This window comes from Actinacidiphila alni (assembly GCF_900112845.1).
GTDB lineage: Bacteria > Actinomycetota > Actinomycetes > Streptomycetales > Streptomycetaceae > Actinacidiphila > Actinacidiphila alni.
On the sequence record NZ_FONG01000012.1, the window covers coordinates 172,751 to 228,330 of the forward strand.

Below are 55,580 nucleotides of genomic sequence, written 5' to 3' on the forward strand. Positions count from 1 at the left end.
GGGCGGCCGCAAGGTCTACTCCCTCACCGACGCCGGCCGCGCCGAACTGGCCGACCGGGCCGACGAGATCGCGGGCCTGGAGGCGGAGATCCGCGAGTCGGTCTCCACGCTGGCCGCCGAGATCCGCGAGGACGTGCGCGGCGCCGCGGGCGATCTGCGCCGCGAGGTGCGGGCCGCAGCGCAGGAGGCGCGCACTCCCCCGCACCAGCAGGCGCAGCAGGCCAAGCAGCAGTGGCGCGAACAGGCGGCGCGCGCCAAGGAGGAGAGCCGCCGGGCCAAGGAGGAGGCGCGCGACGCGCGCCGGCAGGCGAAGGCGGCCCGCGAGGAGATGGAGCGGATCGCCCGCCAGGTGCACGAGCAGATGCAGTCGCAGATGCGCACCGGCGACTGGCAGGCCGGGCTGCGCGACGGCCTGGCCGAACTGACCCGCGAACTGGGCCGGTTCGGCAGGGGCGGCGGTATGGACGTCCCCACCACGCCGTGGTCGCCGCCCGCGGGCACTCCCCCGGTGTGGGCCGAGGCGACCGCCGAGCAGGAGCAGGACGAGCCGGAAAAGACGGAAAAGGCGGCGCCCGGAAAGTCCGCCGCGGAAGCGGACGCGGACCAGAACGACGACACCCCGCCGTCCGCCGACCCGGCCCGCGACCTGGAGCGCCTCCTGGACCGCTTCCGCGACGACATCCGCGACACGGCCCGCGACCTGGGCGTGAACGACCGTCAACTGCGCGAGGTACGGCGCCACTTGTCGCAGGCCGCGGCCCGGATCGCGGCGGCGCTGCACAAGCCGTCGCCGTAATGCCGCGCCCGGGCCCGGGCCCAGGCCGAAGCCCCGGCTCAGACGGTCAGCACGACCTTGCCGAACAGCTCACCGGCGGCAAGCCGTTCGAAGCCTTCCCGGGCCCGGTCCAGCGGCAGCACCGAGTCGATGACCGGGCGTACTCCGGTGAGGGCGCAGAAGGCCAGCAGGTCCTTCAGCTCCTCCTTGGAGCCCATGGTGGAGCCGACCACCTTGAGTTCGAGGAAGAAGATCCGGGTCAGCTCGGCGGCGGCCGGATTCGGCCCGCTGGTGGCGCCGGAGATGACCAGGGTGCCGCCGGGCCGCAGCGACTTGACCGAGTGCGACCAGGTGGCCGCCCCGACCGTCTCGATCACGGCGTCCACCCGCTCCGGCAGCCGCGCGCCCGGCTCGTACACGCCGTGCGCGCCCAGTTCCAGGGCGCGTTCGCGCTTGCCCGCGTCGCGGCTCGTGGCGTGCACGCGCAGGCCGGCCGCGCGGGCCAGCACGATCGCGGCGGTGGCGACACCGCCGCCGGCGCCCTGCACCAGGACCGAATCGCCGGGCCGTACCCCGGCGTTGGTGAAGAGCATCCGGTACGCGGTCAGCCAGGCCGTGGGCAGGCAGGCGGCCTCCTCGAAGGAGAGTTCCGCCGGCTTGGGCAGCACGTTCCAGGCCGGTACGGCGACCTTCTCGGCGAAGGTGCCCTGGTAGCGCTCGGTGAGGATGGAACGGCGCTCGGCGGGGCCGACTCCGTGACCGGTCTCGCCGATCACCGAGTGCAGCACCACCTCGTTGCCGTCCTCGTCGATCCCGGCGGCGTCGCAGCCGAGGATCATCGGCAGGCTCTCGCGGCCGAGGCCGACTCCGCGCAGCGACCACAGGTCGTGGTGGTTGAGGGAGGCGGCCTTCACGCGGACGGTCGTCCACCCGTCCCGCGGCTCCGGCTCCGGCCGCTCCCCCAGCTCCAGCCCGCTCAGCGGCTTCTCTGCGTCAATACGTGCGGCGTATGCGGCATACATGGCGCCGACCCTACGGCCGGGTAACACCGCGAAGGAACCGCCGTACGGTGTGACGCTCGCCGCCGTACGGACCGCACCCGCCGCCGTACGCACGCGCCGTACGGCGGGACGGCCACCGTCTGACGGCCGTTACCGGCGCGCCACGCCCTCGGCCCGGGCCGCCGCCGCGACGGCCGCGGTCACCGCGGGGGCCACCCGCGGGTCGAAGGGCGAGGGGATGACCCGGTCGGCGGACAGCTCGTCGGCGACGACCGCGGCCAGCGCCTCGGCGGCGGCGATCTTCATGCCCTCGGTGATGGCCGAGGCCCGCACCTGGAGGGCGCCCGCGAAGATGCCGGGGAAGGCGAGCACATTGTTGATCTGGTTCGGGAAGTCGCTGCGCCCGGTCGCCACGACCGCCGCGTACTTGTGCGCGACCTCGGGGTGGATCTCCGGCGTCGGGTTGGCCATCGCGAAGACGAAGGCGCCGGCCGCCATGGTCGCCACCGCGGACTCCGGCACGGTGCCGCCGGAGACGCCGATGAAGACGTCGGCGCCGTCGAGCGCGTCCTCCAGCGAGCCGCTCAGCCCGGCCTTGTTCGTATACGACGCCAGCTCCCGCTTGACCGGGTTGAGGTCGTCGCGGCCGGCGTGCACGACGCCCTTGCGGTCGGTGACGGCGACGTCACCGATGCCCGCCTCGATCAGGATCTTGGCGATGGCGACACCGGCGGCGCCCGCGCCGGAGATCACGGCGCGCAGGTCGCCGAGCGAGCGCCCGGTGAGCGTGCAGGAATTGCGCAGCGCCGCCAGGGTGACGACGGCGGTGCCGTGCTGGTCGTCGTGGAAGACGGGAATGTCGAGCCGCTCCTTGAGCCGGTTCTCGATCTCGAAGCAGCGGGGGGCGGAGATGTCCTCCAGATTGACGCCGCCGAAGGACGGCGCGAGCCGGACCACGGTCTCCACGATCTCGTCGACGTCGGTGCAGGCCAGCGCGATCGGCACGGCGTCGACGCCGCCGAACTGCTTGAAGAGGATGGCCTTGCCCTCCATCACGGGCAGGGACGCCTCGGGGCCGATGTCACCGAGGCCGAGCACCGCGGTGCCGTCGGTGACGACCGCGACCACCTGGGACTTCCAGGTGTAGTCGTGGACCAGCTCGGGCTTGTTCGCGATGGCGGTGCAGACCTCCGCGACACCGGGTGTGTACGCGAGCGACAGGTCGTCGGCGTCGCGCACCGGCACGGTGGAGGTGACCTCCATCTTGCCGCCGCGGTGCAGGGCGAAGACCGGATCGATCGGAAAAGCGCCTTCTGTGCCGTCCGCACCGTTCACGGCGTGCGCGCTGTCCGTACCGGTCCGGGGATTGACGATCTCCGCTGCCACTTTTTGACCCCTTTGTCTGAATGAGGAAATGAGGGTACTCCGCCCGAACAGGGGTGGAGGTGGGCTCGGCGCCGCGTCACCGGATACGAGTGAGCATGGTGACGGCCGACGCCAGGCGTGCCGCACGCACGCCATGGGCCCCGGATGAGGGGTGAGGACCCGTTCTACCGGAAGTCTGTTTCCGTTGACGAGTGCAAATTGATCGGCATGGCCCCCTCGTGGTCCGGCCTTGGTGTGCCGGCCCGACGGGAGCCCGGGGATCGCCCGTTATCCGATTTTGACACAACGGGAACCCTGTCAGGGGGTGTCCGGATGGCAAGATGCACAGATCACACACGGTGGCGGTACTCGATGGCGTGTGCCATGTCCACTGCACGACCCCCTCACTCCCGCAGGAGGACACTGCGATGACCGCACGCACGACCCGGCCGTCGGCCGCTCTGACTCGTCTCACCGCGGTCGCCGCCGTCGCGGTCGCCGGCACCCTGGTACTGACCGGGTGCGGCGACCAGACCAAGAAGGACAAGGACACCTCCAGCAGCGTCAGCCCTGGTGCGAGCGGGTCCACGGCGGCCTCCGGCGGCGCTCCGCTGTTCTCGAAGCTGCCGAAGAAGTACCAGGACTCCAAGACCATCCAGGTCGGCACCGACGCGTCCTACGCGCCGATGGAGCAGACCGAGGGCGGCAAGATCGTCGGCATCGACCCGGACATCGGGGACGCGCTGTCCAAGCAGCTCGGGGTGACCTTCAAGTTCACCAACGGCAAGTTCGACGGTCTGATCACCTCCCTGTCCACCGGCCGGTCGGACATCGTGATGTCCGCTATGAGCGACACCAAGGCCCGCCAGGAAGGACTGGACGACAAGGGCAAGAAGATCGGCAAGGGCGTCGACTTCGTCGACTACTACACCTCCGGCTCCTCCCTCCTGGTGAAGAAGGGCAACCCGAAGGGCATCAAGACCCTCGCCGACGTGTGCGGGCAGACCGTGGCCGTCCAGCGCGGCACGATCTACGAGGACGCGTTCAAGAAGCAGAAGACCGCCTGCGGCTCCAAGGGCCTGACGATCCAGCCCTTCGACACCGACTCCGAGGCGCAGACCCGGGTCAAGGCCGGCGGCGCCGTCGCCGACCTCAACGACACCCCGGTGGCCGCGTACATCGCCCAGAAGTCCGGCAACGGCAACGACTTCGAGGTGGCCGGCTCCCCGGCCGACGCCGGCCCGTTCGGCATCGCGGTGAGCAAGGACAACGCGCAGCTGCGTGACGCCCTCAAGGCCGCCATGGACGCGATCATCGCGGACGGCACGTACGCCAAGGTGCTGCAGAAGTGGAACGCGACGTCCGGCGCCATCACCGCCGCCGCGATCAACGGCGGGTCGTGACCGTGCCGTCCGACCGTCCGGAGAAGTCCTCCCCGCCACCACCCGAGGACGCCGTCCCGGCCGCGGCGGCGACCCCGTACGAGGCGATCCGCGCGATCCCGGTGCGCCACTACGGGCGCTGGGTCGCAGCGGTCGTCGTCGTGGTGCTGCTCGGCTGGCTGGTCTACGCCTTCTCGCAGGGCGATGTCATCTGGAGCACCGTCGGGGACAAGCTCTTCGACACCCAGGTGCTCAAGGGCCTGTGGCACACCGTGCTGATCAGCGTCTGCTCGATGGCGCTCGGCCTGGTGCTGGGTGTGGTCTTCGCGGTCATGCGGCTGTCGAAGAACCCGGTCACCGGCGGGGTGTCCTGGCTCTACATCTGGTTCTTCCGCGGCACCCCGGTGTACGTGCAGCTCCTGATGTGGTTCAACCTGTCGCTGATCTTCCCGGTGATCAATCTCGGCCCGATCTACAAGAACGACACCGTCGCCGTCATGACCCCGTTCGTGGCCGCCCTGCTGGGCCTCGGCCTCAACGAGGGCGCGTACATGGCGGAGATCGTGCGGGCCGGCATCCAGTCGGTGGACGAGGGCCAGACCGAGGCGGCGCACGCGCTCGGCATGACCGGTGCCCGGACCATGGGCAGAATCGTTCTGCCGCAGGCGATGCGGGTGATCATCCCGCCGACCGGCAACGAGTTCATCAACATGCTCAAGACCTCCTCCCTGGTCTCGGTGGTGCAGTACACCGAAGTGCTGCGCGCGACCTCCGACATCGGTTCGGAGTCCGGCGCGGTCATGGAGATGCTCTTCGTGGCCTCGGTCTGGTACCTGGCGCTGACCAGCGTGTTCAGCGTCGGCCAGTTCTATCTGGAGCGGCGGTACGCGCGCGGCTCGCTGCGCAGCCTGCCGGCCACGCCGTGGCAGAAGGTCAAGGCGAATCTGTCCACCCTGCGCCGAACGAAGGTGGCCTGATGAGCACCCCCCTGGTGAAGTCCGGCGTCGAGCCGATGGTGAAGGCGGAGGCCGTCCACAAGTCCTTCGGCGCCGCGCACATCCTCAAGGGCATCGACCTGGAGGTCGCGCCGCGCGAGGTGTTCTGTCTGATCGGTCCTTCCGGTTCCGGCAAGTCCACCTTCCTGCGCTGCATCAACCACCTGGAGCAGATCAACGCCGGCCGGCTGTGGGTCGACGGCGAGCTGGTCGGCTACCGGCAGCACGGCGACAAGCTGTACGAGCTGCGCGACCGGGAGGTCGCGGCCAAGCGCCGCGACATCGGCATGGTCTTCCAGCGCTTCAACCTCTTCCCGCACATGACGGCGGTCGAGAACGTCATGGAGGGTCCCGTGCAGGTGAAGCGGGAGGCCAAGGCGGTGGCGCGGGAGCGCGCGCTGCGGCTGCTGGACCGGGTGGGGCTCGCCGACAAGGCGGCGAACTACCCGTCCCAGCTGTCCGGCGGGCAGCAGCAGCGGGTGGCCATCGCGCGGGCGCTGGCCATGGAGCCCAAGCTGATGCTGTTCGACGAGCCGACGTCCGCACTGGACCCGGAGCTGGTCGGCGACGTCCTCGACGTGATGCGCGGGCTGGCCGAGGACGGCATGACGATGATCGTGGTCACGCACGAGATGGGGTTCGCCCGCGAGGTGGGCGACGCGCTGGTCTTCATGGACGACGGTGTCGTCGTGGAGTCCGGTCATCCCCGTGAGGTGCTGGGGAATCCGCAGCACGAACGCACGAGGGCCTTTCTATCAAAGGTACTGTGACGCGCCGTCACGCTACAAGGGGGTACGGGCCACGGGCCCGTACCCCCTCAAGCGTGCCGCGCCGGGCGCTACTTCAGGCCCAGCACCGTCGCGTCACTGGGCGAGGACCATACGCTGCGGGCCTCGCCGAAGCCCGCAGCGCGCAGGGTGTCGGCGTGCCAGGCGGCCGACGGGGTGTCGCCGTCCGCGTGCTCGCCGTAGATCTCGAAGCGCCGCGCGGTCGGCTCCGCGAGTGCCGGGTCGGCGGCGGCCAACTGCCACCACTCGGTCCAGCCGAGCACGCCTTCCGCCTTGGCCCGGTCCATCCGGGCGTGCCGCTGCGCGCTGTCGGCGGCGTTGATCCGCGGGGTGTCCGGGTCCGGCATGTGGTCGGCGTTGAGGAACACCCCGCCGTCCCGCACGAGCCCGGCGATCTGCCCGTACAGCACGCGCAGTTCGTCGCTGTGCAGCCAGTGCAGCGCGGTCGCGGTGAGCACCGCGTCGTACGAGCCGTGCGGCAGTTTCTCCGGCCAGCGCGGGTCCTTGAGGTCGGCGGTGACGAAGGTGACGCGCGCGTCGCCGGCGAAGGAGCCGGCGGCGATGGTGAGCAGCGCCGGATCGAGGTCGACGCCCGTACTCGTGGCGTCCGGGAACCTCCGCAGCAGCCGGTCCGTGATACTTCCGGTACCGCACGCGAGGTCGAGCACCCTGGGGGCGGTGCCGGTGAACGCCTGGACCATGTCCAGCATCACCCGGAAGCGCTCCTCCCGGTCGGGCATGTACCACTCCTGCTGGCGGTCCCAGCTCCGCTGCCAGGCCGCCCAGTCGCTCGGCGCCGCACGCTCGGTGACATCAGACATCGCAAGCCTCCGATTCGGCCTATCCTCGTAATACCCTGTCGGCAACTTCAGTCATTACCATTACGACACCGCAGAGCCTAGACCGCACGCAGTAAGGACCACAAGTGGAACTGGCTTATTACTCGGACTACGCCGTGCGTCTCGTGAACAGCGAGGAGCCCCGGCGCGGCACCGACGCGCTCACCTCGGTCGAGGCGGTCCGGGACCTGTTCGGCGCGAGCACCCAGGCCGCCGCGCGGGCGGTGGACGCCGACGTGGCGCGGTTGCGCGCGGTCCGCGTCCGGCTGCGCGGCGTCTTCGAGGCCGCCGACGAGGGCGACGAGGTCCGCGCCGTGGACCTGCTCAACGCGCTGCTGCTGGAATTCCCGGTCAGCCCGCAGATCTCCGGGCACGACTACCTGGACGACACCACCGGCCGCCCCGACTGGCACATGCACCTGGCCGACCACGCGGTCAACGCGAGCGCCGCCTACTCGGCCACCGCCTGCATGGGCCTGGCCGTCCAGCTCACCACGCTCGGCGTCGACCGGCTGGGCATCTGCGAGGCGGCGCCCTGCCGCAACGCGTACGTCGACACGTCGACCAACCGGTCCCGCCGCTACTGCTCGGACCGGTGCGCCACCCGCGCCAACGTCGCGGCCTACCGGGCCCGCAAGCGCCTGGAGAACGACCGGTCGGGCCGCAGCAACCTGACGCAGGACGCCGCCCAGGAGGCCGCCCCGGCCACCGACCGCTGAAGCTCGCCCGGCGGCCGGAAACGGCCCCGGGCGCGGGCGACCACCAGCTCGTCCGGCACGGCGCCGAACTCGCGGCTGTCGTTCTCCACGAACGTGTTGTCGCCGAGCACCCACCAGCCGCCCTCGCGCCGCTCCACCGCGCGCTTGACGATCAGCAGGTCCTGCTGCAACGGGTGCCGCAGCACCACCACGTCCCCTTCACGCACCAGCTCGGCGCCGCTGCTGATCTTCTGGATCAGCAGCCAGTCCCCGTGCAGCAGCGTGGGTGCCATCGATGGACCAGTCACCTCGACCAACTGCCACGACAGCCTGGCCCCCTGCTCCCGCATCCTGCGCCTCCTGGTTCGTTTCTCCACCGACTCCAGAGTGGCACCAGACTTTTGTCCTAAGCCACCTGGGGCACCCGAGAAAACGACTCTCCCAGGGAGTAATGTCCCACGTGGAAAGACGATCACGAGGAAGGACAGCCATGTTCACTCGCCTGTTCGCGCCCAAGGTCAAGGTCAGCGCCCACTGTGACCTGCCCTGCGGCGTTTACGACCCGGCCCAGGCCCGCATCGAGGCCGAGTCCGTCAAGGCGGTCCAGGAGAAGTACCAGGCCAACGAGGACGCGGACTTCCGCACCCGCGCGGTGCTCATCAAGGAGCAGCGCGCCGAGCTGGCCAAGCACCACGTCTCGGTGCTCTGGAGCGACTACTTCAAGCCCCCGCACTTCGAGAAGTACCCGGAGCTGCACCAGCTCGTCAACGACACCCTCAAGGCGCTGAGCGCGGCGAAGGCGTCGAACGACCCGGCGACCGGGCAGAAGGCCCTGGACTACATCGCCCAGATCGACAAGATCTTCTGGGAGACCAAGCAGTCCTGACCCCGGTTTCGCACCGGAGCGTCAAGCGCCCGCGCCAGCCGTCACCCTTACGGCTGAGCGCGGGCTTTTTTCTACCCCTCGTCATCTCCCGGAAATGTGGGATGCGCCACATTGATGGGGTGTCACATCGCTTCGGCGCGGACCCTCTTATATGGCGCCGGAGGAAACCGGCAGGCACGCAGATTGTCCCCGTCCGTCAGGTCCCCCGTACCGGCGGGCGGGGGCTTTTTCCTGCCCGCACCCGTCTCAATACTCGCCGTCGAGTTCCTGGAGCAGCCGCCGCTTGGGGCGCGCGCCCACCAGAACCTTGACCGGCTCCCCGGCCCGGAAGAGCAGCAGGGTCGGCATCGACATCACGCCGTACGCGGCCTGGGTGGCCGGATTGGAGTCGACGTCGAGCTGCACGATCCGCAGCCGGTGCGCCTGTTCGGCGGCGATCTCGGCGAGCACCGGCGCGATCATGCGGCACGGCGGGCACCAGTCGGCGGTGAAGTCGACCAGGACGGGCAGTTCGGACGCGAGCACCTCGGCGGCGAAGGTCGCGTCGGTGACCACGGGGACGGAGGTGGCGGTGCTGCTCATGGTGAATCCCTTTCACTGACGGACGGTTCGCACATCGGGTCGGCGCCGCCGTCCGCCCCCAGCGCCTCCACCTGCGCGCGGGCGAGCTGGGCGGCGACCTGGGCCCGTACCTCCTGGAGGCGCGCCACACAGGCGTCCAACTCGGCCAGCTTGCGGCGGTAGACCTCCAGCGAGGCCGCGCAGGTGTCACCGGCCGGGTGCCCGGCGCGCAGGCACTCCACGAACGGCCTGGTCTCCTCCAGGCCGAAGCCGAAGTCCTGGAGCGTCCTGATCTGCTCCAGCAGCCGCAGATGCTCCTCGTCGTACGACCGGTAGCCATTGCCCGACCGGTCGGCCGGCGGCAGCAGGCCGAGGGACTCGTAGTAGCGGAGCGTCCGGGTCGTGGTGCCGGCCCGTTCCGCGAGTTCACCGATGCGCATACGGACGACCGTAGACCTTGACGTACGCGTCAACGCCAGGAGTATTTCCGGCCGGGACGGCAAAAAGTTTCAAGATTTACGTCCAGGTGGTTGCTTACTGCCAGTCCCGGTCGCCAGGCTGCGGCCCAGCAGTTGTCCTACCCCTGGGACCACGAAGCAGCCCCCGCCACACACGCAACGCGACGCGAGGAGCCCGGATGCACCGCCCCCTCAGACCATCCCTCAGGCAGGCGCGCGGCCGCAGGCCGCTGACGCTGGCCGCCGCGCTGGCCCTGCTGGCCGGCCTCACGGCCACCGCCGTCGGCACCACCTCCGCCACCGCGGACGACCCGCACACCGCCCGGCAGGCCGAATTCACCGCGGCGGCGCACGAGTTCGGCGTACCGCTGCCCGTACTGGAAGCCGTGTCGTACTACGAGACCCGGTGGGAGGCGCACGCCGGGCAGTCCAACGCCGAGGCCGGGTACGGCCCGATGAACCTGACGAATCTGACCACCGCGGAACTCGACGCGGACGGCCTGACCACCCAGTCGCCGCGCTACGCCGACCTGCTCAAGGCCCCCGCCGAGCACACCGCGGCCGTCGCCGCGGGACTGATCGGCGCCGACACCGCGGCCGTGCAGGGCGACGAGACCCAGAACATCCGCGGCGGCGCCGCGCTGCTCGCCTCCTACGCCAAGGGCTACGGCCACGGGCGGCTGCCGCGTACGGTCGACGGCTGGTACGCGGCCGCCGCCCGCTACAGCCAGTCCACCGAGAACAAGGTCGCGCAAGTCTTCGCCGACGGTGTGTGGGACACCATGCGCTCGGGCGCCTCCCGCACCACCCAGGACGGCCAGACCGTCACCCTCGCGCCCGTCCGCGGACTGCACCCGAACCGGGGCGACGTGCGCAAGCTCGGCCTCAAGGAGGTCACGCCGCCCAAGAGCAGCCAGAAGCCGGAGTGCCCCAAGTCGCTGAACTGCGACTTCATACCCGGCGCCTACACCCTGCTCGACCCGTCGGACCTCGCGGACTACGGCAGCCACGACCTCGCCGACCGCCCGAACGGCGACCTCGACATCCGCTACATCACGCTGCACAGCACCGACGAGACGTACGACGGCACGCTCGACCTCTTCCGCGACCCGACCTACGCGGCGGGCGCGCACTACGTCGTGCGCTCCGAGGACGGCCACGTCACCCAGATGATCCCCACCAAGGACATCGCCTGGGACAGCGCCAACCGCTCCTTCTACCAGCACTCGATCGGCATCGAGCAGGAGGGCTGGGCGACGCACGGCGCGAGCTGGTACAGCGAGAACCTCTACCGCTCCACCGCCCAACTGGTGCGCTACCTGGCCGCGAAGTACGACATCCCGCTGGACCGCGCGCACATCCTCGGCCACGACAACATCCCCGGCGGCACCGAGTCCGGCGTCGCCACCCAGCACTGGGACCCGGGACCCGGCTGGGACTGGGAGCACTTCTTCGACCTGCTGGGCGCGCCGATCCACGCGACCGCGCGGCCGGGCAGCGACGTCGTCGCCATCAAGCCGGGCTTCGCGCACAACAAACAGACCACCACCTACTGCGACGACGTCCAGGGCTACAAGCAGTTCCCCGGCCCGTACCGCTCCTTCGACTGCCCGGTGACCTCCACCGGCGACGCGTCGAGCTTCGTCCCGCTGTACACCGCGCCGAGCACCTCCGCGCCGCTGGTCGCCGACCCGTATCTGCACCCGGACGGCAGCGCCGGCACCACGGCCATGAACGACTGGGGCGACAAGGCGCCGGCCGGTGAGCAGTACGTCGTCGCCGAGCGCAAGCCCGGCTGGACGGCCATCTGGTGGGGCGGCACGAAGGCATGGCTCCAGGACTCCCCGCAGCACCCGACGACGGTGCCGGTGAAGGCGTCCCGGATCGTGCCGAAGGCCGGGAAGACCTCGATCCCCGTCTACACCACGGCCTACCCCGAGGCGTCCGTCTACCCGGCGGACTTCGTGGCCTTCGAGGGCGGCACCCCGCCGCGCGCCCAGCTCGCCCGCGCCAAGTACACGATCCCCGCGGGCCAGTCCTACGTCGAGTCGGGCCCGGCCGAGCGCACCGACTCCTACTTCGCCATCTACTACGACGGCTCCGCGCCCTACGACCAGCACGACTTCGTCGGACAGACCAAGGTCTACGAGATCGTCTACAACCACCGCGTGGCGTTCGTGGACGCGGCGGACGTGGACGTCGTCCCGGCGAAGTGACTCTCGTCCGGCAAGACAGGCCCTAGCCCTTGCGGTCACCTTCGAGCGCTTCGTGGGTGACCCGCAGGGCGTGGCTCGAGGTGTCGAAGGTCCGCTGGGCCACGCACACGAACAGGCAGTCCACGACGACCAGTTGACTGATCCGGCTGGCCATCGCGCCCGGCCGGAAGGTGGTTTCCCGGCCCGCCGACACCAGGACGAAGTCGGCGAGCCGGGCGGCCGTGGAAAGCGGGTGATTGGTGATCGCCACGGTCACCGCGCCCCGGTCGGCCGCCCGCCGCAGCGGCGCGAGCACGTCCCGGCTCTCGCCGGAGTGCGAGACCGCCAGGAAGACATCGCCCTCGCCGAGCAGCACCGCGCTGGTCAGCGCCGACTGCGAGTCGCCGTGCGCGTGGCAGGGCCGCCCGATCCTGGCCAGCTTCTGCTGGAGGTCCTGGGCGACCAGGCCCGAGGCGCCGACCCCGGCGATGTGCAGCTGGCCGCCGCCGCACACCGCCTTGACCGCGCCCGCCAGCTGCTCCGCGTCGAGCTGCGTCGCCGTCTCCAGCACCGCCTGCGACTCGGTGTGCACCAGCTTGGCGATCACCTCGGCGGGCGAGTCCGCCTCGGTGATCCCCGAGGTCAGCGTCGAGCGCGGCGCCTGCCGGGCGGCGGACGCGGCCAGCGCGAGCCGCAGCTCCGGGTAGCCGGCGAAGCCCAGCGCCCGCGCCGTCCGCACGATCGAGGACTCGCTGGTGCCGGCGAGCGCGCTCAGCTCGGAGATCGTGCTGCGCGCCACCTGCGCCGGGTCCTCCACGATCAGCGAGGCGATCCGCGCGGCGGCGGGGGTGAGCGAGGGCAGCAGACCCCGCACGGTGGCGGTGAGCGCGTCACCGGCGTCACTGCGGCCAGTGACGCCCGCCGCTGCCGTGGCCGCTGAGTTGACCGGTCGTCCCGGGGCTGTTTCACGCACGGGGAAAGGATGCACCGAGAATCCCCCAAGCGGGAGCCGCACGGACGGATTCCTCGCGCCGCGGTCCCGCCCGGCCCGATCCCCGGCGGCCCCCACCGAATGTCACACGTGCGGGTGACAATATGCCGGTGCCCCCGCCTTCTCCCCCGCTCCCGCCCGAGCCCGCCGACCGCCTCGCCGTACGGCTGGCCGCCCGGCTCCCGTCACCGCTCGTCGAGGTCGCCGACGAACGCTTCGCCGCCCATGGTGTGCGGCTGCTGTTGAAGCGGGACGATCTGATCCATACCAGTCTTCCGGGAAACAAATACCGCAAGCTGCTGCCGAATCTGGCCGAGGCGGTACGGGGCGGGCACCGGACGCTGCTGACGTTCGGCGGGGCCTGGTCGAACCACTTGCGGGCCACCGCGGCGGCCGGGCGGCTGCTGGGGCTGGCCACCGTGGGGGTGGTGCGTGGTGACGAACTGGCGGGGAAGCCGCTCAATGCGTCGCTGGCGCGGGCCGCGGCCGACGGGATGCGGCTGGAGTTCCTGGACCGGGCCACGTACCGCCGCAAGGCCGAGCCGGAGGTGCTGGCGGCGCTGGTCGGGCGGTACGGGCCCGCCTATGTGCTGCCCGAGGGCGGCAGCAACGCGCTCGCGGCCCGGGGCGCGGCCGAGCTGGGCCGGGAGCTGGTCGGCGCCGCGGACGTGGCGGCGGTCGCGGTCGGCACCGGCGGCACCCTGGCCGGGCTCGCGGCCGGGCTCGGGGACGGCGCAGAGGCGATCGGCTTCCCGGTGCTGCGCGGCGACTTCCTGGCCGCCGAGGTGCTGCGGCTGCAACAGGAGGCGTTCGGCGGGCGGCGCGGCCGGTGGCGGCTCGACGGCCGCTTCCACCACGGCGGCTACGCCCGTACGACCCCGGAACTGACCGCGTTCGCCGCCGATTTCGGCGCCCGGCACGAGCTGCTGCCGGAGCCGGTGTACGTGGCGAAGATGCTGCACGGCCTGCTGACGCTGACCGAGGAGGGCGCTTTCCCGCCCGGTACGCGGCTGGCCGCGGTGATCACCGGCACCAGCACCGGTCCCGGAGGTCCGGACGCTTCAGGAGGTGCCCGATGATCATCAGCCGCGCGTACGCCCACATCCCGGCCGGTGACGGCGACGACGAGTTCAGCCGGGACCGCTGGCCCTGGTCGGTGCCCGCCGTCGCCGGGCTGCTGCGCGACGGGCTGCGCTTCACCGCGCCCGTCACCTTCCTCGTCGGCGAGAACGGCTCCGGCAAGTCCACCCTGGTGGAGGCCATCGCCGAGGGATTCGGCCTGGACCCGCCCCGGACGCGGCGATCCTGGAGGTCGGCGAACGCGGGGTGCGCGCGACGGACTGGGAGGAGCTGGCGATCGTCGACCACTGGCGACGGTATCTGGCCGACCCCCGCTCTTACCTGCGTCACATCATCGAGCCGTAATCTGGTGGCATGATCCGCACCGCGACCCCCGCCGACGTCCCCGTGATCCATGCCCTGATCCGCGAACTCGCCGAGTTCGAACGGGCGCTGGAGGAGGCGCGGGCCACCGAGGAGCAGCTGCACGCGGCGCTCTTCGGCCCCGACGCGGTGGCGAGCGCGCTGATCGCCGAGGACGGCGGAAGCGAGGGCGGGGTGGCCGGATTCGCCCTGTGGTTCCGGAATTTCTCCACCTGGACCGGCACCCCCGGCCTGTACCTGGAGGATCTGTACGTCCGGCCGACCGCGCGCGGCGCGGGCCACGGCAAGGCGCTGCTGGCCGCACTGGCGGCGATCTGCGTGGAGCGCGGCTACGAACGCTTCGAGTGGTCGGTGCTCGACTGGAACGAGAAGGCGATCGGCGTCTACCGCTCCATCGGCGCCCGCCCGCAGGACGAGTGGACCGTACAGCGGCTCACCGGCCCGGCGCTGGCCGAACTGGCCGCGCGGGCCGCACCGGCCGGGCTCGGCGAACCGGCCGCATCGGCGCCCGCCGGGTGAACCGGGCGAATTCCCATGCGAATTACGTCGGCCGATCCCTACCCACGTTCCGTACCCATGCGCTTACCATGGGTGACAGAGGTACGGATCCCGTACCGTTCCCCTACCGTGCTCCGTCCGGGCGACAGCGGGGTGCGGATCGCGATAGCGTCGCTGCGAACCAGAGCAATCACTGTGTGCCACCGTGGAGGTGAGGGTGTCCCAGATCGCAGGCGAGCCCGGGTCGAAGGACTTCGTCGAGGTCCGGCTGCCCGCGGCGGGGGCCTATCTGTCAGTGCTGCGCACGGCCACGGCCGGTCTCGCGGCACGGCTGGACTTCACCCTGGACGAGATCGAGGATCTGCGGATCGCCGTGGACGAGGCGTGCGCGATCCTGCTCCAGCAGGCCGTCCCCGGTTCCGTACTGAGCTGTGTCTTCCGGCTCGTCGGGGACTCGTTGTGGGTGACCGTCTCGGCGCCCACCACCGACGGCCGCGCGCCGGAACGGGACACCTTCGCCTGGACGGTGCTGTCGGCACTGGCCGGCGAGGTGGACTCGACCGTCGCCGAGGACAAGGCCGTCAGCATCAGCCTCCACAAGAAGCGCGGCGCCGGCCCAGGGCTGTCGTGACGTTCGTGTGCGGGAAGACGGGGAATCGCCATGAGTGCTGAGCTATCCCGGGGTGAGGACCCCGGCACGCCCGCGGGGCAGGAGGCGCAGGAAGCGCGCCGGCCGCCCGCGGCGCACGGCCGCGCCTCCGTACCCGCTCAGCCGGACCCGCCGGGTCCCGCCGGGCGGCGGCACGCGGCCAGGCCGCATCCCGAACCCGGCGGGGAGACCCGTATGGACAACGGTATGGACGCAATGGACGCGGCGCGGCGGGCGGAGCAGGCGGACCCCATGGACACGCAGGACCGAGGCGAGCAGGAACGGCAGGGCGGGCCGGAGGCGACGGCCGCCCCGGAGGCGCGCGACAGCCACGAGGGGCGCGGCGCGCAGGACGTACGCGACGCCCGGGACGGGACCGACGCGCACGACTCGCACGAAGAACACGAGACGCACGACCCGCACGACCGCTCGGGCGCCCGGGCCCTCTTCGTCGAGCTGCACAAGCTCCCGGAGGGCTCCGCCGAACGCGCGGAGCTGCGCAATCAGCTGGTGCGGATGCATCTGCCGCTGGTCGAGCACCTCGCGCGGCGGTTCCGCAACCGCGGCGAGCCGCTGGACGACCTGACGCAGGTCGCCACGATCGGGCTGATCAAGTCCGTCGACCGCTTCGACGTGGACCGCGGCGTGGAGTTCTCCACGTACGCCACCCCCACGGTGGTCGGCGAGATCAAACGTCACTTCAGGGACAAGGGCTGGGCGGTACGGGTGCCGCGCCGGCTCCAGGAGCTGCGGCTGGCGCTCACCACCGCGACCGGGGAGCTGTCCCAGCGGCACGGCCGCGCGCCGACCGTGCACGAGCTGGCCGAGCACCTGAAGATCTCCGAGGAGGAGGTGCTGGAGGGCCTGGAATCGGCCAACGCCTACAGCACGCTCTCCCTGGACGTGCCGGACACCGACGACGAGTCGCCGGCCGTCGCCGACACCCTCGGCTCGGAGGACGAGGCGCTGGAGGGCGTGGAGTACCGCGAGTCCCTCAAGCCGCTGCTGGAGCAGCTGCCGCCGCGGGAGAAGACGATTCTGCTGCTGCGGTTCTTCGGCAACATGACGCAGTCGCAGATCGCGCAGGAGGTCGGCATCTCCCAGATGCACGTCTCCCGCCTGCTGGCCCGCACCCTGGCCCAGCTCCGCGACAAGCTCCTCATCGAGGAGTAGCCGGTGACGCGCGGCCCCCGGCCGCGCGTGCCTCGCGTCAGGAGGCCGTGCGGCTGATGCCGAGGGCGTCGGTGGTGGCCGGGTGGGCCAGCAGGACCAGGCAGGTCAGGGCGAGGGCGCCCAGGACGGCGCCGCCGGCGACGAAGCCGCCGCCGTCGCTGTGCAGCAGCGTCCAGGCGATCGGCAGCGACAGCAGCTGGATGATCAGCGCGGGCCCGCGGCTCCAGCGGCGGGCCTTGCGCAGCCCGTACGCGGCGCCGAGCGGGAAGCCGGCGAGGACGAGGACGAGCAGCCCGGCCAGCACGGACTTGCCGGAGCCGCCGAAGAACATGGTGACGCCCCAGACGACCACGGCCAGGCCCTCGACCGCGGCGACGGCGGCGGCGAGCGTGAGGCGCAGCGGCGGCGGTCCCGCGGCGGCGTCGGCCGCGGCCTTCTCGGCAGCGGCGGCGTCCCGTTCCTCCCGCGTGGGCTGCTCGTGCACCGCGGGCACGTACTTCTGCATCTTGGCGGCCACCCGCTGAGGCGGCTTCCGCGTCTTCTTCGAGGGCTGGCTCACACCAGTCAGGTTAGCCCGCCGTACCAGAGCGTAGGTACGCTGTCGACCATGCGCGCTCTCCTCGTGGTCAACCCCGCCGCCACCACCACCAGCGCGCGGGTGCGTGATGTGATCAGTACCGCACTGGCGAGCGACCTCAAGCTGGACGTCGCGACCACGGAGTACCGGGGGCACGCCCGCGACCTCGCCCGGCGGGCGGCGGAGGGCGGCGAGGTGGGCCTGGTGGTCGCGCTCGGCGGCGACGGCACCGTCAACGAGGTGGTGAACGGGCTGCTGCACCACGGCCCCGACCCGGACGGTCTGCCGCAGCTCGCGGTGGTGCCCGGCGGCTCCACCAATGTCTTCGCCCGCGCGCTCGGGCTGCCCAACGACGCGGTGGAGGCGACCGGCGCGCTGCTGGACGCGATGCGCGCGGGGTCGTCGCGTACGGTCGGCCTCGGTCTGGTGAGCGGGACGCCCGGCACCGAGGACGAGGGGGTGCCGGCCCGCTGGTTCACCTTCTGCGCGGGCCTGGGCTTCGACGCCGGGGTGGTCGGACGGGTCGAACAGCAGCGGGAGTTGGGCAAGCGCTCCACGCACGCGCTGTATTTGCGCCAGGTCGCACGGCAGTTTCTGGCCGATCCGCACCGCAGGCACGGCACGATCACGCTGCAACGGCCGGACGAGGACGCGGTGTCGGGGCTCGCGATGGCGATAATCTGCAACACCTCGCCGTGGACGTATCTCGGCAACCGGCCGGTGTACGCCTCCCCCGGCGCGTCCTTCGACACCGCGCTCGATGTGCTCGGCGTGACAAAGATGTCCACCGCTTCTGCCACGCGTTACGCGGCGCAATTGCTCCGTTCCACTCCGGAACGGGGGCCGCACGGAAAGAACGCGGTGGCCCTTCACGACCTGACCGACTTCACCTTGCAATCGCAGGCGGCACTGCCCTTCCAGGTGGACGGTGACCACCTGGGACTGCGTACGAGCGCGACCTTCACAGGCGTACGCCGTGCACTGCGTGTGATTGTGTAAGTGGAAGAGCCTAAAGTCCTTTTACTCGAACGTTTAGACTGCCCTGCACCCCATGGAAGTACGGCTGTGACCGAGGCGACACCGAGGAATCCAAAAAAACTTCTCTGAAGGGGTTGTATCTCCAGCCCAGGTTTGCGAGTCTCTAGGTGGCGCTCGGGACGGTCCGAACAACGACCCCCTTGAGAGCCCGAATCTTCTACCTCACAGCAGCGGGACGGCTCAGTGAAAGCTGGGCGGCGTCCCGTTCCCTGCGTAGGGATTCGTGAAAGCGTTCACATTCACAAGCAACGTGCTTGTCACACAAGGAGTTGGAGCAGCCATGGACTGGCGTCACCGCGCCGTTTGCCGCGAGGAAGACCCCGAGCTCTTCTTCCCCATCGGCAACACCGGTCCTGCGCTGCTGCAGATCGAGGAAGCCAAGGCCGTCTGCCGCCGCTGCCCCGTCATGGAGCAGTGCCTGCAGTGGGCGCTGGAGAGCGGCCAGGACGCCGGTGTCTGGGGTGGCCTCAGCGAGGACGAGCGCCGCGCGATGAAGCGCCGCGCCGCTCGCAACCGGGCCCGCAACGCCAGCGCCTGACGCGTACCGCCGCTTCCCCCCGAGCCGCAGCGCGCAGCACCCACCAACACGCGCAGCACACAGCATCACGAAGGGCCCCGACCAACCAGGTCGGGGCCTATTGCTTTTCAGGAGCGAACCGTCAGTTGTCCAGGGGGAGTTCGAGGATCACGCGGGTGCCGCGGGTGTCGGCGGGGATCATGTCGAAGGTGCCGCCGAGTTCACCGACCACGAGGGTGCGGACGATCTGGAGACCGAGATTGCCGGCCTGCTGGGCGTCGAAGCCGTCCGGGAGGCCGCGGCCGTCGTCCTGGACGCTGATGGTGATCCGGTCCCTGGCGCGGGTGGCGGCGACGTCCACCGAGCCCGACTCCCCCGGCCCGAAGCCGTGTTCGAGCGCGTTCTGCAGCAGCTCGGTGAGGACCATCGACAGCGGGGTGGCGATCTCGGCGGACAGGATGCCGAAGCGGCCGGTACGGCGGGCGACCACCCGGCCGGGCGAGATCTCCGCCACCATCGACAGCACCCGGTCGGCGATCTCGTCGAACTCGACCTGCTCGTCCAGGGTCTGCGACAGCGTCTCGTGCACGATCGCGATGGAGCCGACCCGGCGCACGGCCTCCTCCAGCGCCTCGCGGGCGTTGTCGGAGTCCATCCGGCGGGCCTGGAGGCGCAGTAGCGCGGCCACCGTCTGGAGATTGTTCTTCACCCGGTGGTGGATCTCCCGGATGGTCGCGTCCTTGGTCATCAACTCGCGCTCGCGGCGGCGCAGTTCCGTCACGTCGCGGAGCAGCACCAGCGAGCCGGTGTGGACGCCCTTGGGCTTGAGCGGGATCGCGCGCAGCTGGATCACGCCGTCCCCGCCCTCCACCTCGAACTCGCGCGGCGCCCAGCCGCTGGCCAGCTTCACCAGCGCCTCGTCCACCGGGCCGCGCTCCGGGGCCAGTTCGGCGGTCGCCTTGCCCAGGTGGTGGCCGACCAGGTCCGCGGCCAGCCCCAACCGGTGGTAGGCGGACAGCGCGTTGGGGCTGGCGTACTGCACCACACCCTCGGCGTCCAGCCGGATCAGCCCGTCGCCGGCCCGCGGCGAGGCGTCCATGTCCACCTGCTCCGCCGGGAACGGGAAGGCGCCCTGCGCGATCATCTGCGCCAGGTCGCTGGCGCTCTGCAGATACGTGAGTTCCAGGCGGCTCGGGGTGCGGACGGTCAGCAGATTGGTGTTGCGGGCGATCACGCCCAGCACCCGGCCGTCCCGGCGCACCGGGATCGACTCGACCCGCACCGGCACTTCCTCGCGCCATTCCGGGTCGCCCTCCCGGACGATCCGGCCCTCGTCCAGCGCCACGTCCAGCAGCGGCCTGCGCCCGCGCGGCACCAGGTGGCCCACCATGTCGTCCTGGTACGACGTCGGCCCGGTGTTCGGCCGCATCTGCGCCACCGACACGTACCGCGTCCCGTCCCGCGTCGGCACCCAGAGCACCAGGTCGGCGAAGGACAGATCGGAGAGCAGCTGCCACTCCGACACCAGCAGATGCAGCCACTCGAGGTCGGAGACGTCGAGATCCGTGTGCTCGCGTACGAGGTCGTTCATGGAGGGCACCCCGCGAGCCTACCGGCCGTGGGGATAAGGATGCCCCGACGCCTGCGGCTGGGCACAACACCGCCACCCCTGGACGCTACGCATCCGCCCCCGGCCGCCCCGATGTAGCCATCGAGCCAAAGGCGGCGCCGGTGTCGAAAGAGACGATGAGCAGGGAGTGAGGAACGAGCGACCGTCGAAGAGGAATGTCGACACCGGATCTAAGCCGCCGGAGGCAAGAGGGCGGCAAAAAAATAAAGCACACTTCGGGCCGCGGTGCTCGGCGAGGACCCTCAACCTCGCCGGCACCGCAGCCCGGAGCAGCCGTCGGCGCCCGGCCGGCGGGGTGTGCGGTTCCCCCCGGCACGTGTGGGGCCGACCTTGAGGCCAGGGCGTAGTCAGGGCAGAGAACGCCTTGCCTCGATCCGTCCTCCTGTGCGGGGAGGACGGAGGTCGGAGCACCGCGCTGAGCACGGTGTCACGCTTTATTGTGGACTAGACCATTCACCCTTGTCCATGGTCCGCGTCAGCGGGTTTGCGTCACCTTCGCCATCGCGCGCGGGGAGTCCGGGTCCTGGCCGCGGGCGATGGTGACTTCCCAGGCCAGCTTCTGGAGGGGGAGGATCTCCAGGATGGGCTGGATCTCCTCGGGGACGCCGTCGGTGGGGAGCAGGAAGCCGCCCGAGGCCGCGGCGACCTGGGCCTGCGGGCCGACCACCACGAGGTCGGCGCCGCGGCCGCGCAGCCGGTCGAGGACGGGCTGGAGGGCCGCCCCGCCGCGGCCCTCGGTGACGATGGCGATGACCGGCGAGATGTTGTCGACCATGGCCAGCGGCCCGTGCAGCAGATCGGCGCCGGAGTAGGCGAGCGCGGGGATGTAGCTGGTCTCCATGAGCTTGAGCGCGGCCTCTTTGGCCGTGGGGTAGCCGTAGCCGCGCGAGGTGATGACCATGCGCTCGGCGAAGCGGTAGCGGCCCGCCAGCTCACGGATCTCGGCGCCGCGGGCGAGGATCTGCTCGGCGAGGTCGGGCAGCAGCGCCGCGGGGGCGCCGTCACCGCCGCGCAGGCCCTCGACGAAGAGGTAGAGGGCCAGCAGCTCCGCGGTGTACGTCTTGGTGGCGGGCAGCGCCTTCTCGGGCCCGGCCAGCAGGTCGAGGTGGAATTCGGAGACCTCCGCGAGCGGCGAGTCCGCGTTGTTGGTGACCGCGAGCGTGATCGCGCCGGCCTCGCGGGCGGCCTTGGTGGAGGCCGTGAGGTCGGGCGAGCCGCCCGACTGGCTGACCGTGATCAGCAGCACGTCGTCCAGGTGGGGCTCGGCCCCGTATGCGGTGGTGGTGGACATCGAGGTCAGGCCGCACGGCAGGCCGAGCCGTATCTCGATCAGGTACTTCGCGTAGAGGGCGGCGTTGTCGGAGGTGCCGCGGGCGCAGAGCAGGACGAAGCGCGGGCGCCGGGCGGCGATCCGCTGCGCGGTGGCGCGGATCGCGGGCGCGCCGTCGGCGAGGATGCGCCGCAGGACGGCGGGCTGCTCGGCCATCTCGCCGGACATGATCCAGCCGGGGCGGCTCCGCCCGGGGGCCGGGGACGCTGTGCTGCCTGCCATCTCCAGGACCTCCCGTCAGGTCGACCCAACCCTCACAGTCGACCACAGGAGGTGCCGCACCGCACTGTCGGCGGGGCCGCGCTCTGCTAGATTGGTCTATACCACAAGAGTCCCCTCCAGAACGGCAGGCCCAGCGTGGAAGTTGTCATCGTCCCGGACGCCACGGCAGGCGGCGAGCTGATCGCGGAGGCCATGGCCACCCTGGTACGCCGCAAGCCCGACGCCCTGCTCGGCGTGGCCACCGGCTCCACCCCGCTGCCCATCTACCAGGCGCTGGCGGCGAAGGTCCGCTCCGGTGCCGTGGACGCGTCCCGGGCCCGGGTCTGCCAGCTCGACGAGTACGTCGGGCTGCCCACCGGCCACCCGGAGTCGTACCGCTCGGTCGTGCTGCGCGAGGTCGTGGAGCCGCTGGGCCTGTCGGAGAAGTCCTTCATGGGTCCCGACGGGGCCGCCGCCGACGTGCAGGCCGCCTGCGAGGCGTACGACGCGGCGCTGGCCGCGGCGGGCGGCGTCGACCTCCAGCTGCTGGGGATCGGTACGGACGGGCACATCGGTTTCAACGAGCCGTGCTCGTCGCTGGCGTCCAGGACCCGGATCAAGACGCTCACCGAGCAGACCCGGGTGGACAACGCCCGCTTCTTCGACGGTGACATCGAGCAGGTGCCGCACCACGTGATCACGCAGGGCATCGGGACCATCCTGGAGGCCCGCCACCTGGTGCTGCTCGCCACCGGCGAGGGCAAGGCGGAGGCCGTCGCGCAGACCGTGGAGGGTCCGGTCGCGGCCGTCGTCCCGGCCTCCGCGCTCCAGCTGCACCCGCACGCCACGGTGGTGGTCGACGAGGCCGCCGCCTCCAAGCTGAAGCTCGCGTCGTACTTCCGCGCCACCTACGCGGCCAAGCCCGCGTGGCAGGGCCTGTAGGCACGTCGGACCCCCGCGTACGCGCGAACGGGGGCCGGGGCGATACCGCCCCGGCCCCCGTTCGCGTTTCCGGAGCTACACCGCGCCGACGATCGCCTCGGCCGCCGCCGTACCGCACACCCGGGCCGCGCCGTGGGTGGCGATGTGCAGGGCGCCGGTGGCGGGGGCCTGCGGGACGCCCATCTCGACCACGACCGTGCCCGGCCTGCGGGCGGTCACGGCGGCCAGGGTGTCGGCCATCCAGCGGTGCCGGTGGGCGTCGCGGACCACCAGCACGACCGTACGGTCGCCGGCCTCCTCGATCAGACCGGCCGCGAAGGCGTCCGCACCCTGCTCCTCGACCTCACGGGCCGGGTAGGTGCCGGTCACCGTGCCGGGCAGCAGCTTGGCGAGGTCGGCGGCGATGCCCCACGGGGTGACGTCGCCGACGGCGATGTTCGCCACCGGGGTCAGGGCCGCGACGTACGGCGCCTTGGTGAGCGGGGTGAAGGCGGCGGTGCGGGTGATCCGCAGCGCGCGCCGGGCCGCTTCCAGGCCGATGTCGCTGCCGGCGTCGCCTCCGGTGTCCCCAGGTTCCGTCCCGGACGGGGCGGCGGGTGCGGTCCCCTCCGCGGCACCCGACCGCTGCGCCGCCCAGGCCGCGAGGTCCCGCACGCGGGCGGCGGCGTCCGCCAGCCGCTCGGCGGGGAGGTCGCCCTCGCGCACCGCGCGCACGATGGCGTCGCGGAGGTCGAGCACCGTCTGCTCGTCGCTGAGCCCGCCGCCGACGCAGATCGCGTCGCAGCCGGCGGCCAGCGCCATGACGGTGCCGCGTTCGAGGCCGTAGGTGCCCGAGATCGCCTGCATCTCGATGCCGTCGGTGACCACGAGCCCGTCGTAGCCGAGGCCGCCCTCTTCCCGGGGCGCGCGCAGCAGACCCATCAGGACGGCGGTGCTGAGCGTGCCGGGCAGTTCCGCGTCCAGCGCGGGCACCAGGATGTGGGCGCTCATCACGGCCTTGGTGCCGGCCGCGATCGCGGCCCGGAAGGGGACCAGCTCGCGCTCGCGCAGCGTCTCCAGGTCGACGTCGATCAGCGGCATCGCGTGGTGCGAGTCGACGCCGGTGTCACCGTGGCCGGGGAAGTGCTTGACGCTGGTCGCGACGCCCGCGGACTGCATGCCCTCGATGTAGGCGGCGGTGTTGCGGGCCACCAGCTCGGGCTCGGCGCCGAAGGAGCGCACGCCGATCACCGGGTTGTCGGGGTCGGAGTTGACGTCGGCGGACGGCGCCCAGTTGAGGTTGACGCCGCAGGCGGCGAGCCGGCGGCCCAGTTCCGCGGCGACCGCGCGGGTCAGCTTGACGTCGTCGACCGCGCCGAGCGCGAGATTGCCGGGGAAGGAGGAGCCGCCGCGGGCTTCAAGCCGGGTGACGTCACCGCCCTCCTCGTCGGCGGCGACAAGGATGTCGGGCCGTACCGCGCGAAGTTGCGCGGTGAGCCGGGCGACCTGTTCCGGCGACTCGATGTTGCGGGAGAACAGCGCGACCGCGCCGAGGCCCTCGCCGAGCAGCCGCAGCACCCAGTCGGGCGCCTCCGTGCCGCGGAAACCGGGCTGGAGGACGGTGAGCGCGTCGCGGGTGAGGGTGTCCGCGCTGGTGTCTGCGGTGATGACGGTCATCCCTTCACCGCGCCCGCGGTCAGGCCGGAGGCCACCTTGCGCTGCACGAACAGGAAGAAGATCACCACGGGCAGGGCGATCAGGATGGAGCCCGCCATGAGGGCGCCGTAGTCCGTGCCGCGCTGGCCGGTGAACTTCAGCAGCCAGATGCTGAGCGTGTACTTGTCGTTGTCCTGGAGGATCACGTACGCGAACAGGTACTCGTTCCAGGCGGTCATCAGGGCGTAGATCGAGGCGGCGACCAGGCCGGGGGCGAGCAGCGGCAGCACGACGCGGCGGAACGCGGTCATCTGGCTGCAGCCGTCGACCATCGCCGACTCCTCCAGCTCCTTGGGGATGTTGACGATGAAGCCGCGCAGCATCCAGACGGCGAAGGGCAGGGTGCTCGCCGCGTAGACGACGATGACGCCCCAGTACTCGTTGAGGCCGCCCATCTTGTTGAGCTGGATGTAGATCGGGATCAGCATCGAGGTGGCCGGGATGAGCTGGATCACCAGCAGCGCGATGATCAGGCCGCGGCGGCCCCAGAACTTGAACCGGCCGATGGCGTACGCGGCGAGCAGGCCGATGCCGATGGCGATCACGACGCTGAACGCCGAGATGATCACGCTGCTCTTGACGTTGTCCCAGAAGTTGGGCATGTCCATCGCGCGCTTGAACTGGCTGAACGTGACGGAGCTGGGGTACAGCTTCTGGTGGTAGCTGAGGATCTCCTGGCTCGGGCGGAGCGCGGTGATGATCATCCAGTACACCGGGAAGCCCATCAGCACGGTGACGACGATCCCGAGGACGTTCCAGCCGGAGCGGTTCTTCTTCGGAGTGCGGTAGGTGACTCCGGCCGAATCCGTGGCGGCGGGGCCGCTCTTGACAGCGGTGCTCACTCGACCTCTCCGATCTTCAGAAGCTGGCGCAGGTAGTAGACGGCGATCCCGGACAGCAGCAGGACGGTGACCACGGAGATGGCCGCGCCCCGGCTGAAGGAGTTCACGGTGAACGCCTGCGTGTAGGAATAGAGGCCGAGCAGCTGGTAGTCCTGCTCCGGCTGGCCGTTGCGCATCAGCAGGATCTGGCCGAGGACACCGAAGTCCCAGATCACCGACAGCGTGCTGGTCATGATGAAGACCGGCTTGATGATCGGGAAGGTCACATAGCGGAAGATCCCGAAGCCCTTGGCGCCGTCGATCCTGGCCGCCTCCTCCAGTTCCTTGGGGACCTGGGTGAGCGCGGCGTGCAGGCTGATGGCGATGAAGGGGATGGCGCCCCAGATGACCAGCAGGGCGATGATCCCCATACCGGTGGTCGGGTTGAGGAACCAGTTGTGCCGGGTGTAGTCGACGCCGGGCAGCCGGGTGAGCAGCTGGTTCACCAGGCCGTAGTCGGAGTCGAACATGAACTTGAAGACCGAGGTGGCCACCAGCAGCGGCATCGCCCACACGGCGATCATCACGCTGCTCATGGTGACCCGGACCCAGTTGGAGACGCGCTGCATCAGCAGCGCGATCAGCAGGCCGGCGGCCATGGTGCCGACGACACAGACGATCACGAAGACGACCGTGCGCACGACGACGGTCCAGAACTCGCTGTCGCCGAGGATCGAGGTGTACTGGTCGAAGCCGACCCAGGGGGCGGCGACGCCGTTCCACAGGTTGTTGCGCCGCTCGTCCTGGAAGGAGAGCACGATGGTGTCGACCAGCGGGTAGCCCAGCACCCCGATCATGACCACCAGTGCCGGGGCGATCAGCAGGTACGGCAGCGATCTGCTCTGCCTGCTGCGTCCGGCGGCGCGGCCCGTTCTCTTCGCCGCGGGCCGGGTCGTGAGCGGCGACGGGAGCTGCGGGCGGCCTCCTGTCACCGGCTCGGTGGCATGCGTGTCGGCGGCACTCATCTGCGCTGACCTTTCTTCGGTGTCCATGCCGGGATACCGGGGCGGGCGGCCCGCACAGCGCGGACCGCCCTCCCCTGGTGCGACCGCCGTGTCAGGAGGCGGTGTTGATCAGCGAGTTGATCTTGTCGTCGGCGGCCTTGGTGGCGTCGGCGACGGACTTGCCCTTGAGGATGTCGAGCAGCATCGTCTTCAGGATGCCCTGCTTCTCGATGGCCGCCCAGCCCGGTGCGATGGGCGTGAACCAGGCGTCCGGCACCGCGTTGGCCGCGGCGGCGGTGGCCGGGTCGGCCTTCATCGGCTCGAGCTGCTTGGTGTTGTTCGGCAGCGTCTGCTTGGTGACCAGCGCGGCCTCGTTCTTCTCGTCCGTGAAGTCGGCGATCCACTCCTTGGCGAGGTCCTTGACCTTGGACTTGTTCACCACGGCGAGGTCGGAGCCGCCGATGAAGGACGGCAGCGCCTTGCCGTTCGGGCCGGGCATCGTGGCCGTCTTGATGACGTCCTTCAGCTTGGCGTTGCCGTTCGGCGGGGTGATGACCGAGCCGGCCTCCCAGCCGTTGCCGTAGATGACGCCGGCCTTCTGGTGCGCCATGACGTTGGCGTGGTCGGCCTCGTCCTTGGTCTGGTCGCCGTGGTTGTACTTCTTCACCAGGTCGATGAAGTGCTGGATGCCCTGCTGCGCCTGCGGGCTCTCCAGGTCACCGGTCCACTTGGTGCCGTCGGTCTTGGCGATCTGGCCGCCGTACGCCTTGACGTACGACATGGCCGCGTACCAGTACTGACCGGGCAGGTACAGCGGCGAGTAGGTCTTGTCGCCGCCCTTCTTCGCCTCGATCTTGTCCAGGGCGGCGGTCAGCTCGTCCTCGGTGGCCGGGAAGGCGTCGGAGCCGGTTCCGGCCTTGAAGTCGGCGGTGTTGTAGATCGCGACGCGGGCGCCGGCGTAGTAGGGCGCGCAGTAGAGCTTGCCCTGGTAGGTGCAGGTGTCCTCGAGGCCCTTGATCCAGGTGTCGCTGTTCTGGAAGGACTTCTTGTCCAGCTCGGCGAGGGCGCCGTTGAGGATGTACGTCTGGGTCTCGGTGTTGCCCAGTTCGACGACGTCGGGGGCGCTGGAGCCGGAGAGCGCGGCGTCCAGCTTCTGGACCTTGTCGCTCCACTGCTGGTACTGGATCTTGACGTTGACCTTCGGGTACTTCGCCTTGAACTGGGCGGTGGTGTTCTGGACCAGCTCGGGCCAGGCGGTCTGCGCCTCGGCCATCAGCCAGACGGTCACCGTGCCGGTCTGGTCGGCCGGCTTCTCGGCCGCCTTGTCGTCCTTCTTGTCCGACCCACAGGCCGCAATACCAGCAATCATGGTCGCGACGCCGATCGCCGCGATGAGCTTGCGCTTCACGCCACCCTCCTCAGGATGCCCGAAACTCCCCCCACCGCCCGGAATGCCGGTTCCCGCGGGACACGAGTGCAGTCGTATCTCGCTTGTGGGTCTGGGATTTGGTCGTTAATGGTTTAGACCAGTACCCGGAGCTTGGCCTAGACCTTTAGGGGTGTCAAGGGTGTATAAGAACCCATGTCGGCTCTGTTATCGGACCGACACCTGAGGGGGAGGCGACCACTACGACCTCCCCGTGCCAGGTCAGGCCGTGCCACGATGTGAGCCGCATGTAACGGAGGAGCCGGTGACGGCAGCACGACAGCAGTCGGGAGTAGACGTCATGGACAGCGACGCGGGCAGTGGCGCGGAGAGCACGGCGGGCACCGCGGGCCGCACCGCACGCGTGCCCAAGTACTACCGGCTCAAGCGGCATCTTCTGGACATCACCCAGACCATGCCGCCCGGCACTCCCGTACCGCCGGAGCGCACCCTTGCCACCGAGTTCGACACCTCGCGGACCACGGTCCGCCAGGCGCTCCAGGAACTCGTCGTCGAGGGCCGGCTGGAACGCATCCAGGGCAAGGGCACCTTCGTCGCCAAGCCCAAGGTCTCCCAGGCGCTGCAACTGACCTCGTACACCGAGGACATGCGGGCCCAGGGCCTGGAACCGACCTCGCAACTGCTGGACATCGGCTACATCACCGCCGACGACCGGCTCGCCGGGCTGCTCGACATGAAGGCCGGCGGGCGGGTGCTGCGGATCGAGCGGCTGCGGCTGGCCAACAGCGAGCCGATGGCGATCGAGACCACCCATCTGTCGGCCAAGCGCTTCCCGGCGCTGCGCCGCTCGCTCGCCAAGTACACCTCCCTGTACACGGCGTTGGCCGAGGTCTACGACGTGCGGCTGGCCGAGGCCGAGGAGACCATCGAGACGTCGCTGGCCACCCCGCGCGAGGCCGGACTGCTCGGCACCGACGTCGGCCTGCCGATGCTGATGCTCTCCCGGCACTCGATCGACACCACCGGCGAACCGGTGGAGTGGGTGCGCTCGGTCTACCGCGGCGACCGCTACAAGTTCGTGGCGCGGCTGAGCCGTCCGGCCTCGGAGCTCAGCTCGATGCTGGAGAAGTGAGGCCCGCGCAGTGAGGCACCGCTCCGGAGGATTCCCCCCTCCGGCGGGTGAGATCGCTGCACACATGGTGACGTGCACGGCTCCCCTCCCCTAGATTCCCGCGAGTCACACTCGTAGCTCTAGGGGACGGGAGCCGCACGTATGCCCGACGCTCAACTCCATGAACAGGCCCCACGGCAACCGGTCGTCACCCCCTCACGGGTGATCGCCGGCCTCTGCCTGCTCGCGCCGTTCGTCGCCCTGCTCTGGGTCGACTCCTACTCCAGGATCACCCCGACCTTCATCGGCATCCCGTTCTTCTACTGGTACCAGATGGCCTGGGTGCCGGTGGCGGCGCTGCTCACCTACATCGCGTACGTCCTGGTCAGGCGCGAGGAGCGGCAGCGCAAGGGGGGTGCGGCCAAGTGAAGAACGACGTGAACGGCGTCGCCCTCGGCGTCTGCATCTTCTTCTTCGTCGCGGTCACCGTGATGGGCTTCCTCGCCGCCCGCTGGCGACGCGCGGAGAACGCCCTCCACCTGGACGAATGGGGCCTGGGCGGCCGGAGTTTCGGCACCTGGGTGACCTGGTTCCTGCTCGGCGGCGACCTCTACACCGCGTACACCTTCGTCGCGGTCCCGGCCGCGATCTACGGCGCGGGCGCGGCCGGCTTCTTCGCGGTCCCGTACACGATCATCACCTATCCGCTGGTGTTCCTCTTCCTGCCGCGGCTGTGGTCGGTCTCGCACAAGCACGGCTACGTGACCTCCTCGGACTTCATCCGCGGGCGGTTCGGCTCCAAGAGCCTGTCGGTGGCGCTGGCGCTCACCGGCATCGTGGCGACCATGCCGTACATCGCGCTGCAACTCGTCGGCATCCAGGCGGTGCTGGACGTGATGGGCGTGGGCGGCGGCGACTCCACCAACTGGTTCGTCAAGGACCTGCCGCTGCTGATCGCCTTCGGCGTGCTGGCCGCGTACACCTACTCGTCGGGGCTGCGCGCGCCCGCGCTGATCGCCTTCGTCAAGGACGCGCTGATCTACATCGTCATCGCCGTCGCGATCATCTACATTCCCTACAAGCTGGGCGGATTCGACGACATCTTCGACAAGGCCGGCGCGGCCTACAAGGTGACCAACCCGGCCACCGGCAAGCCGCGCGGCTCGCTGGTGACCGGGCCGCAGGCCCAATGGGCGTACGCCACGCTCGCGATGGGCTCGGCGATGGCGCTCTTCCTGTACCCGCACTCGGTGACCGCGGTGCTCTCCGGCAAGAGCCGCAACACCATCCGCCGCAACACCACGATCCTGCCGCTGTACTCGCTGATGCTCGGCCTGCTGGCGATGCTCGGCTTCATGGCGCTGGCCGACGGCGTCGGCAAGGGGATCAAGGGCTACAACGCCCAACTGGCCATCCCGCAGCTCTTCGAGAACATGTTCCCGTCCTGGTTCGCCGGGGTGGCCTTCGCGGCCATCGCGATCGGCGCGCTGGTGCCGGCGGCGATCATGTCCATCGCGGCGGCCAACCTCTTCACCCGCAACATCTACAAGGACCTGATCCGGCCGAACGCGACCCCGGCCGAGGAGACCCGGGTCTCCAAGCTGGCGTCGCTGGTGGTGAAGGTCGGCGCGCTGATCTTCGTGCTGTCGATGGACAAGACGGTCGCGATCAACTTCCAACTGCTGGGCGGCATCTGGATCCTGCAGACGATGCCCGCCATCGTCGGTGGCCTGTTCACCCGCTGGCTGCACCGCTGGGCGCTGCTGGCCGGCTGGGCCGCGGGCATGGCCTACGGCACCTGGAAGGCGTACGAGCAGACCAGCCCCACCCAGTCGCACTTCGGCGGCAACTCCGCGAAGATCCCGGGCATCGGCGAGCTGGGCTACATCGGCCTCACCGCCTTCGTGCTCAACGTGGCGGTCGCGGTGGTCCTCACCCTGGTCCTGCGCGCCTTCAAGGTCGCCGAGGGCGAGGACGAGACGGCGACACCGGACTACACGGTGGAGGCCGGCGAGGAGGGTGTGACCGCGGACCTGCCCGCGCCTGCGGGGGCGTAACAGGCCGTCGGGGTGCCGGAGTCCCCGGGCTCCGGCACCCCGACGGTCCTCACCGGTCGGCGAACGTCCGGCGGTACGCCTGCGGGGTGGTGCCCGTCCAGCGGGTGAAGTGGTGCCGCATCGTCGCCGCGTTCCCGAAGCCCGCGCGGAGCGCGACGGCGTCGATGGTGTGGTCGGTGCCCTCCAGCAACTCCCGTGCCAGCAGCACGCGTTGGCCCAGCAGCCAGCGGTACGGAGTGGTGCCGGTCTCCTGCTGGAAGCGGCGGGCGAAGGTGCGCGGCGACATATGGGCGCGGGCGGCCAGCTCCTCGACGGTCACCTCGCGGTCCAGGTGCCGCTCCATCCAGGACAGCACCCCGGTGACGGTGTCGCTCTGGGCGCGCGGCAGCGGCCGGTCCACGTACTGCGCCTGGCCGCCCTCGCGGTGCGGCGGCACCACCATGCGGCGGGCGATGCCGTTGGCGACGGCGCTGCCCTGCACCTTGCGGACCAGGTGCAGGCAGGCGTCGATACCGGCCGCCGTACCGGCGGAGGTGATCACGCCGCCCTCGTCGACGTACAGCACGTCCTGCTCGACCTTGACCTGCGGGAAGCGGCGGCCGAGGGCCTCGGCGTGCCGCCAGTGGGCGGCGCAGCTGCGGTTGTCCAGCAGCCCGGCGGCGGCCAGCACGAAGACGCCGGAGCACACGCTGAGCACGGTCGCGCCGCGCTCCACCGCGCGGTTCAGCGCGGCCAGCAGATGCGGCGGGAAGTCGCGTTCGACGTAGGAGTCACCGGCCGGGACCGCGATCAGGTCGGCCTCCTCCAGGCGGTCCATGTCGCAGGAGACGGAAAGGCCGAAGCCGGCGTGGGTGCGCAGGGCCGGGCCTTCGGCGGAGACCACGGCGAAGTCGTACGTGGGCAGGCCCTCGTCGCTCCGGTCGAGGCCGAAGACTTCGCAGATCACGCCGAGTTCGAAGGGGTGGACGCCTTCGAGCAGCACGGTCGCCACGTTCTTCAGCATGGTTCCGAGGATGCCACGTGGCAGGATGTTGCGGTAGTACGTCAGTCCTGCCACTGTTCCGGCGTAAGCGGTACGCGCACGATTGACCCATGACCGTTCTCCTTGACATCGCCGCCCTTTCCGCCCTCCTCCTCGTCCTCAGCTTCGTCCCCGTCCTGGGCCTGCGCGCCGAGGCGAGGATCACCCGGCAGATCCGCGAGGCCGACGCGGCGCGCTCGGCGTCCGCCGCGGAAGCCCCACCCGACCCGGCCCCGCACCCGGCCCCAGCCGAACCGGCGCCCCTCCTCCACGTCTGACCCGACCCGACCGCGGCCGGCCCGCCCACCTCCGGTGGGCGGGCCGGCCGCAGTTTTATTCCCGGGACACGACGCCGACACAACATCTGGGCTTCCGTGCGAGAGGCGGCACTACATGTATGCTCAACATCGCTGTCGAGCAGGGGAAGTCGGTGCGAATCCGACGCTGCCCCGCAACGGTGAGCGGACGCGTGCCCGAAGCGCGCCCGCGCAGTCCGAGGACCTGCCGACCGCGCGCCCGCGCAGCGGAAGAAGCGGTGGGCGCAGTTGTGTCCGGGCCTCGCGGAGTGGGCCGGCGGACGCGGTGCGGCGCGCCCACGCCCAGCAGGAAGGGCGCGGCTTCCGCATGCGTACGTGACCCTCCCCGCGTGGCCGCCGCCGCGTTCGAGGGAGAGAGCACCACCGTGACCATCGCGCCCGCAGACCCCGCATCGGTCGAAACCGACCCGCGCCCCGCCGCCACGCTGCCGGGACAGCCCGGCGCCGACGACGGCCCCGGCACCGACCTGCTGCGCACCCTCGTCCGGCTCACCGCCGACCTGCCCGACACCGACCCCGGCCGGGTCGCCGCCGCCGCGCTGCGCGGCCGCAACGCCGGCTCCGACGCGGCCGAACTGCGGTCGCTGGCCACCGAGACCGCGGCCGGCCTGATCTCCGAGGACCCGGCGTACTCCCGGCTGGCCGCCCGGCTGCTCACCGCGGCGATCGCCGAGGAGGCCGCGGGCCAGGGCGCGGTGTCCTTCTCCTCCTCGGTCGCCGTCGGCCACCGCGAGGGCCTGATCGCCGACCGCACGGCCGCCTTCGTGCTGCGCCACCGGGAGCGCCTGGACGCGCTGGTCACCGAGGCGCTGAACGCCGGCGCCGACGACCGTTTCGGTTACTTCGGCCTGCGCACCCTGCACAGCCGCTACCTGCTGCGGCACCCGATCACCCGGCAGGTCGTGGAGACCCCGCAGCACTTCATGCTGCGCGTCGCCGCGGGCCTGGCCGAGGACGACTCGGCCCGCTCGGTCGACGAAGTCGCCTCGCTCTACCGGCTGATGAGCGCCCTGGACTACCTGCCCAGCTCCCCGACCCTGTTCAACTCCGGCACCCGGCACCCGCAGATGTCCTCCTGCTACCTGCTGGACTCGCCGCTGGACGAGCTGGACTCGATCTACGACCGCTACCACCAGGTGGCGCGGCTGTCGAAGCACGCGGGCGGCATCGGCCTGTCCTACTCCCGGATCCGCTCGCGCGGTTCGCTGATCCGCGGCACCAACGGCCACTCCAACGGCATCGTGCCGTTCCTGAAGACCCTCGACGCGTCGGTGGCCGCGGTCAACCAGGGCGGCCGGCGCAAGGGCGCCGCCGCGGTCTACCTGGAGACCTGGCACTCCGACATCGAGGAATTCCTGGAGCTGCGCGACAACACCGGCGAGGACGCCCGCCGTACGCACAATCTGAACCTGGCGCACTGGATCCCCGACGAGTTCATGCGCCGCGTCGAGGCCGACGCCCACTGGTCGCTGTTCTCGCCGTCCGACGTGCCGGAGCTGGTCGACCTGTGGGGCGCCGACTTCGACGCCGCCTACCGCCGCGCGGAGAAGGCGGGCCTGGCCCAGCGGACGCTGCCGGCCCGGGAGTTGTACGGCCGGATGATGCGCACCCTGGCGCAGACCGGCAACGGCTGGATGACCTTCAAGGATGCCTCGAACCGTACGGCCAACCAGACCGCGGAGCCCGGCCGTACCGTGCACTCCTCGAATCTGTGCACCGAGATCCTGGAGGTCACCGACGACGGCGAGACCGCCGTCTGCAACCTCGGCTCGGTCAACCTCGGCGCCTTCGCGGTGCCCGGCGGCGCGCCGGGCGAGGAGATCGACTGGGCGCGGCTCGACGCGACCGTCCGCACCGCCGTGACCTTCCTCGACCGGGTCGTGGACATCAACTTCTACCCGACCGAGCAGGCGGGCCGCTCCAACGCCAAGTGGCGCCCGGTGGGCCTGGGCGTGATGGGCCTGCAGGACGTCTTCTTCAAGCTGCGGCTGCCCTTCGACTCCCCCGCCGCCCGCGCGCTGTCCACCCGGATCGCCGAGCGGATCATGCTCGCCGCGTACGAGGCGTCCTGCGACCTCGCCGAGCGCAACGGCCCGCTGCCCGCCTGGGAGCAGACCCGTACCGCCCGCGGTGTGCTGCACCCCGACCACTACGGCGCCGAACTGCACTGGGCGCGGCGGTGGGAGGCGCTGCGGGCCCGGATCGCGAAGACCGGGCTGCGCAATTCGCTGCTGCTGGCGATCGCCCCGACCGCGACCATCGCGTCCATCGCGGGCGTCTACGAGTGCATCGAGCCGCAGGTCTCCAACCTCTTCAAGCGCGAGACGCTGTCCGGGGAATTCCTCCAGGTCAACTCGTACCTGGTGGCCGACCTCAAGCGGCTCGGCGTGTGGGACGCGCAGTCCCGCGAGGCGCTGCGGGACGCCAACGGCTCGGTGGCGGGCTTCAGTTGGATCCCCGCCGAGATCCGTGAGCTGTACCGCACGGCGTGGGAGATCCCGCAGCGCGGCCTGATCGACATGGCGGCGGCGCGTACGCCCTTCCTCGACCAGAGCCAGTCGCTCAACCTGTTCCTGGAGACGCCCACCATCGGCAAGCTCAGCTCGATGTACGCGTACGCCTGGAAGCAGGGCCTGAAGACCACGTACTACCTGCGGTCCCGGCCCGCGACCCGGATCGCCCGCGCCGCCCAGGCGCAGCCATCCGCCGCGACCGCCCCCGTCCCCCTGATCGGCGACGCCGAGGCGCTCGCCTGCTCCCTTGAGAACCCCGAGTCCTGCGAGGCCTGCCAGTAATGTCGACCCCTGCCACCACCTTCGAGAAGAACCTGCTCGACCCGGGCTTCGAGCTGACCCTGCGCCCGATGCGCTACCCGGACTTCTACGAGCGCTACCGCGACGCGATCAAGAACACCTGGACGGTGGAGGAGGTCGATCTGCACTCCGACGTGTCCGACCTCGCCAAGCTCACCCCGGCCGAGCAGCACATGATCGGCCGGCTGGTCGCCTTCTTCGCCACCGGCGACTCGATCGTCTCCAACAACCTGGTGCTCACCCTCTACAAGCACATCAACTCCCCCGAGGCGCGGCTGTACCTGTCCCGCCAACTCTTCGAGGAGGCCGTGCACGTCCAGTTCTATCTGACGCTGCTCGACACCTATCTGCCCGATCCGGAGGACCGGGCGGCGGCCTTCGACGCGGTCGAGGAGATCCCGTCGATCCGCGAGAAGGCGCAGTTCTGCTTCCGCTGGATGGACTCGGTGGAGAAGATCGAGCGCCTGGAGACCAAGGCCGACCGGCGCCGCTTCCTGCTCAATCTGATCTGCTTCGCCGCGTGCATCGAGGGCCTGTTCTTCTACGGCGCCTTCGCGTACGTCTACTGGTTCCGCTCGCGCGGCCTGCTGCACGGCCTGGCCACCGGCACCAACTGGGTGTTCCGCGACGAGACGATGCACATGAGCTTCGCCTTCGACGTCGTCGACACCGTGCGCAAGGAGGAACCGGACCTCTTCGACGAGGAGTTGCAGCGGCAGGTCACCGACATGCTGCGCGAAGCGGTCGACGCGGAGCTGCAGTTCGGCCGCGACCTGTGCGGCGACGGCCTGCCCGGCATGAACACCGAGTCGATGCGCGCCTACCTCGAGTGCGTCGCCGACCAGCGGCTGGTCCGGCTCGGCTTCCCGCCGGTCTACGGCTCGGAGAACCCCTTCTCCTTCATGGAGTTGCAGGGCGTGCAGGAGCTGACCAACTTCTTCGAGCGCCGCCCGTCGGCGTACCAGGTCGCCGTGGAGGGCTCGGTGGCGCTGGACGAGGACTTCTGACGGTCGCGCGACGACCGTTTCGTGATCCACCGGTCGGCCCGGGGGCTCCGTACACGATCCCCCGGGCCCGGACGGCGGCGGTTCAGCCGTCGGGGACGTCAGTCGTTGGGGACGGTCTCGAACTTCGGGGTCGCCTCGGCCATCTGCTTCATGACGTCCTTGCGGTCGCGCTTGGACAGGCGGTCGATGTAGAGCCGGCCGTAGAGGTGGTCGGTCTCGTGCTGGAGGCAGCGGGCGAAGTAGCCGGTGCCGTGCACGACGATCGGCTCGCCCTTGGCGTTCTGGCCGCGGACGACCGCGTAGTCCGGTCGGGCCAGCTCCATGTAGGCGCCGGGCACGGACAGGCAGCCTTCGTTGGAGTCGTCCAAGTGGCGCCGGTCGGCGGGCAGTTCGTCCAGTACGGGGTTGCAGACGACGCCGACGTGGCGCTGCTCGTTGTCGTCGGGGCAGTCGTAGACGAAGACCTTGAGGTCGACGCCGATCTGGTTGGCGGCCAGGCCGACGCCCTCGGCGGCGCGCTGACTGGCGAACATGTCGGCGATCAGCGCGTCCAGGTCGTCGTCGAAGGACGTGACGTCCTTGCACTCGCGGTGCAGGACCGGATTGCCGACGACGGTGATCGGGCGGACGGTGCCCCGCTCTCGGTACGCCTGCTCGCGGGCCGCGGCGTCCGTCACGTCGTCGAGGAAGTCCTCGGCGGGCCCGCCGTGGTCGTGCGCGTGGTCGTGGTCGTGACCGTGAGGGTGGTGGTGACCATGGCCGTGCTCGGTGTGCTGCTGGGACATCTCCGCCGTACGCCTTCCCGGAACCCGTGAACGAACCCCCCTAGATTACGGGCTCTTGCCATGGGGCTCGACTCGCCTCTTCAACGCGGCCCGCCCCGCCCCGGGACAGCGGGGTCAGCCGGGTCAGCACACCTCTTCGAGATCCCGCCAGTCGCGGGAGTCCGGGCTGTCGGCGACCCAGCTGTCCAGCAGACCGCGGACCAGGCTCGCGGGAGCGGCGATGCCGCACTCGCGCTCCGGGGACCAGCGCACGCCCGCGCTGTGGTGGCTGAGGTGGCCGGGGTGGCCCGGCTCGCCCTGGTCGTGCGGGTCGCGGCCGGCCGCGGAGCCGTCGTCGGTGGGCATCCGGCTCTCCGAGCACGTACGGCACAGCAGCCGCACCGACGAGGACCAGTCCTCGGCCGCGTAGCCGGCCTCGGCGGCCAGCCGCTCCAGGGCGTCCCGGTCGGCGGCCGTGGCCGCCTCCAGCAGCACCAGCCAGGTCGGCACCGGGGACGGCGCCCACAGCTCGATCTCGTCGAAGACCGGGTAGACGGCGCCGCCGCTGCCGTCGGAGGTGGCGCGCTCGCCGTGCGGGACGCCGTCGTGCAGCACGACCTCGCCCCAGCGGCGGCCGGAGGACGGCAGCGGGATGGAGAGCACCTCGACCCGCGCCGGGTCCAGCCGGCGGCCCCACACGACCTCGGCCTCGCCCTCGGGCGAGAGCCGCACGGCGGCGCTGCCCAGCGGCAGGCGTACCGATTCCTCGCCGTTGTGGCTCGCGGTGCCGACCGGCATCCGCAGGCCGTACGCCTGCCAGGCGCGGCGGGCCAGCGGCCAGTCCTGCACGGCGGTGGCGGCGATGCCCAGATTCCACCAGTCGGGCGACCCCACGGGCCGGTCGAGCAGGGCCACGGCGCGCAGTCCGGCGATCCGGGCCTGCGCCCAGTCGTGCCGGAACTTGTGCAGCAGCGCCAGGTTGTACCAGGACTCCGAGAGCCACGGCTCCAGGTCGGCGGCTCGGGTCAGCAGCGCTCCGGCGTCCTCGTAACGGCCGTCGCCGATCAGCGAGAACGCCCGGTCGGTGGCCTGCCGCCAGGTGGGCGACGGCCGGTGCCGCACTCTTCCGAAGATGTTCAACGTCGTTACCCGCCTGCCCGCTCAGCCGACACTGCCAGGACGTCGCCTTTCCGCACCACCACGTTCGCGTCCCCCCGTACGACTCCAACCTTGCACACTTTGGCCGTTGTCTCAGCCCGGCCGCCGGCTCCGTTCCCGCCCGGCCGCGCGGCCGTCCGTACGGCCCGCGGGCTCCCCGGTGAACGCGCGGCCCCTACTCGACACCCTTGCCACTCCCGTGGGCATCCAACCATGCCCAGGTGGGGCGTCGTGCCAGCACCCTGGTGAGTGCGGCCACGACCTGCGGATCGTACTCACGTGCGGTCGCAAGCCGCAGCCGTTCCAGGGCCGCGAGCCGCCGGTCCAGGGCCGCGCCCGGCTCGCCGGTGAGGTCCTCGTAGGCGTTGACGGCCCGTACGATCCGGCCGGCCAGGGGCTGTTCGCGGTACGGGTGCGCCTGGCGCTCGACGATCAGCGCGACTTCGGCGGGGGCGCCGGTCTGCCGCACCACCTCGCCGCCGAGCGCGGCGATGGTGCGCCGCCGTTCGCCGTCCAGCGGTTCGGTGGCGCCGCGCGGCACCGGGTCCACCAGTGAGAGCTGGCCGATGTCGTGCATCAGGGCCGCGTACTCCAGCAGCATCAGGTGGCGGGCCGGCAGGCCCAGCTCGCGGCCGACGGCCGCCGACAGTTCGCTCACCCGGCGGGCGTGGCCGGGCGGTGTGTAACCGGCCACCTCGGTGGCGCGGGCCAGCGAGCCGATCGTCTGGCGGTACGTGGCCCGCACCGCCGCGTGGCCGCGCAGCGACAGCTGCGTCAGGAGCAGCGGCACCGCGACGACCGGCACCGCCCACAGGCCGGCGGCGGTGACCGCCAACGCCATCACGGCTGCGCCTGCGCAGACCGCGGACCCGATGCCCGGGAGGGCCCGCAGTTCGTCCCGGAGCACCGGGGCGTACGGGTGGCCCGTGCGGGCGGCCTCGATGGCCGCGGCCAGTGCGGCGTCGCACAGCGCCGTCAGGCCCAGCACGGCCAGCACGGCGCCTTCGGCTCGTTCGGCTCCGCCGAGGGGTTGCACGCATATCGCGGCGAACGCCGCCGCCGTCACCCGCCTTACCTCCGCATCGCCCCGGCCCCCGACGCCGGCATGCCTGTGCGGCTTCCGCCGCGGAGAAGGGTGCTCCCGCTCCTGCGGAGTGCGGTACCCGACGTCCTGCCCCCGGGGCTGCGGAAGTGGGCGCCCCTCAGGGGCGCGGGGACGCGCGCTGCGCTTGCGGAAGTGGGTGCCTGACAGGGGCGCGGGGAACTGCGCGCTCAGCCACATCCGTGGCGCGGCTAAAAAGCCGCCCCAGTGGGGCAGACGCGGTCTGTTTCGCGACCGCCGGGCGAGTGGGGGCTGAGCGCGCAGTTCCCCGCGCCCCTGAGGGACCTGGTCCTCCGCATGCGCGGGCAGCGGGCCGCGCCCCTGAAGGGCAACCTCCTCCGCGGCTGCGGGCCCGGCGTGGGCGGCGTGGTGGGGGGTCACCGTGTGGGCGAGGGCGGCGGAGGCGGCGACGACGGCGACGGTCTGGGAGACGGAGTGGGAGCCCGGGGACAGGAGCGCGTACGCGAGGGAGGCGGCGGTCGCGAGGGGCGCGGCATCACGGTCGGACAGGTAGGTGTCGGAGGCGCCGGCGGGGAGGCGGAAGGCGACACCGAGGGCGACGACGAGTCCGAAGGCGAGAGCGGTGCCGGGCCCGGCGAGACCGTGCAGGGCGGTGCGCAGCACCGCGGCCAGGGTCAGCGCGAGCACGACGCCGCGCCCGTACCGCAGCATGCGCCCCCTCACCGGGTCACCCCGCCGTCACCGGCGCGAGGAGCGGCCCGCGGGCCGCCGCGGTGGGCCCCGCGGGCTGCGCGGGAGCCGCACCGGGCCAGCCGTGCTCGGCCAGCGCCCGCGTGAGGGCCGCGACCATCGCGGGGTCGAAATGGGTGCCCGCGCAGGCGTGCAGCTCGTCGAGCGCGGCGGGCACCGGCCGGGCCCGCCGGTAGGACCGGGTGGACGTCATGGCGTCGAAGGCGTCGGCGACGGCCACGACGCGGGCGAACTCCGGGATGCGGTCGCCCGCGAGCCCGTGCGGGTAGCCGCTGCCGTCGAGCCGTTCGTGGTGGTGCAGCACCGCGTCCCTGGCCTCGCCGAGGAAGGCGATGCCGCGGACCATCTCGTGCCCGTACTCCGGGTGCAGCTGGATCAGCCGCCGTTCCTCCGGTGTGAGCGGGCCGTCCTTGCGCAACAGGCGGGTGGGGACGCCGAGTTTGCCGATGTCGTGCAGGATCCCGGCGAACCGCAGTGCCTCGACGCGGGGTTCCGCCATGCCCAGCTCGCGGGCGATGAACACCGAGGCGCGGCCCACCCGTTCACTGTGCCCGCGGGTGTAGGGGTCCTTGATCTCGACGGCCTGCACCAGTGCCCGTACGGTCGCGTCGTGCGCCTCGCGCTCCCGGCGGGCGCGGGCGAATCCCCAGCAGGCGACGTACATCGGGACCGGGACGAGGACGGCGGCGAAGGCGCCGTCGTGCGCCTGCCACAGGACGGCGGTGATCAGGGCGACCAGACCGTAGGTGAGGTGCGGGGCGAGCGCGCCGAGCAGCGGGGCGCCCCAGGCGGCGGCCGGTCGGCGACCCTCGGCGGTGACCAGGACGGCGCCGGTGAGCGCGGTGGCGGTGAGGCAGTACACCAGCGCCGCGACGGCGGCGGGCAGCAGCGCGTACGGCAGGTCGGCGGCGGCCAGGGCGCGCGGCCCGTCCAGTTGCCGGGCGGCGAGCGCGGCGGCCCAGACGGCGACGGCGGGGTGCGCGGCCCGCCACAGCCGCCGTACGCGGCGCGGCTCCTGCTCGGTGCGGGCCGCGAGCGCCCCGGGGACCGGCACCAGCGCGGCGGCGGCCGGGGGCAGCAGCAGCGCGGCGGCCAGCAGGACGGGCACGAAGGGGCCGATCGCGGCGGCCGGGTGCCGTCCGAGGACCCGGTCGGGCAGCACGCCGGGCTCGCACAGGGCGTACAGCGCCGCGAGGACGGCGACGGTGCCCCACGCGGTGCCGGGGCGCAGCGCGGGCGCGGCGCAGAGCGCGCCGGCGGCGCACACGGCCGCGACGGTGACCCGCGCGGCGGGCGGCAGTGCGGCGGGCCGGGTGCGGGGCGCGGCGGCCCCGTGCGGCACGGCTGTCACGGCAGGCGGCCTCCTCCGTACGCGTGCGCGCGGCGGGCGTACGGATTCCCGTACGCGGAAACGCGCGGCGGGCGCGGCCCGATCGGCTCCCGGCCCGCTGAGAGTCAGGAGGATAGGGCCGCGCCCGCCGTGGAGGACGCGATTGTCGGCGTTGGTCCGTCAGTGGAGGCCGACGCTCACCCGTCCGGGTGACGTACGGCGTAGACGGGCTGACGCAGATGTCCGACGCCCGTGCGGACGGGCGCCGGCATCCGGCAGGGTGTCAGCGGGCCTCGGCCTCGGTCGGCGTGCCGAGCAGGTCGGCGCCCTGGTCGGGCACCGGCGCGGCCTCGCCGGAGCGGATCAGCTCGATCCGCATCATGACCTTGGAGCGCAGGTCGGTGGGCACGTCGTCGGAGCCGCAGCACCGCTTGACGAGCTTCTTGACCGCCTGCTCCAGGCCGTACTTCTCCAGGCACGGGTGGCACTCGTCGAAGTGCTCCTTGAACTTGGCGCAGCTCTCGTCGGGCATCTCGTTGTCGAGATACTCGTAGAGGTGGTCGAGCACCTCCGAGCAGTCCGTCTCATGTGCGTCGCCGCAACTCATGAATCCGCGCCCTTCTCATCCGCCGCGCCCGCGGGTACGAGCCCGCGGTCCCTCGCGTAGTCCTCCAGCAGCTCGCGCAGCTGGCGCCGCCCGCGGTGCAGCCGGGACATCACCGTGCCGATGGGTGTTCCCATGATGTCCGCGATCTCCTTGTAGGCAAAGCCCTCGACGTCCGCGAGGTAGACCGCGATGCGGAACTCCTCGGGGATGGTCTGGAGCGCCGCCTTCACGTCGGAGTCGGGCAGGTGGTCGAGCGCCTGCGACTCCGCGGAGCGCAGACCCGTCGACATGTGCGACTCCGCACGCGCGAGCTGCCAGTCCTCGATCTCCTCCGACCCGCTGCGCAGCGGCTCGCGCTGCTTCTTGCGGTAGGAGTTGATGAAGCTGTTGGTGAGAATGCGGTAGAGCCACGCCTTGAGGTTGGTGCCCTCGCGGAACTGGTGGAAGGAGGCGTACGCCTTCGCGTACGTCTCCTGGACGAGGTCTTCCGCATCGGCCGGATTGCGGGTCATCCGCAGCGCGGCCGAGTACATCTGGTCGAGGAAGCCAAGGGCGTCCCGCTCGAAGCGCTCCGTGCGCTCGGCGCTGCTCTCCTGTGCCGCCTCACCGGACGCACCCGCGTTTTCCGCCGTGCTGTCGTCGGTGCCGGTGACCGCACCCACCTCCTCAGAAACTCCAGCGCGCCCAAAAGCGGACACGCTCGTTTCGGAGGATATCCCGCGGGAGATCGGCGTGCCGGATGCGCCCTTGCCGTCGTCCTTGACCGGCCACTCGGCCCAGTTCAGGTAGGGCGCGGCTGCGTCCGGCCGGGCGGTGGCCTGTGCGGCCTCGGCGCGGGGCCGGCAAGCGGCTGAAACCATGCGGCTGCCTTTCTCACCAGATGCTTCGTTCACTGCTGGAACGTTCTGACGATTCGCACAACGCCTGCCGTGCGCGGCTCATTCCCGGCCGTCCCTTGCGCCGTACGGGCCGCGCCCCGGCCGGCGCCTCGGTCGGCACCTCGGCCGACAGCAGCGCAGTGATGGCAACCACGTTTGCCGCCGTGGCAAACTCGACGGCATGAAGAACGCCGCGCGGAAGATGGAGCCGAACGGGTCGGACCGCACCGACGAGGGCGTCGAGCGCACGCTCGCCGAGGTCGGGCCGCGGCTGCGGGCGGCGCGGCTGGAGCGCGGGGTGACGCTGTCGGCGCTGGCCGAGGCGACCGGGATCTCGGTGAGCACGCTGTCCCGGCTGGAGTCGGGGCAGCGGCGCGCGACCCTGGAACTGCTGCTGCCGCTGGCCCGCGCCCATCAGATGCCGCTGGACGAACTGGTGGGCGCGCCGGAGGTCGGCGACCCGCGGGTGCGGGCGGTGCCGCGGAAGATGGAGCACATGACCGTCCTGCCGCTGACCCGGCAGCCCGGCGCCCTTCAGGCGTACAAAATGATCATCGAGCCGGGCAAGCCGTGTGACGGACAGCGCACCCACGAGGGTTACGAGTGGATCTATGTGCTCTCCGGGCGGCTGCGGCTGCTGCTCGCCGACAAGGACCTGGTGATGCGGGCCGGTGAGGCGGCGGAGTTCGACACCCGGCTGCCGCACTGGTTCGGTCCCGCCGACGACGCGCCCGTGGAGGTGCTCAGCCTTTTCGGCCGCCAGGGCGAGCGGATGCATGTCCGAGCCCGGCCAGCCAGTCGCTGACCGCGTCCGTCAGGACGGCGAGCGCCGCGTCCTGCGTCAGTTCGGCGCGCTTGGGCACGGCGAAGGAGTGGTCGCCGTACGGCACCTCGGCCGGCGCGTACCCGGGCGGGAATTCGGCGGGCCGCCCGAAGGTGTCGTTGCCGCCCTGCACGATCAGCAGCGGTCCCGCGGCCGCGCCCAGGTCCAGTTCCGCCGCCCGTGACTTCTCGGGCTTGCCCGGCGGGTGCAGCGGGAAGGACAGCGCGAGCACAGCGGCGGCGCCCAGCTCCTTGGCCGTACGGCAGGCCACCCGGGCGCCCGCGCTGCGCCCGCCCGCGATCACCGGCAGCCCGGGCTTCGCCAGTGCGGGCCACAGCCCGGCCCAGCCGGCGTCCAGCGTCTTCGGCGCGGGCGCCAGTTTCCTGCCCGCGACCCGCCAGGGCTGCTCGACCAGCGCCACGCTGACGCCGAGCGCGGGCAGCGCGGCGGCGAGCGCGACCAGATCGCGCGCCTCGATCCCGCCGCCCGCTCCGTGGCCCAGCGCCAGGACGCTGCGGGCGGCGCGGGGTGCCCGGTGCCAGGTGACGCGGGCCTCGCCCGCGGGGGTGTCGACCGTTTCCGTGGCCGAGGGGGCCGTCCGTGCTGTCTGTGAACTGGTCATCAGAACAGCGTCTCCTCCTCGGGTGCCTCCAGCTCGGCAAGCAGCTCCGGGCCGTTGTTCTTCACACTGCTCACACCGGTGCCCACCGGATAGGCGCGCATCAGTCCGCCCGGCGGCGGCGCGAGCAGCGCGCCGATCGCGTCGGGGTCGGTGGTGGCCGGGTCGAGCCAGGCGTCCCAGCGGTCCGGCGTCATCATCAGCGGCATCCGCGGGTGGATGTCGGACAGCGACCGCGGGCCGTGCCCGGCGAATCCGGCCAGCGGGTCGGTCTCGGCCGCGGTGGTGATCACCGTGCAGGTCGCCCACCAGGCCAGCGGGTGGTCGTCGGGCAGCGTTCGGTCCCGCCAGAATTCGTACAGTCCGGCCATCGCCATGACCGAGCCGTCGGCGGGTGTGACGAAATACGGCTGTTTGCGGGACCGCTTCTTGCGGCCCTGCTCCTCCAGCGCGCGCTCCTCGGGGGCCGTGACCCACTCGTAGTAGCCGTCGGCCGGTATCAGGCAGCGCCGGGCGGCCAGCGCGCGGCGGTAGGACGGCTTCTCGTGCACCGTCTCGGCCCGCGCGTTGATCATCTTGGCGGCGCCGTCGGGTGATTTCGCCCACGACGGGACCAGGCCCCAGCGCAGCACGCGCATTTGTCTCACCGGTTCCGTGGAACCGGAGTCGCGCACCGGACGGTCAAGAACGGCATAGACGTCCTTCGTCGGCGCGACGTTCCAATCGGGGGCGAGGGTCTCGGTGGAGTCCCACTGACGGACTTCGAAGAGTCCCGCGAGGTCCTCCGGTTTCCGGCTCGCCGCGTATCGACCGCACATAGGTGCCAGACTGCCACGACCGTGGACCCGAATGGCCCAACAGCCCCCGTCGGTTCCCTGGAGCGAGGACCGAACCGAGTCATGGAGGACAGAGTCATGGAGGACCGAACCGAGTCATGAACGTCGCGAGCATCACCGAGATGTGGGACCGGCTGACGGGGACGCAGCCCGATCCGTCGCGCTGGCTGATCGGGGCGACGGCGCTGCTGGCGCTGGCCGCGGTGCTGGTGCGCGGCGTCTGGCACGTCACGCGCAATGCGGTGACCATCGCCCACGAGGGCGGCCACGGCCTGCTGGCGCTGCTCACCGGCCGCCGTCTGGAGGGCATACGCCTGCACTCGGACACCTCGGGCCTGACCGTCTCGCGGGGCAGGCCGCGCGGTCCCGGCATGGTGCTGACGGCCGCCGCCGGGTACACCGCGCCGCCGCTGCTCGGCCTGGCGGGCGCGGCCCTGCTGGCCGCCGGGCACATCACCGCGCTGCTGTGGGGCGCCACCGCGCTGCTGCTGGTCATGCTGGTGATGATCCGCAACGCGTACGGGGCGCTGACCGTGGTGATCACCGGCGCGCTGTTCCTGCTGGTGTCCTGGCTGACCAAGGCGCAGGTGCAGGCGGCCTTCGCGTATCTGGTGGTGTGGTTCCTGCTGGTCGGCGGCGCCCGGCCGGTCTTCGAGCTGCAGAGTACCCGGCGCCGCGAGCGCTCGGGCACCTCGGACGCCGACCAGCTCGCCCGGCTCACCCACACCCCGGCGGCGCTGTGGCTGCTCCTCTTCTACGCGGTCGCCATCTGCTCCCTGATCGGCGGCGCCCGCTGGCTGCTGCTCCAGTAGGCGCCGGACGGGTCCTGCGGCTGCGACCGGCCGCGCGAACGGGGCCCGCGGGCGGCGGGTCCCGGGCACACGACTGGCCGAGAGTAGTGGCACCCCGTTACCGGCAGGTTTCCGCGCTTTCGCCGTCCTATCTCCCCGTACCCGAGCCACTACGCTTGGGCCCCATGAGCGACAGCACCGCGCAGACCACCCTCTGGCCGGCCCCGACCGCGCCCCGCGCCGTGGACGCGACCGTCACGGTGCCCGGTTCGAAGTCGGTGACCAACCGCGCGCTGGTGCTCGCCGCCCACTCCACCGAGCCCGGCTGGCTGCGCCGCCCGCTGCGCAGCCGGGACACCGTCCTGATGGCCGACGCGCTGCGCGCCATGGGCGTGCAGATCGAGGAGACGGTCAATCCGGCCGGCGGCGAGGCGTGGCGGATCATCCCCACCGGGCTGCACGGCCCGGCCACGATCGACGTCGGCAACGCCGGCACCGTGATGCGCTTCCTGCCGCCGGTCGCCGCGCTCGCCGACGGCCCGGTCCGGTTCCGGGGCGACGCGCGGGCGTACGAGCGCCCGCTGCACGGCGTGATCGACGCGCTGCGCGCGCTGGGCGCCCGGATCGACGACGAGGGCCGCGGCGCGCTGCCGCTGACCGTCAACGGCGCGGGCTCGCTGGCCGGCGGCAGCGTGTCCGTGGACGCGTCGGACTCCTCGCAGTTCGTCAGCGCGCTGCTGCTGTCGGCGCCGCGCTTCAACCAGGGCCTGGAACTGCGGCACACCGGCCGTACGCTGCCGTCGCTGCCGCACATCCGGATGACCGTGGACATGCTGCGCAAGGCCGGCGCCAAGGTGGACGCGCCGCAGGACGGCGGCGAGAGCAATGTGTGGCGGGTGGCGCCGAGCGCGCTGCTCGGCCGGGACCTGACCGTGGAGCCCGATCTGTCGAACGCGGCGCCCTTCCTGGCCGCCGCCCTGGTCACCGGTGGCCGGGTGACGATTCCCGGCTGGCCGCGCCGCACCACCCAGCCGGGTGACGCGCTGCGCACCCTGTTCACCGCGATGGGTGGCTCGTACGAGCTGACCGACCGGGGGCTGACCTTCACCGGCGGCGGCCGGGTCATCGGGCTGACCGCCGATCTGCACGAGGTGGGCGAGCTGGCCCCGGTGATCGCGGCGGTCGCCGCGCTCGCGGACGGCGAGAGCGTGCTGTCCGGCATCGGGCACCTGCGGCTGCACGAGACGGACCGGCTGGCGGCGCTGGCCAAGGAGATCAACGAACTGGGCGGCGACGTCACCGAGACCGAGGACGGCCTGCGGATCCGCCCGGTCCCGCTGCACGGCGGGATCTTCCACACCTACGAGGACCACCGGCTGGCCACCGCCGCCGCGGTGCTCGGCCTGGCCGTCGACGGTGTGCAGATCGAGAACGTGGCGACGACCGCGAAGACGCTGCCCGAATTCCCCGACCTGTGGACGGACATGCTGGCGGGCGCCGCTCCCGTGCCGGGGCGGGGCTGAGGGACCGTCATGCGCCGCTACGGAAAGAACCCCGACGAGGACGACGTCAGGATCCGCCCCAACAGCAAGGGGAACCGGCCGCGGTCCACGATCCGCCCCAAGCACGAGGACGCCGCCGAGGGCATGGTGCTGACCGTGGACCGCGGCCGGCTGACCGTCCTGGTCGAGGACCGCGAGGTCGTCGCGATGAAGGCCCGCGAACTGGGCCGCAAGGCGACCGTGGTCGGCGACCGGGTGGCGGTGGTCGGCGACCTGTCCGGCGCGAAGGACACGCTGGCGCGGATCGTCCGGATCGAGCCGCGTACGTCGGTGCTGCGGCGGACCGCGGACGACACCGACCCGTTCGAGCGGGTGGTGGTCGCCAACGCCGACCAGCTCGCGATCGTCACCGCGCTCGCCGATCCCGAGCCGCGCCCGCGGATGATCGACCGCTGCCTGGTCGCGGCCTACGACGCGGGCCTGACCCCGCTGCTGGTGCTCACCAAGTCCGATCTGGCCTCGCCGGAACCGCTGCTGGAGACGTACGGCGCGCTGGACCTGGCGTATGTGGTGACCACCAGGGACGACTTCCTGACCGGTGGCGTCGACCAGGTGCGCGAGCGGCTGACCGGGCACGTCACCGCCTTCGTCGGGCACAGCGGGGTCGGGAAGACCACGCTGGTCAACGCGCTGGTGGAGCGTCAGCGTACGACCGGCTCGGTGAACGCGGTGACCGGCCGCGGCCGGCACACCACCACCTCGGCGCTGGCGCTGCCGCTGCCGGGCGACACGGGCTGGGTGATCGACACCCCGGGCGTGCGCTCGTTCGGGCTGCACCACATCGACCCGTCGCGCGTCATCCACGCCTTCCCCGACCTGGAGCCGGGCACCGAGGAGTGCCCGCGCGGCTGTTCGCACGACGAGCCCGACTGCGCGCTGGACGACTGGGTGGCGGCGGGGCACGCCGAACCGGCCCGGCTGGACTCGCTGCGGCGGCTGCTGGCCACCCGCGAGCGCCGCGAAGGGGACTGACGGCCCGTCCGCCGGGTACGCGTACGGCGTGTCCCTGGAGCTGCCACGGCGCTTCCACGGCGTGTCCCCGGAGCTTCCGCGTCCCTTTGGGCAACCGGAGGGGCGGTTTCCGGGCAGGCTGTGTGATGATCGACACCGCACACAGGGTCCGGAGACGGAGTGGGAACGGGAGGCATCCGATGGCCTGGCTGCTCGTGGTGGTCGCAGGCATCCTCGAAACGGGGTTCGCGGTCTGCCTCAAGCTGTCGCACGGCTTCACCCGGATCTGGCCGACCATCGCCTTCTGCCTGTTCGCGCTCGGCTCCTTCGGCCTGCTGACGCTGTCGCTGAAGAAGCTGGACGTCGGCCCGGCGTACGCCGTGTGGACCGGCATCGGAGCGGCCGGCACCGCGATCTACGGCATGGTCTTCCTCGGCGACATCGTCTCGACGCTGAAGATCGTGTCCATCTCCTTCGTCATCGTCGGCGTGATCGGCCTTCAGATCTCGGGCTCCGCGCACTGACGCCGCACCCCGCCGTTACGTCCCGTCCCCCGTCGCGGGCCACGACAGCAGGCTCCGTACGAGCTGCGCCACCCGCAGGCACGCCTCCTCGTCGCTGGCGGCGGGCGCGATCACGTACGACAGGGTGAGCCGGATCGCCGCCTCGCAGGCCCAGCCGATGTCCTGCGGCCGCAGCCGCGGATAGCCGCGCACCAGGGCGTCGACCGTACGCCGTTTGAGTGCTTCGACCAGGCCGCCGTCCGCGTCGGTGAGGGCGGTCTGCACCACCGGGCTGCGCCGCGCGGACCGCAGGGTCCAGCCCGCGGCGCCGGCGAAGCACTCCCCCGCGTCCGCGCCGACCCGGCCGGCCGCCGCCAACTCCCGGTCCACGCCCGCCAGATAGCCGTCGGTCTCGCGCCGGGCCAGAGCGCGCGCGAGCCCTTCCTTGCTGCTGAACTCGTTGTAGAGAGTCTGCCGCGACACCCCGGCCGCCGCCGCCACCTCGACCATCCGGACGGCTTCCCACGGCCGTTGGCCGAGCGCGGCGAAGGCCGCGTCCAGAAGGGATTCCCGCGCTGTCGGCATCATTGCCTCCAAGGCGCCACGAAGTGTCCGCGACGACGCGCGCGGACAGCGGCCGTCCGGAAAGAATTGACGCGCTGTCCGGGTCTGTCAAGGTTGCGCGCACGTCCGAGATGGCCGGGGACCAGGCGGGATCGCTACTGTTCGGCTCATGCCCGAATTCAACGACGATCTGCGCCTCGCCCATGTGCTGGCCGATGCCGCCGACGCCGCCACCATGGCCCGTTTCAAGGCGCTCGACCTGAAGGTCGAGACCAAGCCCGACCTGACCCCGGTGAGCGAGGCGGACAAGGCGGCCGAGGAGCTGATCCGCGGCCAGTTGGGCCGGGCCAGGCCGCGGGACGCGGTGCTCGGCGAGGAGTACGGCAGCCTGGGCGGCGGACCGCGGCGCTGGGTGATCGACCCGATCGACGGCACCAAGAACTACGTCCGCGGGGTGCCGGTGTGGGCCACCCTGATCGCGCTGATGGTGCGCGGCGAGCAGGGCGACGAGGGCGTGGTCGGCGTGGTGTCGGCGCCCGCGCTCGGCCGCCGCTGGTGGGCGGCCAAGGGCGACGGCGCGTACACCGGGCGCAGCCTGTCGTCGGCGACGCGGCTGCACGTGTCGGGCGTCTCGCGCCTGGAGGACGCCTCCTTCGCGTACTCCTCGCTGAGCGGCTGGGAGGAGCAGGGGCGGCTCGACGGCTTCCTCGACCTGACCCGCAGCTGCTGGCGGACCCGCGGCTACGGCGACTTCTGGCCGTACATGATGGTCGCCGAGGGCTCGGTGGACATCTGCGCGGAGCCCGAGCTGAGCACCTGGGACATGGCGGCCAACGATGTCATCGTCCGCGAGGCGGGCGGCCGCTTCACCTCGCTCGACGGGGAGCCGGGGCCGTACGGCGGCAACGCGGCGGCGTCCAACGGGCTGCTGCACGAGGAGCTGTTGTCGTACCTGGGCCGCGCGTAGCGGCATCCGGCCGGCCGGCGCGGGCTTCGCGCGCCCCCTTGCCCACGCACCGGGTGCATGTGAACATGAGAATGCCCCCGCTTGTGAACTTGTGAATCCCTTCACGCGGGAGTCCCGCCCGGGCGAGAACCCGGCCCGGGGCTCCGCGGCGCGACGGCTTCACACAAGGAGGTGCCCGCCCATGCTGGTCCGCGACGCCATGAGCACGGTGGTTCTGACCATCGGCCCCGCCCACACACTCCGCCAGGCCGCCCAACTGATGTCCGCCCGCCGGGTCGGTGCGGCCGTCGTCCTCGACACCGACACCTGCGGTCTCGGGATCCTGACCGAACGCGACGTCCTCGACGCGATCGGCGCCGGACTCGACCCCGACCACGAGCCCAGCCACGCCCACACCACGACCGACGTCGTCTTCGCCGCCCCGCAATGGACCCTCGACGAGGCCGCGGCGGCCATGCTGCACGGCGGCTTCCGCCATCTGATCGTCCTGGAGGGCCGCGATCCGGTCGGCATCGTCTCCGTCCGCGACATCATCCGCTGCTGGTCCGCGCAGCGGGCGCCGGCACCCACGGCGCTGACCGCCTGAAGCACTGGAATTGTCCATTGATCGACAAGGTGACGAAGAGGCCGGAGCCCTGTGGCGTCCGGCCTCTTCGGTCCCGCGGCGGCGACGGGCCGGGCGCGGAGGGCCTTGGACCGCGGCCTCCCGTCGTGCGCCGTCTCCGATCCTAGCCTGGACTTTGTCCAAGTCAAGAAGAGAGTCAGGTGACGATGGAATCCGAGTGCCGATGCGTTCTCAGCACGGACTCTTTCGAAGCCCGATCCCCCGCTGTTACCCTGACCGGCATGAGTGACCTGCTGGAACGACTGCGCGGACGCGGCTGGCGGCTGACCGCCCAGCGGCGCGTGGTGGCCGAGGTCCTCGACGGCGACCACGTCCATCTCACCGCCGACGAGGTGCACGCGCGCGCCATCGAGCGGCTGCCGGAGATCTCCCGCGCCACCGTGTACAACACGCTGGGCGAGATGGTCAGCATCGGCGAGATCATCGAGGTCGCCACGGACGGCCGCGCCAAGCGGTACGACCCCAACGCGCACCGCCCGCACCAGCACCTGGTGTGCTCCGGCTGCGGCACGATCCGCGACGTGCGCCCGCAGGGCGACCCGCTGGCCGCGCTCCCGCCCGCCGAGCGCTTCGGCTTCGCCGTCACCGCGGCCGAGGTCACCTACCGGGGACTGTGCCCCGACTGCTCCTAGGCACGTCCGCCAGGTCGCGCCCGGCCGCCGCGCCGCCCACCGGCGCGGTCCGCTCGTACGTCCGGCCGCCGATCCGCTCGGCCGCCCTGCGCACCGCCGGTTCCGTACGGGTCCTGCCGATCCACAGCGTCTCGACCGGCACGTCGTCCGGCACCCGGCCCAGCGCCTCGAAGACCTCCCTGGCCACGCCCGGATCCTGGTCGGCGGCCAGCGGGCCGAGCAGCCCGACGAGGTCCGCGGGCTTGGCGAGCCTGCCGACCGCACGGACCGCGGCCCTGCGCACCATCGGCGGCCACGGCTCGGCCCGGTCCCGCTCGCGCGGACCGAGCAGCCGCATCAGCAGCGGCGCGTCCGCCGCGTCACCGCACTCCCCCAGACCCGCGGCCAGACCCGCGGCGAGCCGCGGCGGGGTGGACCTGCCGACCTTGCGGAGCTGCTTGCGGTAGACGTCGGCGGGCGGCTCACCGCGCCGGTAGAGCTGCCAGCGGGCCTGCGCCCGTACCATCCGGGCCCGGTCGGCCAGCGGCGGGACCAGCCGGGTGGCGGGCACGTCGCCGGGCAGCGCCGCGACCGCCAGCTCGCGGACGCCGGCGCCGCGCGCCCACATCAGCCGGCCCGCCTGGTCGGGGTCGAGCTCCAGCAGCCGCTGGGCGCACAGCCTGCGGCAGACCTGGTCGCGGTCGTGCAGCGCGGTGCGCAGCAGATCCCCGCGGACGTACGAGCCGAGGTCCAGGGCGAGCTGGACGCCGAAACGGCGGGCCAGCGGGTCGGTGTCGGCGGCCAGCGCGCGGACCGCGCGGCGGTGCGGCGGGTCGCTGAGCACGGTGCGGTAGGCGGCGACCAGGCCGCCGGCCCGGCTGCGTCCGTCCAGCCTGAGCAGTACGCGGACGGCGGCGGCCACCTCGTCCGGTGCGTTGCGCGCGACCAGGGCGGCGGTGGCGCGCTCGCGCACCTCGGGCACCCAGTCGACGGTGCGCAGCGCGAGCGCCGCCACGGCCAGCGGTCCGCCGACGCCGGTCAGGCCCTCCACGGCCGCGCCCCGCACCCTGCCGTCCTCGTCGAGCGAGCCGAGCAGCAGGCGCAGCGGGTCGGCGGCGGGGGCGGGGACCGCCCCGCGCGCGGGCGGGGCCGCGCGGTGGGCGCCGCCGCCGGACCGGGGACGGGCGTGCCGGTCGAGCAGCAGCAGGAGTTCGGCGGGCGCCGAGGTCAGCGCGTCCAGCGCGGCGGCCCGGTCGTACGGCGGTCCGTCGTCCAGTGCCGCGCGCAGCCCGGAGAGCAGGGTCACCGCGTCCTCGCGCCGCCCGCTCAGCGCCGCCTCGCACCAGCGCTGCCAGCGCCCGGTGTCCGCCACCGTGACGCCCGCTTCGGATCGCCCTCGCCGTCTGCGCAGCAATCCCGCCTCCTCGCCCGTCGTACCCCACCAGGATCGCGCCTGCACCGGCCGGAACCCAAGCCGGTTTGGCGGGACTTTGCCCGAATAAGAGGCCGGCATGAGGGGCGGTACGGCGGGGTCGTGCGGGAGGCGGCCGGGCGGCGCCCGTGCGGAGCCTGCGCCGGACGGGCCAGCGGGCCGGACGACGGACAGGGCGGCGGACAAGAAGAAGGCCCGGAAGCCGTGGCTTCCGGGCCTTCTCTTCAGTAGCGGGGACAGGATTTGAACCTGCGACCTCTGGGTTATGAGCCCAGCGAGCTACCGAGCTGCTCCACCCCGCGTCGTTGTGCCCTCACTGTAGACCAGCGTTCTTGACCAGCGCAAATCCATGGGGTCGCGGCGCCCGTGCGGGGTGTCCTCAGCGGAGGACACCCCGCACGGAAATGCGAAGGACCCGTTCGGATCACGCGGTCAATTCGTGCTTGACCGCGGCCGTCAGCCGGGCCGCGCGCTCGGCGACCTCGGCGGGGCCGCAGGCGACGGCGCGCGCGCACCAGCGCTGGGCCTCGGTCAGGTCGCCGTGCCGGGCGGCCAGCAGCGCCATCCGCAGCGCGGCCCTGCCGTGCCCGGCGTCCGCGGCCCGCGTCCACCACAGGGCGGCCTCGGGCTCGGCGCCCTCGCGGGCCAGCAGCAGCCCGAGGTTGAAGGCGCCGTTGCGGGAGCCCGCCTCGGCGGCCTGCCGGTACCAGTGCGCCGCGTCCACCACGTCACCGCGCTTGGCGGCGCGCATGCCGAGCCGTACCTGCGCCCGGCGGTGCCCTTGGCGGGCGGCCCGCTCGTACCACTCCCCGGCCTCGACGCTGCCGGCCGCCGCGTCGTCCTCGTCGACGGACAGCCCGGCGACGGACCCGGCGGCCTCCTCGCCGTCCCCGGCCCGCTCGCGCTGCCTGCGCTCCAGGAGCGCGCCGAGCCGGAAGGCGGCCTCGGCGCTGCCGCCGCCCGCGGCGCACCGCAGGTGGCGCTCGGCGCCGTGGTGGTCGCCGTCGTGCTGGAGCGCGATGGCCACCTGGAGGGCGGCCTCGGCGTGCCCGGCCGCGGCGGCCCGCTCGTACCAGGCGCGCGCGGCGTCGGCCTCCTCGCGCCCGGCGTGCAGGATGCCGAGGTTGAAGGCGGCGTCGATGCTGCCCGCCTCCGCTGCCTTGGAGAACCACGGCTCGGCGCCCATCGCGTCACCGCGCTGGAGCAGCAGCACGGCCAGCGCGTTGGCGGCCTCGCGGTGCCCGGCGTAGGCGGCCTTGCGGTACCACTGCTCCGCCTGCGCGTTGCGGCTGCCGCCCGCGCAGAGCAGGCCGAGGTTGTAGGCGCCGTTGATGTCGCCCGCCTCCAGAGCCGTGCGGTACCAGCGCTCGGCGGTCTGCGTCTCGCCCTCCTGGGCGTGCAGCGCGCCGAGCGCGTTGGCGGCCTGGCCGTCGCCCGCCTGGGCGGCGCGCCGCCACCAGGTGGCGGCCTGGTCGATGTCGCCCGCGTCGCGCAGCAGGAACGCCAGCGCGCAGGCGGCCCGCGCCTCGCCGTCCTTGGCGGCCGTCAGATACCAGCGGCCCGCCTCCGCGGTCTCGCCGCGCTCCTCCAGGAGCGTGCCGAGGCGCAGCGCGGCCCGCCGGTGGCGGCGCGCGGCGGCCTGCCGGTACCACTGCTCGGCCTCGTGGCTCTGCCCGCGGTCGGCGCAGATCCTGGCCAGCCGGTACGCGGCCTCGCGGTGGCCGTGCTCGGCGGCGGCGCGGAACCACCGCTCCGCGCCGGCCTCGCGCCGGTGGTCGAGCAGGTCGGCCAGCGCGTACGCGCCCAGCGTGTGGCCGGTCTCGGCGGCCTGCCGCAGCCAGTACTCGGCGGCGGGCTCGTCGCCGCGCTCGCGGTAGTGCCGGCCCAGCGCGTGCGCGGCGGGCGCGGAACCCGCCACGGCCGCGGTCCGCCACCACTCGGCGGCCTCGTCGGTGTGGCCGCGCTGGTACAGCAGCAGGCCGAGGTTGTTGGCGGCTGCGCGGTCCCCGTGCGTGACGGCGGCGCGCAGATACGGCTCGGCGCCGTCGAGGTCGCCGCGGCGCAGCAGCAGGGTGCCGAGCGCGGTCATCGCGAACGGGTCGCCGAGGTCGGCGGCGTGCCGGTGCCGTGCCTCGATCTCGGCCTCCTCGCGGAGCGCGAGGCCGTCCTCGTCACTGAAGTCGCCGAGCCCGGCGATCTCGCTGGTCGCGCCGGTCGTGCCGACGGTGCCGGACGCGCCGGTCCCGGCGATCGGGCCGGATGCGCCGGTTCCGGCCGGCTCGGGCAGCGCGTCCGACGGACGCGGCGCGGGCAGCAGGACGGACGCGGTCCCGGGCACGTCCGTCGGCGTGGTCCCGGGCGTCGTGGCCGACATCGGACCCGTATCCGAAGTCGACATGTCGATGTCGCCCGCCGCACCACGCTGCTCGTGGTTCTGACGAGTGTTCAGCAGCCTTGCACCATCCCCCATAAGGTCCATCGTCGCACCGTCCGCTACCGGCGTACACCTGGTATACCGCAACCCGCTTGGTCACTTCAGCGTTTTGTCGACTTCCCGACATGACGGCACGCGAAACCCTGC

The 55,580-nt window shown here is 71.9% G+C and carries 55 protein-coding genes, 1 tRNA gene and 1 riboswitch (1 of these 57 cut by a window edge); of the genes, 29 read left to right on the forward strand and 27 right to left on the reverse strand.

All coding sequences use genetic code 11. The annotated features are described in order from the left end of the window. A protein-coding gene (locus BM076_RS21035; RefSeq protein WP_093715190.1) for a PadR family transcriptional regulator crosses the window boundary here: on the forward strand, positions 1-796 show its 3' portion. The gene continues 194 nt to the left of window position 1, outside the view; 796 of the gene's 990 nt are visible here — the last part of the coding sequence; its start codon lies beyond the left edge, outside the window; the stop codon is at positions 794-796. 38 nt (positions 797-834) lie between these two features. On the opposite strand, the gene BM076_RS21040 is transcribed toward BM076_RS21035, so the two are convergent. Together BM076_RS21040 and BM076_RS21045 are read right to left on the reverse strand one after the other, a co-directional pair. Further along, the gene (locus BM076_RS21040) at positions 835-1,797 is read right to left on the reverse strand and encodes a zinc-binding dehydrogenase (protein ID WP_093715191.1); all 963 of its coding nucleotides are present in this window, start codon (positions 1,795-1,797) and stop codon (positions 835-837) included. A gap of 129 nt (positions 1,798-1,926) precedes the next feature. Beyond that, positions 1,927-3,162, reverse strand: coding sequence for an NAD(P)-dependent malic enzyme (locus BM076_RS21045; RefSeq protein WP_093715192.1), 1,236 nt, complete (start codon positions 3,160-3,162; stop codon positions 1,927-1,929). Positions 3,163-3,569: 407 nt separating this feature from the next. Here BM076_RS21045 and BM076_RS21050 point away from each other — a divergent pair, with 407 nt between their 5' ends. From BM076_RS21050 to BM076_RS21060, 3 genes are read left to right on the forward strand one after another with little or no spacing between them, the layout of a single operon-like run. Further along, on the forward strand, positions 3,570-4,544 hold the full coding sequence (locus tag BM076_RS21050) for an ABC transporter substrate-binding protein (RefSeq protein WP_093715193.1): 975 nt from the start codon (positions 3,570-3,572) through the stop codon (positions 4,542-4,544). A gap of 2 nt (positions 4,545-4,546) precedes the next feature. Beyond that, positions 4,547-5,500: an amino acid ABC transporter permease gene (locus tag BM076_RS21055; RefSeq protein ID WP_093715259.1), complete on the forward strand. Its 954-nt coding sequence runs from the start codon at positions 4,547-4,549 to the stop codon at positions 5,498-5,500. Between the two features lie 35 nt (positions 5,501-5,535). Continuing rightward, entirely contained in the window at positions 5,536-6,288 is a 753-nt protein-coding gene (locus BM076_RS21060) for an amino acid ABC transporter ATP-binding protein (protein WP_093715260.1), read from the forward strand. 68 nt (positions 6,289-6,356) lie between these two features. Here the strand turns inward: BM076_RS21060 and BM076_RS21065 are convergent, their stop codons facing one another. Beyond that, entirely contained in the window at positions 6,357-7,127 is a 771-nt protein-coding gene (locus BM076_RS21065) for a class I SAM-dependent methyltransferase (protein WP_093715194.1), read from the reverse strand. Positions 7,128-7,231: 104 nt separating this feature from the next. Here BM076_RS21065 and BM076_RS21070 point away from each other — a divergent pair, with 104 nt between their 5' ends. Beyond that, complete coding sequence (locus BM076_RS21070; RefSeq protein WP_093715195.1) at positions 7,232-7,864, forward strand: CGNR zinc finger domain-containing protein; 633 nt, start codon at positions 7,232-7,234, stop codon at positions 7,862-7,864. On the opposite strand, the gene sodX is transcribed toward BM076_RS21070, so the two are convergent. Further along, a complete protein-coding gene (sodX, locus tag BM076_RS21075) occupies positions 7,768-8,193 on the reverse strand; it encodes a nickel-type superoxide dismutase maturation protease (protein WP_093715196.1) in 426 nt (141 codons plus the stop codon). The two genes, BM076_RS21070 and sodX, sit on opposite strands and share 97 nt — an antisense overlap. Before the next feature lie 140 nt (positions 8,194-8,333). Here sodX and sodN point away from each other — a divergent pair, with 140 nt between their 5' ends. Continuing rightward, positions 8,334-8,729 (forward strand): superoxide dismutase, Ni, encoded by a 396-nt coding sequence (gene sodN, locus BM076_RS21080; RefSeq protein WP_093715197.1) that lies wholly within the window; start codon positions 8,334-8,336, stop codon positions 8,727-8,729. Between the two features lie 246 nt (positions 8,730-8,975). Here the strand turns inward: sodN and trxA are convergent, their stop codons facing one another. Continuing rightward, positions 8,976-9,311: a thioredoxin gene (gene trxA / locus BM076_RS21085; protein WP_093715198.1), complete on the reverse strand. Its 336-nt coding sequence runs from the start codon at positions 9,309-9,311 to the stop codon at positions 8,976-8,978. Beyond that, positions 9,308-9,730, reverse strand: coding sequence for a MerR family transcriptional regulator (locus BM076_RS21090; RefSeq protein ID WP_093715199.1), 423 nt, complete (start codon positions 9,728-9,730; stop codon positions 9,308-9,310). Before BM076_RS21090 ends, trxA begins: the two co-directional genes overlap by 4 nt. A 197-nt stretch (positions 9,731-9,927) precedes the next feature. Here BM076_RS21090 and BM076_RS21095 point away from each other — a divergent pair, with 197 nt between their 5' ends. Then, positions 9,928-11,964, forward strand: a complete 2,037-nt coding sequence (locus BM076_RS21095; protein ID WP_093715200.1) for an N-acetylmuramoyl-L-alanine amidase — start codon at positions 9,928-9,930, stop codon at positions 11,962-11,964. A 22-nt stretch (positions 11,965-11,986) separates the two neighbouring features. Here BM076_RS21095 and BM076_RS21100 read toward each other — a convergent pair whose 3' ends face one another. Continuing rightward, complete coding sequence (locus BM076_RS21100) at positions 11,987-12,916, reverse strand: MurR/RpiR family transcriptional regulator (RefSeq protein ID WP_093715261.1); 930 nt, start codon at positions 12,914-12,916, stop codon at positions 11,987-11,989. A gap of 122 nt (positions 12,917-13,038) precedes the next feature. Here BM076_RS21100 and BM076_RS21105 point away from each other — a divergent pair, with 122 nt between their 5' ends. The 5 genes from BM076_RS21105 (at position 13,039) to BM076_RS21125 (ending at position 16,697) form a co-directional block, all read left to right on the forward strand. After that, entirely contained in the window at positions 13,039-14,013 is a 975-nt protein-coding gene (locus BM076_RS21105) for a 1-aminocyclopropane-1-carboxylate deaminase/D-cysteine desulfhydrase (RefSeq protein ID WP_093715201.1), read from the forward strand. After that, on the forward strand, positions 14,010-14,372 hold the full coding sequence (locus BM076_RS21110) for an AAA family ATPase (RefSeq protein WP_407640684.1): 363 nt from the start codon (positions 14,010-14,012) through the stop codon (positions 14,370-14,372). The genes BM076_RS21105 and BM076_RS21110 overlap by 4 nt, the downstream gene beginning before the upstream one ends. Beyond that, positions 14,369-14,896, forward strand: coding sequence for a GNAT family N-acetyltransferase (locus BM076_RS21115; protein WP_093715202.1), 528 nt, complete (start codon positions 14,369-14,371; stop codon positions 14,894-14,896). Before BM076_RS21110 ends, BM076_RS21115 begins: the two co-directional genes overlap by 4 nt. Before the next feature lie 196 nt (positions 14,897-15,092). Continuing rightward, positions 15,093-15,506, forward strand: coding sequence for an ATP-binding protein (locus BM076_RS21120; protein ID WP_093715203.1), 414 nt, complete (start codon positions 15,093-15,095; stop codon positions 15,504-15,506). 30 nt (positions 15,507-15,536) lie between these two features. After that, positions 15,537-16,697: an RNA polymerase sigma factor SigF gene (locus BM076_RS21125; RefSeq protein ID WP_407640685.1), complete on the forward strand. Its 1,161-nt coding sequence runs from the start codon at positions 15,537-15,539 to the stop codon at positions 16,695-16,697. A 37-nt stretch (positions 16,698-16,734) separates the two neighbouring features. On the opposite strand, the gene BM076_RS21130 is transcribed toward BM076_RS21125, so the two are convergent. Beyond that, a complete protein-coding gene (locus BM076_RS21130; RefSeq protein ID WP_245796185.1) occupies positions 16,735-17,256 on the reverse strand; it encodes a hypothetical protein in 522 nt (173 codons plus the stop codon). A gap of 48 nt (positions 17,257-17,304) precedes the next feature. Between BM076_RS21130 and BM076_RS21135 the strand changes: the two genes are divergently transcribed. Continuing rightward, complete coding sequence (locus BM076_RS21135) at positions 17,305-18,273, forward strand: diacylglycerol/lipid kinase family protein (protein ID WP_093715204.1); 969 nt, start codon at positions 17,305-17,307, stop codon at positions 18,271-18,273. Between the two features lie 319 nt (positions 18,274-18,592). Then, positions 18,593-18,850, forward strand: a complete 258-nt coding sequence (locus BM076_RS21140; RefSeq protein WP_031520293.1) for a WhiB family transcriptional regulator — start codon at positions 18,593-18,595, stop codon at positions 18,848-18,850. A 121-nt stretch (positions 18,851-18,971) separates the two neighbouring features. On the opposite strand, the gene BM076_RS21145 is transcribed toward BM076_RS21140, so the two are convergent. After that, a complete protein-coding gene (locus BM076_RS21145; protein WP_093715205.1) occupies positions 18,972-20,420 on the reverse strand; it encodes a sensor histidine kinase in 1,449 nt (482 codons plus the stop codon). 514 nt (positions 20,421-20,934) lie between these two features. Further along, complete coding sequence (locus tag BM076_RS21155; protein WP_093715207.1) at positions 20,935-22,011, reverse strand: SIS domain-containing protein; 1,077 nt, start codon at positions 22,009-22,011, stop codon at positions 20,935-20,937. A gap of 135 nt (positions 22,012-22,146) precedes the next feature. Between BM076_RS21155 and nagB the strand changes: the two genes are divergently transcribed. Continuing rightward, the gene (gene nagB / locus BM076_RS21160) at positions 22,147-22,932 is read left to right on the forward strand and encodes a glucosamine-6-phosphate deaminase (RefSeq protein ID WP_093715208.1); all 786 of its coding nucleotides are present in this window, start codon (positions 22,147-22,149) and stop codon (positions 22,930-22,932) included. A gap of 75 nt (positions 22,933-23,007) precedes the next feature. Here the strand turns inward: nagB and BM076_RS21165 are convergent, their stop codons facing one another. The 4 genes from BM076_RS21165 to BM076_RS21180 form a co-directional block, all read right to left on the reverse strand. Further along, the gene (locus BM076_RS21165; RefSeq protein ID WP_093715209.1) at positions 23,008-24,588 is read right to left on the reverse strand and encodes a glycoside hydrolase family 3 protein; all 1,581 of its coding nucleotides are present in this window, start codon (positions 24,586-24,588) and stop codon (positions 23,008-23,010) included. Beyond that, positions 24,585-25,469, reverse strand: a complete 885-nt coding sequence (locus tag BM076_RS21170; protein ID WP_407640686.1) for a carbohydrate ABC transporter permease — start codon at positions 25,467-25,469, stop codon at positions 24,585-24,587. Before BM076_RS21170 ends, BM076_RS21165 begins: the two co-directional genes overlap by 4 nt. Continuing rightward, on the reverse strand, positions 25,466-26,473 hold the full coding sequence (locus tag BM076_RS21175) for a carbohydrate ABC transporter permease (RefSeq protein ID WP_093715210.1): 1,008 nt from the start codon (positions 26,471-26,473) through the stop codon (positions 25,466-25,468). The genes BM076_RS21170 and BM076_RS21175 overlap by 4 nt, the downstream gene beginning before the upstream one ends. A 91-nt stretch (positions 26,474-26,564) precedes the next feature. After that, on the reverse strand, positions 26,565-27,860 hold the full coding sequence (locus BM076_RS21180) for an extracellular solute-binding protein (protein ID WP_093715211.1): 1,296 nt from the start codon (positions 27,858-27,860) through the stop codon (positions 26,565-26,567). A gap of 319 nt (positions 27,861-28,179) precedes the next feature. Between BM076_RS21180 and BM076_RS21185 the strand changes: the two genes are divergently transcribed. From BM076_RS21185 to mctP, 3 genes are all read left to right on the forward strand, one after another. After that, positions 28,180-28,971 (forward strand): GntR family transcriptional regulator, encoded by a 792-nt coding sequence (locus tag BM076_RS21185; RefSeq protein WP_093715212.1) that lies wholly within the window; start codon positions 28,180-28,182, stop codon positions 28,969-28,971. Between the two features lie 141 nt (positions 28,972-29,112). Further along, positions 29,113-29,379 carry a DUF3311 domain-containing protein gene (locus tag BM076_RS21190; RefSeq protein ID WP_093715213.1) on the forward strand — a complete coding sequence of 89 codons (267 nt, stop codon included), beginning with the start codon at positions 29,113-29,115 and terminating at the stop codon, positions 29,377-29,379. Next, entirely contained in the window at positions 29,376-31,007 is a 1,632-nt protein-coding gene (gene mctP, locus BM076_RS21195) for a monocarboxylate uptake permease MctP (RefSeq protein ID WP_177246531.1), read from the forward strand. Before BM076_RS21190 ends, mctP begins: the two co-directional genes overlap by 4 nt. 49 nt (positions 31,008-31,056) lie before the next feature. On the opposite strand, the gene BM076_RS21200 is transcribed toward mctP, so the two are convergent. Further along, positions 31,057-32,010 (reverse strand): GlxA family transcriptional regulator, encoded by a 954-nt coding sequence (locus tag BM076_RS21200; RefSeq protein ID WP_093715265.1) that lies wholly within the window; start codon positions 32,008-32,010, stop codon positions 31,057-31,059. An 89-nt stretch (positions 32,011-32,099) separates the two neighbouring features. On the opposite strand from BM076_RS21200, the gene BM076_RS21205 reads away from it, so the two are divergent. From BM076_RS21205 to BM076_RS21215, 3 genes are all read left to right on the forward strand, one after another. Continuing rightward, positions 32,100-32,306, forward strand: coding sequence for a hypothetical protein (locus BM076_RS21205; protein ID WP_093715214.1), 207 nt, complete (start codon positions 32,100-32,102; stop codon positions 32,304-32,306). A gap of 117 nt (positions 32,307-32,423) precedes the next feature. Next, positions 32,424-32,533: riboswitch (cobalamin riboswitch) on the forward strand. A 177-nt stretch (positions 32,534-32,710) separates the two neighbouring features. Beyond that, positions 32,711-35,140: a ribonucleoside-diphosphate reductase subunit alpha gene (locus tag BM076_RS21210; protein ID WP_093715266.1), complete on the forward strand. Its 2,430-nt coding sequence runs from the start codon at positions 32,711-32,713 to the stop codon at positions 35,138-35,140. Then, the gene (locus BM076_RS21215) at positions 35,140-36,165 is read left to right on the forward strand and encodes a ribonucleotide-diphosphate reductase subunit beta (protein WP_177246532.1); all 1,026 of its coding nucleotides are present in this window, start codon (positions 35,140-35,142) and stop codon (positions 36,163-36,165) included. Before BM076_RS21210 ends, BM076_RS21215 begins: the two co-directional genes overlap by 1 nt. Positions 36,166-36,263: 98 nt before the next feature. On the opposite strand, the gene def is transcribed toward BM076_RS21215, so the two are convergent. The 6 genes from def to BM076_RS21245 form a co-directional block, all read right to left on the reverse strand. Then, positions 36,264-36,950: a peptide deformylase gene (gene def, locus BM076_RS21220; RefSeq protein ID WP_093715216.1), complete on the reverse strand. Its 687-nt coding sequence runs from the start codon at positions 36,948-36,950 to the stop codon at positions 36,264-36,266. Positions 36,951-37,073: 123 nt separating this feature from the next. Next, the gene (locus BM076_RS21225) at positions 37,074-38,069 is read right to left on the reverse strand and encodes a tetratricopeptide repeat protein (protein ID WP_093715217.1); all 996 of its coding nucleotides are present in this window, start codon (positions 38,067-38,069) and stop codon (positions 37,074-37,076) included. Positions 38,070-38,262: 193 nt separating this feature from the next. Beyond that, positions 38,263-39,873 carry an HD domain-containing protein gene (locus BM076_RS37620; RefSeq protein WP_245796186.1) on the reverse strand — a complete coding sequence of 537 codons (1,611 nt, stop codon included), beginning with the start codon at positions 39,871-39,873 and terminating at the stop codon, positions 38,263-38,265. A gap of 4 nt (positions 39,874-39,877) precedes the next feature. Beyond that, positions 39,878-41,242: an HD-GYP domain-containing protein gene (locus BM076_RS21235; protein WP_407640687.1), complete on the reverse strand. Its 1,365-nt coding sequence runs from the start codon at positions 41,240-41,242 to the stop codon at positions 39,878-39,880. Between the two features lie 271 nt (positions 41,243-41,513). Then, positions 41,514-41,837: a mycothiol system anti-sigma-R factor gene (gene rsrA, locus BM076_RS21240; RefSeq protein WP_093715218.1), complete on the reverse strand. Its 324-nt coding sequence runs from the start codon at positions 41,835-41,837 to the stop codon at positions 41,514-41,516. Continuing rightward, positions 41,834-42,499: a sigma-70 family RNA polymerase sigma factor gene (locus tag BM076_RS21245; RefSeq protein ID WP_177246533.1), complete on the reverse strand. Its 666-nt coding sequence runs from the start codon at positions 42,497-42,499 to the stop codon at positions 41,834-41,836. Before BM076_RS21245 ends, rsrA begins: the two co-directional genes overlap by 4 nt. A 418-nt stretch (positions 42,500-42,917) precedes the next feature. On the opposite strand from BM076_RS21245, the gene BM076_RS21250 reads away from it, so the two are divergent. Then, positions 42,918-43,520: a helix-turn-helix domain-containing protein gene (locus BM076_RS21250; RefSeq protein WP_093715268.1), complete on the forward strand. Its 603-nt coding sequence runs from the start codon at positions 42,918-42,920 to the stop codon at positions 43,518-43,520. Here BM076_RS21250 and BM076_RS21255 read toward each other — a convergent pair. Both BM076_RS21255 and BM076_RS21260 read right to left on the reverse strand, forming a co-directional pair. Beyond that, positions 43,459-44,160, reverse strand: coding sequence for an alpha/beta hydrolase family protein (locus BM076_RS21255; RefSeq protein WP_093715220.1), 702 nt, complete (start codon positions 44,158-44,160; stop codon positions 43,459-43,461). The genes BM076_RS21250 and BM076_RS21255 overlap by 62 nt on opposite strands. Beyond that, positions 44,160-44,975 carry an SOS response-associated peptidase gene (locus tag BM076_RS21260; protein WP_093715221.1) on the reverse strand — a complete coding sequence of 272 codons (816 nt, stop codon included), beginning with the start codon at positions 44,973-44,975 and terminating at the stop codon, positions 44,160-44,162. Before BM076_RS21260 ends, BM076_RS21255 begins: the two co-directional genes overlap by 1 nt. A gap of 116 nt (positions 44,976-45,091) precedes the next feature. On the opposite strand from BM076_RS21260, the gene BM076_RS21265 reads away from it, so the two are divergent. The 4 genes from BM076_RS21265 to BM076_RS21280 all read left to right on the forward strand — a co-directional run bounded on the left by BM076_RS21265 (position 45,092) and on the right by BM076_RS21280 (position 48,821). Then, a complete protein-coding gene (locus BM076_RS21265; protein WP_093715222.1) occupies positions 45,092-45,805 on the forward strand; it encodes a M50 family metallopeptidase in 714 nt (237 codons plus the stop codon). Between the two features lie 164 nt (positions 45,806-45,969). Next, the gene (aroA, locus tag BM076_RS21270) at positions 45,970-47,307 is read left to right on the forward strand and encodes a 3-phosphoshikimate 1-carboxyvinyltransferase (protein WP_093715223.1); all 1,338 of its coding nucleotides are present in this window, start codon (positions 45,970-45,972) and stop codon (positions 47,305-47,307) included. Between the two features lie 9 nt (positions 47,308-47,316). Then, entirely contained in the window at positions 47,317-48,318 is a 1,002-nt protein-coding gene (gene rsgA / locus BM076_RS21275; RefSeq protein ID WP_093715224.1) for a ribosome small subunit-dependent GTPase A, read from the forward strand. 179 nt (positions 48,319-48,497) lie between these two features. Next, positions 48,498-48,821, forward strand: a complete 324-nt coding sequence (locus BM076_RS21280; protein ID WP_093715225.1) for a DMT family transporter — start codon at positions 48,498-48,500, stop codon at positions 48,819-48,821. A gap of 15 nt (positions 48,822-48,836) precedes the next feature. Here BM076_RS21280 and BM076_RS21285 read toward each other — a convergent pair whose 3' ends face one another. Continuing rightward, a complete protein-coding gene (locus tag BM076_RS21285) occupies positions 48,837-49,385 on the reverse strand; it encodes a TetR family transcriptional regulator (protein WP_093715269.1) in 549 nt (182 codons plus the stop codon). 148 nt (positions 49,386-49,533) lie between these two features. Here BM076_RS21285 and hisN point away from each other — a divergent pair, with 148 nt between their 5' ends. The 3 genes from hisN to BM076_RS21300 all read left to right on the forward strand — a co-directional run bounded on the left by hisN (position 49,534) and on the right by BM076_RS21300 (position 51,588). Continuing rightward, entirely contained in the window at positions 49,534-50,331 is a 798-nt protein-coding gene (gene hisN, locus BM076_RS21290) for a histidinol-phosphatase (RefSeq protein WP_093715226.1), read from the forward strand. Between the two features lie 181 nt (positions 50,332-50,512). Next, positions 50,513-50,917 (forward strand): CBS domain-containing protein, encoded by a 405-nt coding sequence (locus tag BM076_RS21295; protein WP_093715227.1) that lies wholly within the window; start codon positions 50,513-50,515, stop codon positions 50,915-50,917. A 260-nt stretch (positions 50,918-51,177) separates the two neighbouring features. Further along, on the forward strand, positions 51,178-51,588 hold the full coding sequence (locus BM076_RS21300) for a Fur family transcriptional regulator (protein ID WP_093715228.1): 411 nt from the start codon (positions 51,178-51,180) through the stop codon (positions 51,586-51,588). On the opposite strand, the gene BM076_RS21305 is transcribed toward BM076_RS21300, so the two are convergent. From BM076_RS21305 to BM076_RS21315, 3 genes are all read right to left on the reverse strand, one after another. Continuing rightward, on the reverse strand, positions 51,554-52,939 hold the full coding sequence (locus BM076_RS21305; protein WP_245796187.1) for a HEAT repeat domain-containing protein: 1,386 nt from the start codon (positions 52,937-52,939) through the stop codon (positions 51,554-51,556). The genes BM076_RS21300 and BM076_RS21305 overlap by 35 nt on opposite strands. Before the next feature lie 288 nt (positions 52,940-53,227). Continuing rightward, positions 53,228-53,301 (reverse strand) — tRNA-Met (locus tag BM076_RS21310). 122 nt (positions 53,302-53,423) lie between these two features. Then, a complete protein-coding gene (locus BM076_RS21315) occupies positions 53,424-55,478 on the reverse strand; it encodes a tetratricopeptide repeat protein (RefSeq protein ID WP_245796188.1) in 2,055 nt (684 codons plus the stop codon). Between the last annotated feature and the right edge of the window lie 102 nt (positions 55,479-55,580).

What these genes read in the sequence shown, in the direction of transcription:
- BM076_RS21185 (WP_093715212.1), top strand. Translation starts at nt 28,180, where the DNA reads ATGGACAGCGACGCGGGCAGTGGCGCGGAGAGCACGGCGGGCACCGCG.
- BM076_RS21285 (WP_093715269.1), bottom strand. Translation starts at nt 49,385, where the DNA reads ATGCCGACAGCGCGGGAATCCCTTCTGGACGCGGCCTTCGCCGCGCTC.
- BM076_RS21295 (WP_093715227.1), top strand. Translation starts at nt 50,513, where the DNA reads ATGCTGGTCCGCGACGCCATGAGCACGGTGGTTCTGACCATCGGCCCC.
- BM076_RS21135 (WP_093715204.1), top strand. Translation starts at nt 17,305, where the DNA reads ATGCGCGCTCTCCTCGTGGTCAACCCCGCCGCCACCACCACCAGCGCG.
- BM076_RS21300 (WP_093715228.1), top strand. Translation starts at nt 51,178, where the DNA reads ATGAGTGACCTGCTGGAACGACTGCGCGGACGCGGCTGGCGGCTGACC.
- BM076_RS21265 (WP_093715222.1), top strand. Translation starts at nt 45,092, where the DNA reads ATGAACGTCGCGAGCATCACCGAGATGTGGGACCGGCTGACGGGGACG.
- BM076_RS21260 (WP_093715221.1), bottom strand. Translation starts at nt 44,975, where the DNA reads ATGTGCGGTCGATACGCGGCGAGCCGGAAACCGGAGGACCTCGCGGGA.
- trxA (WP_093715198.1), bottom strand. Translation starts at nt 9,311, where the DNA reads ATGAGCAGCACCGCCACCTCCGTCCCCGTGGTCACCGACGCGACCTTC.
- BM076_RS21110 (WP_407640684.1), top strand. Translation starts at nt 14,010, where the DNA reads ATGATCATCAGCCGCGCGTACGCCCACATCCCGGCCGGTGACGGCGAC.
- BM076_RS21115 (WP_093715202.1), top strand. Translation starts at nt 14,369, where the DNA reads ATGATCCGCACCGCGACCCCCGCCGACGTCCCCGTGATCCATGCCCTG.
- sodN (WP_093715197.1), top strand. Translation starts at nt 8,334, where the DNA reads ATGTTCACTCGCCTGTTCGCGCCCAAGGTCAAGGTCAGCGCCCACTGT.
- BM076_RS21190 (WP_093715213.1), top strand. Translation starts at nt 29,113, where the DNA reads ATGCCCGACGCTCAACTCCATGAACAGGCCCCACGGCAACCGGTCGTC.
- BM076_RS21125 (WP_407640685.1), top strand. Translation starts at nt 15,537, where the DNA reads ATGAGTGCTGAGCTATCCCGGGGTGAGGACCCCGGCACGCCCGCGGGG.
- def (WP_093715216.1), bottom strand. Translation starts at nt 36,950, where the DNA reads ATGTCCCAGCAGCACACCGAGCACGGCCATGGTCACCACCACCCTCAC.
- hisN (WP_093715226.1), top strand. Translation starts at nt 49,534, where the DNA reads ATGCCCGAATTCAACGACGATCTGCGCCTCGCCCATGTGCTGGCCGAT.
- BM076_RS21255 (WP_093715220.1), bottom strand. Translation starts at nt 44,160, where the DNA reads ATGACCAGTTCACAGACAGCACGGACGGCCCCCTCGGCCACGGAAACG.
- rsrA (WP_093715218.1), bottom strand. Translation starts at nt 41,837, where the DNA reads ATGAGTTGCGGCGACGCACATGAGACGGACTGCTCGGAGGTGCTCGAC.
- BM076_RS21140 (WP_031520293.1), top strand. Translation starts at nt 18,593, where the DNA reads ATGGACTGGCGTCACCGCGCCGTTTGCCGCGAGGAAGACCCCGAGCTC.
- BM076_RS21175 (WP_093715210.1), bottom strand. Translation starts at nt 26,473, where the DNA reads ATGAGTGCCGCCGACACGCATGCCACCGAGCCGGTGACAGGAGGCCGC.
- BM076_RS21040 (WP_093715191.1), bottom strand. Translation starts at nt 1,797, where the DNA reads ATGTATGCCGCATACGCCGCACGTATTGACGCAGAGAAGCCGCTGAGC.
- BM076_RS21050 (WP_093715193.1), top strand. Translation starts at nt 3,570, where the DNA reads ATGACCGCACGCACGACCCGGCCGTCGGCCGCTCTGACTCGTCTCACC.
- BM076_RS21315 (WP_245796188.1), bottom strand. Translation starts at nt 55,478, where the DNA reads ATGGACCTTATGGGGGATGGTGCAAGGCTGCTGAACACTCGTCAGAAC.
- BM076_RS21090 (WP_093715199.1), bottom strand. Translation starts at nt 9,730, where the DNA reads ATGCGCATCGGTGAACTCGCGGAACGGGCCGGCACCACGACCCGGACG.
- BM076_RS21095 (WP_093715200.1), top strand. Translation starts at nt 9,928, where the DNA reads ATGCACCGCCCCCTCAGACCATCCCTCAGGCAGGCGCGCGGCCGCAGG.
- BM076_RS21280 (WP_093715225.1), top strand. Translation starts at nt 48,498, where the DNA reads ATGGCCTGGCTGCTCGTGGTGGTCGCAGGCATCCTCGAAACGGGGTTC.
- BM076_RS21060 (WP_093715260.1), top strand. Translation starts at nt 5,536, where the DNA reads ATGGTGAAGGCGGAGGCCGTCCACAAGTCCTTCGGCGCCGCGCACATC.
- BM076_RS21205 (WP_093715214.1), top strand. Translation starts at nt 32,100, where the DNA reads ATGACCGTTCTCCTTGACATCGCCGCCCTTTCCGCCCTCCTCCTCGTC.
- BM076_RS21215 (WP_177246532.1), top strand. Translation starts at nt 35,140, where the DNA reads ATGTCGACCCCTGCCACCACCTTCGAGAAGAACCTGCTCGACCCGGGC.
- BM076_RS21105 (WP_093715201.1), top strand. Translation starts at nt 13,039, where the DNA reads ATGCCGGTGCCCCCGCCTTCTCCCCCGCTCCCGCCCGAGCCCGCCGAC.
- BM076_RS21200 (WP_093715265.1), bottom strand. Translation starts at nt 32,010, where the DNA reads ATGCTGAAGAACGTGGCGACCGTGCTGCTCGAAGGCGTCCACCCCTTC.
- BM076_RS21155 (WP_093715207.1), bottom strand. Translation starts at nt 22,011, where the DNA reads ATGGCAGGCAGCACAGCGTCCCCGGCCCCCGGGCGGAGCCGCCCCGGC.
- BM076_RS21250 (WP_093715268.1), top strand. Translation starts at nt 42,918, where the DNA reads ATGGAGCCGAACGGGTCGGACCGCACCGACGAGGGCGTCGAGCGCACG.
- aroA (WP_093715223.1), top strand. Translation starts at nt 45,970, where the DNA reads ATGAGCGACAGCACCGCGCAGACCACCCTCTGGCCGGCCCCGACCGCG.
- BM076_RS21065 (WP_093715194.1), bottom strand. Translation starts at nt 7,127, where the DNA reads ATGTCTGATGTCACCGAGCGTGCGGCGCCGAGCGACTGGGCGGCCTGG.
- sodX (WP_093715196.1), bottom strand. Translation starts at nt 8,193, where the DNA reads ATGCGGGAGCAGGGGGCCAGGCTGTCGTGGCAGTTGGTCGAGGTGACT.
- rsgA (WP_093715224.1), top strand. Translation starts at nt 47,317, where the DNA reads ATGCGCCGCTACGGAAAGAACCCCGACGAGGACGACGTCAGGATCCGC.
- BM076_RS21145 (WP_093715205.1), bottom strand. Translation starts at nt 20,420, where the DNA reads ATGAACGACCTCGTACGCGAGCACACGGATCTCGACGTCTCCGACCTC.
- BM076_RS21165 (WP_093715209.1), bottom strand. Translation starts at nt 24,588, where the DNA reads ATGACCGTCATCACCGCAGACACCAGCGCGGACACCCTCACCCGCGAC.